Annotated in this window: 56 protein-coding genes and 1 tRNA gene (1 of these 57 running past the window's edge); 42 read left to right on the top strand and 15 right to left on the bottom strand. The window is 48.0% G+C overall.

Annotated features, from left to right (window positions below):
* On the bottom strand, window positions 1-146 hold the start of the coding sequence (locus GNE05_RS17715; protein WP_072177056.1) for a 2-hydroxyacid dehydrogenase. Its footprint begins 820 nt before the window's first position; 146 of the gene's 966 nt are visible here — the first part of the coding sequence; its start codon is at window positions 144-146; the stop codon falls past the left edge of the window.
* A gap of 400 nt (window positions 147-546) precedes the next feature.
* Between GNE05_RS17715 and GNE05_RS17710 the strand changes: the two genes are divergently transcribed.
* Both GNE05_RS17710 and GNE05_RS17705 read left to right on the top strand, forming a co-directional pair.
* Complete coding sequence (locus GNE05_RS17710; RefSeq protein WP_003151503.1) at window positions 547-1,128, top strand: beta-class carbonic anhydrase; 582 nt, start codon at window positions 547-549, stop codon at window positions 1,126-1,128.
* 2 nt (window positions 1,129-1,130) lie between these two features.
* Window positions 1,131-2,720 (top strand): SulP family inorganic anion transporter, encoded by a 1,590-nt coding sequence (locus GNE05_RS17705; protein ID WP_014418961.1) that lies wholly within the window; start codon window positions 1,131-1,133, stop codon window positions 2,718-2,720.
* 44 nt (window positions 2,721-2,764) lie between these two features.
* On the opposite strand, the gene GNE05_RS17700 is transcribed toward GNE05_RS17705, so the two are convergent.
* On the bottom strand, window positions 2,765-3,085 hold the full coding sequence (locus GNE05_RS17700) for a MazG nucleotide pyrophosphohydrolase domain-containing protein (protein WP_014418960.1): 321 nt from the start codon (window positions 3,083-3,085) through the stop codon (window positions 2,765-2,767).
* 115 nt (window positions 3,086-3,200) lie between these two features.
* On the opposite strand from GNE05_RS17700, the gene GNE05_RS17695 reads away from it, so the two are divergent.
* The 10 genes from GNE05_RS17695 (at window position 3,201) to pgmB (ending at window position 15,812) form a co-directional block, all read left to right on the top strand.
* On the top strand, window positions 3,201-3,776 hold the full coding sequence (locus tag GNE05_RS17695; protein WP_014418959.1) for an LOG family protein: 576 nt from the start codon (window positions 3,201-3,203) through the stop codon (window positions 3,774-3,776).
* 173 nt (window positions 3,777-3,949) lie between these two features.
* Complete coding sequence (locus tag GNE05_RS17690; protein ID WP_014418958.1) at window positions 3,950-4,900, top strand: LacI family DNA-binding transcriptional regulator; 951 nt, start codon at window positions 3,950-3,952, stop codon at window positions 4,898-4,900.
* Window positions 4,901-5,001: 101 nt separating this feature from the next.
* Window positions 5,002-6,771 carry a glycoside hydrolase family 13 protein gene (locus tag GNE05_RS17685; RefSeq protein WP_160183042.1) on the top strand — a complete coding sequence of 590 codons (1,770 nt, stop codon included), beginning with the start codon at window positions 5,002-5,004 and terminating at the stop codon, window positions 6,769-6,771.
* Between the two features lie 93 nt (window positions 6,772-6,864).
* The gene (locus GNE05_RS17680; RefSeq protein WP_160183041.1) at window positions 6,865-8,121 is read left to right on the top strand and encodes an extracellular solute-binding protein; all 1,257 of its coding nucleotides are present in this window, start codon (window positions 6,865-6,867) and stop codon (window positions 8,119-8,121) included.
* A 39-nt stretch (window positions 8,122-8,160) separates the two neighbouring features.
* The gene (locus tag GNE05_RS17675) at window positions 8,161-9,471 is read left to right on the top strand and encodes a carbohydrate ABC transporter permease (RefSeq protein WP_160183040.1); all 1,311 of its coding nucleotides are present in this window, start codon (window positions 8,161-8,163) and stop codon (window positions 9,469-9,471) included.
* On the top strand, window positions 9,472-10,308 hold the full coding sequence (locus GNE05_RS17670; protein ID WP_025649322.1) for a sugar ABC transporter permease: 837 nt from the start codon (window positions 9,472-9,474) through the stop codon (window positions 10,306-10,308).
* A 4-nt stretch (window positions 10,309-10,312) separates the two neighbouring features.
* Window positions 10,313-11,197 carry a DUF1189 family protein gene (locus GNE05_RS17665; protein ID WP_061861562.1) on the top strand — a complete coding sequence of 295 codons (885 nt, stop codon included), beginning with the start codon at window positions 10,313-10,315 and terminating at the stop codon, window positions 11,195-11,197.
* Window positions 11,175-13,448 carry a glycoside hydrolase family 65 protein gene (locus tag GNE05_RS17660; protein ID WP_160183039.1) on the top strand — a complete coding sequence of 758 codons (2,274 nt, stop codon included), beginning with the start codon at window positions 11,175-11,177 and terminating at the stop codon, window positions 13,446-13,448. Before GNE05_RS17665 ends, GNE05_RS17660 begins: the two co-directional genes overlap by 23 nt.
* The gene (locus tag GNE05_RS17655; protein ID WP_053285127.1) at window positions 13,441-15,126 is read left to right on the top strand and encodes a glycoside hydrolase family 13 protein; all 1,686 of its coding nucleotides are present in this window, start codon (window positions 13,441-13,443) and stop codon (window positions 15,124-15,126) included. The genes GNE05_RS17660 and GNE05_RS17655 overlap by 8 nt, the downstream gene beginning before the upstream one ends.
* The gene (gene pgmB, locus GNE05_RS17650) at window positions 15,123-15,812 is read left to right on the top strand and encodes a beta-phosphoglucomutase (protein WP_021495243.1); all 690 of its coding nucleotides are present in this window, start codon (window positions 15,123-15,125) and stop codon (window positions 15,810-15,812) included. The genes GNE05_RS17655 and pgmB overlap by 4 nt, the downstream gene beginning before the upstream one ends.
* 44 nt (window positions 15,813-15,856) lie before the next feature.
* On the opposite strand, the gene clpP is transcribed toward pgmB, so the two are convergent.
* Window positions 15,857-16,453 carry an ATP-dependent Clp endopeptidase proteolytic subunit ClpP gene (gene clpP, locus GNE05_RS17645; RefSeq protein WP_003151513.1) on the bottom strand — a complete coding sequence of 199 codons (597 nt, stop codon included), beginning with the start codon at window positions 16,451-16,453 and terminating at the stop codon, window positions 15,857-15,859.
* 246 nt (window positions 16,454-16,699) lie between these two features.
* Window positions 16,700-17,674, bottom strand: a complete 975-nt coding sequence (locus tag GNE05_RS17640) for a LacI family DNA-binding transcriptional regulator (protein WP_014418949.1) — start codon at window positions 17,672-17,674, stop codon at window positions 16,700-16,702.
* A 390-nt stretch (window positions 17,675-18,064) separates the two neighbouring features.
* Here GNE05_RS17640 and GNE05_RS17635 point away from each other — a divergent pair, with 390 nt between their 5' ends.
* The 3 genes from GNE05_RS17635 to GNE05_RS17625 all read left to right on the top strand — a co-directional run bounded on the left by GNE05_RS17635 (window position 18,065) and on the right by GNE05_RS17625 (window position 21,064).
* Window positions 18,065-19,297 carry an MFS transporter gene (locus tag GNE05_RS17635; protein WP_007613980.1) on the top strand — a complete coding sequence of 411 codons (1,233 nt, stop codon included), beginning with the start codon at window positions 18,065-18,067 and terminating at the stop codon, window positions 19,295-19,297.
* A gap of 14 nt (window positions 19,298-19,311) precedes the next feature.
* Window positions 19,312-20,781, top strand: a complete 1,470-nt coding sequence (locus tag GNE05_RS17630; protein ID WP_095060492.1) for a glycoside hydrolase family 32 protein — start codon at window positions 19,312-19,314, stop codon at window positions 20,779-20,781.
* Between the two features lie 207 nt (window positions 20,782-20,988).
* Window positions 20,989-21,064, top strand: a tRNA-Arg gene (locus GNE05_RS17625).
* A 58-nt stretch (window positions 21,065-21,122) separates the two neighbouring features.
* On the opposite strand, the gene GNE05_RS17620 is transcribed toward GNE05_RS17625, so the two are convergent.
* Both GNE05_RS17620 and GNE05_RS17615 read right to left on the bottom strand, forming a co-directional pair.
* On the bottom strand, window positions 21,123-21,434 hold the full coding sequence (locus GNE05_RS17620) for a hypothetical protein (RefSeq protein ID WP_007407407.1): 312 nt from the start codon (window positions 21,432-21,434) through the stop codon (window positions 21,123-21,125).
* 16 nt (window positions 21,435-21,450) lie between these two features.
* Window positions 21,451-22,881 carry a lipase family protein gene (locus GNE05_RS17615; protein WP_391509863.1) on the bottom strand — a complete coding sequence of 477 codons (1,431 nt, stop codon included), beginning with the start codon at window positions 22,879-22,881 and terminating at the stop codon, window positions 21,451-21,453.
* A 56-nt stretch (window positions 22,882-22,937) separates the two neighbouring features.
* Between GNE05_RS17615 and GNE05_RS17610 the strand changes: the two genes are divergently transcribed.
* The 4 genes from GNE05_RS17610 to GNE05_RS17595 all read left to right on the top strand — a co-directional run bounded on the left by GNE05_RS17610 (window position 22,938) and on the right by GNE05_RS17595 (window position 24,848).
* Window positions 22,938-23,252 carry a DUF1433 domain-containing protein gene (locus tag GNE05_RS17610; protein ID WP_094296314.1) on the top strand — a complete coding sequence of 105 codons (315 nt, stop codon included), beginning with the start codon at window positions 22,938-22,940 and terminating at the stop codon, window positions 23,250-23,252.
* Window positions 23,253-23,389: 137 nt separating this feature from the next.
* Entirely contained in the window at window positions 23,390-23,674 is a 285-nt protein-coding gene (locus GNE05_RS17605) for a DUF1433 domain-containing protein (protein WP_160183218.1), read from the top strand.
* 208 nt (window positions 23,675-23,882) lie between these two features.
* Window positions 23,883-24,338 carry a DUF3237 domain-containing protein gene (locus GNE05_RS17600; RefSeq protein WP_021495237.1) on the top strand — a complete coding sequence of 152 codons (456 nt, stop codon included), beginning with the start codon at window positions 23,883-23,885 and terminating at the stop codon, window positions 24,336-24,338.
* A 21-nt stretch (window positions 24,339-24,359) separates the two neighbouring features.
* On the top strand, window positions 24,360-24,848 hold the full coding sequence (locus GNE05_RS17595) for a phenolic acid decarboxylase (RefSeq protein WP_014305882.1): 489 nt from the start codon (window positions 24,360-24,362) through the stop codon (window positions 24,846-24,848).
* A gap of 42 nt (window positions 24,849-24,890) precedes the next feature.
* Here the strand turns inward: GNE05_RS17595 and GNE05_RS17590 are convergent, their stop codons facing one another.
* On the bottom strand, window positions 24,891-25,409 hold the full coding sequence (locus GNE05_RS17590; RefSeq protein WP_021495236.1) for a spermidine/spermine N(1)-acetyltransferase: 519 nt from the start codon (window positions 25,407-25,409) through the stop codon (window positions 24,891-24,893).
* A gap of 133 nt (window positions 25,410-25,542) precedes the next feature.
* Here GNE05_RS17590 and GNE05_RS17585 point away from each other — a divergent pair, with 133 nt between their 5' ends.
* Together GNE05_RS17585 and GNE05_RS17580 are read left to right on the top strand one after the other, a co-directional pair.
* On the top strand, window positions 25,543-26,172 hold the full coding sequence (locus tag GNE05_RS17585; protein WP_014305880.1) for a YczE/YyaS/YitT family protein: 630 nt from the start codon (window positions 25,543-25,545) through the stop codon (window positions 26,170-26,172).
* A gap of 79 nt (window positions 26,173-26,251) precedes the next feature.
* The gene (locus GNE05_RS17580; RefSeq protein WP_160183038.1) at window positions 26,252-26,782 is read left to right on the top strand and encodes a dihydrofolate reductase family protein; all 531 of its coding nucleotides are present in this window, start codon (window positions 26,252-26,254) and stop codon (window positions 26,780-26,782) included.
* 31 nt (window positions 26,783-26,813) lie between these two features.
* Here the strand turns inward: GNE05_RS17580 and GNE05_RS17575 are convergent, their stop codons facing one another.
* The 3 genes from GNE05_RS17575 to slrR all read right to left on the bottom strand — a co-directional run bounded on the left by GNE05_RS17575 (window position 26,814) and on the right by slrR (window position 29,140).
* Window positions 26,814-27,014 (bottom strand): hypothetical protein, encoded by a 201-nt coding sequence (locus tag GNE05_RS17575; protein WP_014418938.1) that lies wholly within the window; start codon window positions 27,012-27,014, stop codon window positions 26,814-26,816.
* A 141-nt stretch (window positions 27,015-27,155) separates the two neighbouring features.
* A complete protein-coding gene (locus GNE05_RS17570) occupies window positions 27,156-28,604 on the bottom strand; it encodes a carboxylesterase/lipase family protein (protein ID WP_160183217.1) in 1,449 nt (482 codons plus the stop codon).
* An 80-nt stretch (window positions 28,605-28,684) separates the two neighbouring features.
* Window positions 28,685-29,140: an HTH-type transcriptional regulator SlrR gene (gene slrR / locus GNE05_RS17565; protein WP_007407395.1), complete on the bottom strand. Its 456-nt coding sequence runs from the start codon at window positions 29,138-29,140 to the stop codon at window positions 28,685-28,687.
* A 243-nt stretch (window positions 29,141-29,383) separates the two neighbouring features.
* Here slrR and GNE05_RS17560 point away from each other — a divergent pair, with 243 nt between their 5' ends.
* From GNE05_RS17560 to GNE05_RS17490, 15 genes are all read left to right on the top strand, one after another.
* A complete protein-coding gene (locus GNE05_RS17560; protein WP_022553826.1) occupies window positions 29,384-30,091 on the top strand; it encodes a YveK family protein in 708 nt (235 codons plus the stop codon).
* Between the two features lie 5 nt (window positions 30,092-30,096).
* Window positions 30,097-30,777 (top strand): protein tyrosine kinase EpsB, encoded by a 681-nt coding sequence (locus tag GNE05_RS17555; RefSeq protein WP_029973548.1) that lies wholly within the window; start codon window positions 30,097-30,099, stop codon window positions 30,775-30,777.
* Window positions 30,778-30,998: 221 nt separating this feature from the next.
* Entirely contained in the window at window positions 30,999-32,816 is a 1,818-nt protein-coding gene (locus GNE05_RS17550; protein ID WP_201741788.1) for a polysaccharide biosynthesis protein, read from the top strand.
* Window positions 32,817-32,831: 15 nt separating this feature from the next.
* Complete coding sequence (locus GNE05_RS17545) at window positions 32,832-33,971, top strand: glycosyltransferase family 4 protein (RefSeq protein WP_160183037.1); 1,140 nt, start codon at window positions 32,832-32,834, stop codon at window positions 33,969-33,971.
* Window positions 33,968-34,810, top strand: a complete 843-nt coding sequence (locus GNE05_RS17540) for a glycosyltransferase EpsE (RefSeq protein ID WP_012118512.1) — start codon at window positions 33,968-33,970, stop codon at window positions 34,808-34,810. The genes GNE05_RS17545 and GNE05_RS17540 overlap by 4 nt, the downstream gene beginning before the upstream one ends.
* Entirely contained in the window at window positions 34,803-35,939 is a 1,137-nt protein-coding gene (locus GNE05_RS17535; RefSeq protein WP_160183036.1) for a glycosyltransferase family 1 protein, read from the top strand. Before GNE05_RS17540 ends, GNE05_RS17535 begins: the two co-directional genes overlap by 8 nt.
* A 3-nt stretch (window positions 35,940-35,942) precedes the next feature.
* Window positions 35,943-37,046: a biofilm exopolysaccharide biosynthesis protein EpsG gene (locus GNE05_RS17530; protein ID WP_007613926.1), complete on the top strand. Its 1,104-nt coding sequence runs from the start codon at window positions 35,943-35,945 to the stop codon at window positions 37,044-37,046.
* An 18-nt stretch (window positions 37,047-37,064) separates the two neighbouring features.
* Window positions 37,065-38,102, top strand: a complete 1,038-nt coding sequence (locus tag GNE05_RS17525; protein ID WP_160183035.1) for a glycosyltransferase family 2 protein — start codon at window positions 37,065-37,067, stop codon at window positions 38,100-38,102.
* 4 nt (window positions 38,103-38,106) lie between these two features.
* Window positions 38,107-39,183: a polysaccharide pyruvyl transferase family protein gene (locus tag GNE05_RS17520; protein ID WP_063636468.1), complete on the top strand. Its 1,077-nt coding sequence runs from the start codon at window positions 38,107-38,109 to the stop codon at window positions 39,181-39,183.
* A complete protein-coding gene (locus tag GNE05_RS17515; protein ID WP_065180498.1) occupies window positions 39,180-40,214 on the top strand; it encodes a glycosyltransferase in 1,035 nt (344 codons plus the stop codon). Before GNE05_RS17520 ends, GNE05_RS17515 begins: the two co-directional genes overlap by 4 nt.
* Window positions 40,211-41,728 carry an MATE family efflux transporter gene (locus GNE05_RS17510; RefSeq protein WP_061862588.1) on the top strand — a complete coding sequence of 506 codons (1,518 nt, stop codon included), beginning with the start codon at window positions 40,211-40,213 and terminating at the stop codon, window positions 41,726-41,728. Before GNE05_RS17515 ends, GNE05_RS17510 begins: the two co-directional genes overlap by 4 nt.
* Window positions 41,725-42,333 carry a sugar transferase gene (locus GNE05_RS17505; protein WP_094296308.1) on the top strand — a complete coding sequence of 203 codons (609 nt, stop codon included), beginning with the start codon at window positions 41,725-41,727 and terminating at the stop codon, window positions 42,331-42,333. Before GNE05_RS17510 ends, GNE05_RS17505 begins: the two co-directional genes overlap by 4 nt.
* Complete coding sequence (locus GNE05_RS17500; protein WP_160183034.1) at window positions 42,330-42,977, top strand: acetyltransferase; 648 nt, start codon at window positions 42,330-42,332, stop codon at window positions 42,975-42,977. Before GNE05_RS17505 ends, GNE05_RS17500 begins: the two co-directional genes overlap by 4 nt.
* Window positions 42,978-42,981: 4 nt before the next feature.
* Entirely contained in the window at window positions 42,982-44,154 is a 1,173-nt protein-coding gene (locus GNE05_RS17495) for an aminotransferase class I/II-fold pyridoxal phosphate-dependent enzyme (RefSeq protein ID WP_014418926.1), read from the top strand.
* The gene (locus tag GNE05_RS17490) at window positions 44,133-45,098 is read left to right on the top strand and encodes a polysaccharide pyruvyl transferase family protein (protein WP_160183033.1); all 966 of its coding nucleotides are present in this window, start codon (window positions 44,133-44,135) and stop codon (window positions 45,096-45,098) included. The genes GNE05_RS17495 and GNE05_RS17490 overlap by 22 nt, the downstream gene beginning before the upstream one ends.
* A 13-nt stretch (window positions 45,099-45,111) precedes the next feature.
* Here the strand turns inward: GNE05_RS17490 and yvfG are convergent, their stop codons facing one another.
* On the bottom strand, window positions 45,112-45,330 hold the full coding sequence (gene yvfG / locus GNE05_RS17485) for a protein YvfG (protein WP_003151570.1): 219 nt from the start codon (window positions 45,328-45,330) through the stop codon (window positions 45,112-45,114).
* A 77-nt stretch (window positions 45,331-45,407) separates the two neighbouring features.
* Between yvfG and rpoN the strand changes: the two genes are divergently transcribed.
* Window positions 45,408-46,718 carry an RNA polymerase factor sigma-54 gene (gene rpoN, locus GNE05_RS17480; RefSeq protein ID WP_236654849.1) on the top strand — a complete coding sequence of 437 codons (1,311 nt, stop codon included), beginning with the start codon at window positions 45,408-45,410 and terminating at the stop codon, window positions 46,716-46,718.
* A 37-nt stretch (window positions 46,719-46,755) separates the two neighbouring features.
* Here the strand turns inward: rpoN and lutP are convergent, their stop codons facing one another.
* Complete coding sequence (lutP, locus tag GNE05_RS17475; protein WP_160183031.1) at window positions 46,756-48,432, bottom strand: L-lactate permease LutP; 1,677 nt, start codon at window positions 48,430-48,432, stop codon at window positions 46,756-46,758.
* A 205-nt stretch (window positions 48,433-48,637) separates the two neighbouring features.
* On the opposite strand from lutP, the gene GNE05_RS17470 reads away from it, so the two are divergent.
* The 5 genes from GNE05_RS17470 to GNE05_RS17450 all read left to right on the top strand — a co-directional run bounded on the left by GNE05_RS17470 (window position 48,638) and on the right by GNE05_RS17450 (window position 53,656).
* Window positions 48,638-49,357 (top strand): L-lactate utilization/bacilysin biosynthesis transcriptional regulator LutR, encoded by a 720-nt coding sequence (locus GNE05_RS17470; RefSeq protein WP_007407377.1) that lies wholly within the window; start codon window positions 48,638-48,640, stop codon window positions 49,355-49,357.
* A gap of 30 nt (window positions 49,358-49,387) precedes the next feature.
* Window positions 49,388-50,578 carry an aminotransferase-like domain-containing protein gene (locus GNE05_RS17465; RefSeq protein WP_160183030.1) on the top strand — a complete coding sequence of 397 codons (1,191 nt, stop codon included), beginning with the start codon at window positions 49,388-49,390 and terminating at the stop codon, window positions 50,576-50,578.
* A 181-nt stretch (window positions 50,579-50,759) separates the two neighbouring features.
* Window positions 50,760-51,476 carry a (Fe-S)-binding protein gene (locus GNE05_RS17460; RefSeq protein ID WP_014418920.1) on the top strand — a complete coding sequence of 239 codons (717 nt, stop codon included), beginning with the start codon at window positions 50,760-50,762 and terminating at the stop codon, window positions 51,474-51,476.
* Window positions 51,477-51,503: 27 nt separating this feature from the next.
* The gene (locus GNE05_RS17455; RefSeq protein WP_007407375.1) at window positions 51,504-52,934 is read left to right on the top strand and encodes a LutB/LldF family L-lactate oxidation iron-sulfur protein; all 1,431 of its coding nucleotides are present in this window, start codon (window positions 51,504-51,506) and stop codon (window positions 52,932-52,934) included.
* Window positions 52,934-53,656, top strand: coding sequence for a LutC/YkgG family protein (locus GNE05_RS17450; RefSeq protein WP_021495223.1), 723 nt, complete (start codon window positions 52,934-52,936; stop codon window positions 53,654-53,656). Before GNE05_RS17455 ends, GNE05_RS17450 begins: the two co-directional genes overlap by 1 nt.
* A gap of 35 nt (window positions 53,657-53,691) precedes the next feature.
* Here the strand turns inward: GNE05_RS17450 and GNE05_RS17445 are convergent, their stop codons facing one another.
* From GNE05_RS17445 to GNE05_RS17435, 3 genes are all read right to left on the bottom strand, one after another.
* Complete coding sequence (locus GNE05_RS17445; RefSeq protein WP_160183029.1) at window positions 53,692-55,020, bottom strand: GntP family permease; 1,329 nt, start codon at window positions 55,018-55,020, stop codon at window positions 53,692-53,694.
* Window positions 55,021-55,046: 26 nt separating this feature from the next.
* Entirely contained in the window at window positions 55,047-56,591 is a 1,545-nt protein-coding gene (gene gntK / locus GNE05_RS17440) for a gluconokinase (RefSeq protein ID WP_007407372.1), read from the bottom strand.
* A 184-nt stretch (window positions 56,592-56,775) separates the two neighbouring features.
* Window positions 56,776-57,633: a MurR/RpiR family transcriptional regulator gene (locus GNE05_RS17435; protein WP_029973562.1), complete on the bottom strand. Its 858-nt coding sequence runs from the start codon at window positions 57,631-57,633 to the stop codon at window positions 56,776-56,778.
* Between the last annotated feature and the right edge of the window lie 38 nt (window positions 57,634-57,671).

Below are 57,671 nucleotides of genomic sequence, written 5' to 3'. Positions count from 1 at the left end.
AGCAGCCCTTCAGCATCTTTCATTTTTTCGTACAGTTCCTCTTTTGGAATGGTATCTTCTTTCCAGATGTCATATCGGCAATGCTCGCCTATCATTTGTTCGACTTCCGGCGGTATCGGTTTCGCGATGAATACATAGGGTTTCAACGGGCTTCTCCTCCTTTGTCTTTCTTCTCTATATTATTATATAAGAGAAGCGGTAACGTGAGAAATATTCAAACGCATTACGATAAATTTCTGGTTCTTTTGAACTTAAAATGAATGAAAAAGAAATGTACATGCTTGATTTCTCCAAACAATAACAGAATCCGCCTATATTTCTGAAGGCAAAATGAGCGGAACCGCTGTTTTCAAAAGCTTTATAGGTTGGTGTAAAGATAAATTTTATTATTTTTGAAAGATATAAATGAACATAATCTGAATTTACAGTCAAATTATCGTGTCTTTTGTTGAAAGCGCTTTTGAGGCCTTTTTCTGTGCTATAATTCCTTACTGTAAGCTGGGTAAGAAGGCTTGCAATACAATCGGATGGGAGATGAATAGAAAAATGGTTTCTTTATCAAGCATTTTGGAGCACAACCAGCAGTTTGTCCAAGAAAGGAAATATGAACCTTACCAAACGACAAAATTCCCGAAAAAAAAGCTTGTCATCGTATCCTGTATGGATACAAGGCTGACGGAGCTTCTGCCGCAGGCGATGGGACTCAGAAACGGCGATGCCAAAATCATAAAAAACGCGGGAGCCATTGTTTCTCACCCATTTGGAAGTGTCATGCGGAGCATTTTGGTTGCCGTTTATGAACTGCAGGCAGAGGAAGTCTGCATCATAGGTCACCGCGAGTGCGGAATGTCGGGATTAAATGCGGCTTCCATATTAAATAAAGCGAAAGAGCGCGGCGTGGAGGACAAATGTCTCAGCCTTCTGCAGCATGCGGGAGTCGATTTGGAAACATGGCTGACCGGTTTTCACAGCGTCGAAGAAAGCGTGGCCCACAGCGTGAATATGGTCAGGCATCATCCGCTCTTGCCTGAAGAGGTGCCGGTGCACGGGCTGGTGATCGATCCGGGGACGGGGACGTTGGATGTAGTCGTTGACGGTTATGAAACAGTCAAAGGAGGATGCAGCTGACAATGCAATTTACCGGCAGATATCAGGGATACAATTTGCAGAAATTTCAGAAAGACCTAATCGCGGGAATTGTGGTCGGAATTGTAGCGATTCCACTGGGAATGGCCTTTGCTATCGCCTCGGGGGTCGGTCCGGAATACGGGCTTTACACCGTTATTGTGGCCGGAATTCTGATTTCGCTGTTGGGCGGCTCTAAATATCAGATCGGCGGGCCTACGGGGGCGTTTGTTCCCATTTTATTTGCCATTGTGATGCAGTATGGTTTTGAGAATTTACTTGTAGCCGGTTTTATGGCAGGCGTCATGCTCGTCCTGTTTGGCGTATTTAAGCTCGGAAAGATTATGAAATTCGTGCCGAAGCCGGTGATCGTCGGATTTACGGCCGGAATCGCGGTGCTGATTTTCTCGGAGCAGATTGCCCATTTTCTCGGTCTGCGCGATATTCAAAAGCATGAAAGCTTTATCCTCAACATTGCGGAAATCGGCAAGAAGATCGGAACCTTTAATTTGTACAGCATCCTCATCGCGGGAATTGCTTTGGCCATTTTGCTGTTATCAGCCAGGCTGATGCCGAAGATTCCGGGCGCGCTTGTGGCGCTGCTTGTCTCTACAGCCGCGGCGGTCATGTTTTTTCCTGACAAAATGGCGACAATCGGTTCTGCTTACGGGGAGATTCCGCGGCAGCTCCCGGCTTTTCAGCTTCCGGATTTCTCAATCGATAACATGGTGATGATGTTCCCGTCTGCTTTGATCATTGCGCTTCTCGGCGGACTTGAGTCCATATTATCGGCGATGGTTGCGGACAATATGAAAGGATCACGGCATGACAGCAATAGGGAGCTTGTCGGGCAGGGCATCGCCAATATGGCAGCGCCGCTTTTCGGCGGCATACCGGCAACGGGAGCGATTGCGCGGACCGCAACAAATATTAAAAACGGCGCAGTTTCTCCGATTTCCGGTGTTGTCCACGGAGTCACCGTCCTCCTCGTCCTGCTCGTCTTCGCCCCGCTTGCCGTTCACGTACCGCTGGCAAGCATGGCGCCGGTATTGATGGTTGTGGCTTGGAACATGAGTGAGCGGAGGGAAGTCGCCAATATGATGCGGCTGAAAAACACTGATTCATTCGTACTGGCGGCAACCTTTTTACTGACGGTTCTGTTTGATTTAATCATCGGCGTTTCTGCCGGTCTCGTGCTCGCTTTTGTTTTCTTTATCAGAAAAATGAGCGAATCAACAAGCATCAAAACACCGCATGCCGCTGTCAAATCGGTTAAAAATGATTCGTCCGTCAGCACATATTCCATTGAGGGGCCGCTGTTTTTCGGTTCAATTGATTCACTGGAATCATCGCTGCTGGAGAGGCTTCAGGAAAAGCCGAAGACGCTTATTCTGCTGATGAATAATGTACATTACATGGATACCTCCGCAGAAGCGGTGCTGGGGAATGTGATGAACCGGATCAAACGGCATAACGGGAGATTGATGATCGTCGGATTGCAATCACAGCCGAGAGAGCTGATCCGGAAGACAGGGCTGTTTCATAAAATCGGGAAACAGCATTTCTTTGAGCATCAGGACGAGATAACGGGATAAATTCAGATACGGCCTGTCCATGAAAAAGCGGACAGGCCGTGTTTTTATTCGGTTTCAAAGCGTTTGATCAGTTTTTCCTGATGGGCTTTCATCGCATCTTCTAACGTGATTCCGTACTTATCGGCAAGAATAGCCAGATTTCCGAGGACGTCACCCATTTCTTCAATCAGCTCCTGCCTGCGTTCAGCCTGGGTCGCGTCCTTTTCATCCGGCCGGTCTCTGCCGATTTCATATGCTCTTACCGCCCGGGCGAGCTCACCCGCCTCTTCCATTAAAAAGCCGATTCTGATAAATGGCCCGTACGCCGTCCATCCTCGTTTTTCGTAAAAATCTTTCGTCCATCGTTCTGCTTCAGCCATCTGCATGTGAAACACTCCTTATGTCCTGTATGATTCTTATTGATATTATCATATAGAGATGGGACAATATATAGTGTATTTTGATTTATTGATGTACATATATAGATATGGAGATGAAAAAATGAAAACCATTTGTGTATTTGCGGGGTCAAACCCGGGGGTAAATGAAGAGTACAAACGCAAAGCGGCCGAACTGGGTGAATATATGGCGGAGCAGGGAATCGGCCTTGTTTACGGCGGTTCACGGGTCGGTCTGATGGGAACCGTCGCCGATGCGTTAATGGCAGGCGGCGGAAAAGCTGTCGGCGTCATGCCGAGCGGGCTGTTCAGCGGAGAGGTTGTTCATCAGAATCTGACGGAGCTGATTGAAGTCAGCGGCATGCATGAGCGGAAAGCGAAAATGAGTGAACTTGCCGATGGGTACATTGCCATGCCCGGCGGTTTCGGAACATATGAAGAGTTATTTGAAGTGCTGTGCTGGGCGCAAATCGGCATTCATCAAAAACCGATCGGACTGTACAATGTGAACGGGTATTTTGAGCCGATGATGAAGATGGTCAAGTACAGCATTCAGGAAGGATTTTCGAATGAGTCTCATTTAAAACTGATACACAGTTCCTCCCGGCCGGATGAGCTGATTGAGCAGATGAACAATTACTCGTACCCGATCCTTCAGAAAAAATGGACGGAAATATAAAAAAAGAGCCATCTGACATGTGTGTGAGTGCCGGGCGGACTTCATGAAAATCGAGTGTATTTGACAATGTGAGATTTCCTTAGGGAAATCTTTTTTTATGTCCAGATTACCATCGTAGTATAATTTAACTAATTCGGATTGGCTATCTAAGCAAAAGCGGAAGGAGACGGAAAATGGCGACGTTGTCAGATGTGGCTAAGAGAGCGAATGTTTCGAAAATGACGGTGTCACGTGTGATTAATCACCCTGATACGGTAACAGATGAACTGAAAAAGCTCGTTCATTCCGCAATGAAAGAGCTGAATTACATCCCTAATTATGCGGCAAGAGCGCTTGTGCAAAACAGAACACAGGTTGTCAAATTGCTGATTCTTGAGGAAATGGATACGACCGAACCCTATTACATGAACTTGCTGACCGGAATCAGCCGGGAGCTGGATCGCCATCATTATGCTTTGCAGCTTGTGACAAGAAATTCACTCAATATCGGGCAATGCGACGGCATTATTGCCACCGGCTTGAGAAAGGCCGATTTTGAATTTGTCATCAAAGCTTTTGAAAAGCCGTTAGTCGTATTTGGAGAAAATGAAATGGGCTATGATTTCGTCGATGTGAATAACGAAAAAGGGACTTTTATGGCAACCCGCCATGTCATGGGGCTGGGGGAGCGTGAGGTTGTCTTTTTCGGCATTGATTTGGATGAGCCATTCGAACGCTCAAGAGAACAGGGGTATATTCGGGCGATGAAAGAGAGCTGCAGAGAAACGAAGCTGTTTCGGATCGCTAACAGTTCAAAAAAAAGCGAAAGCCTGGCAAGAGAAGTTTTGAAAACGCTCGGCCGGCAAGCCGCGTTTGTCTGCGCCACCGACCGAATCGCGCTCGGGGTCATTCGTGCGGTGCAGTCACTCGGAAAACGAATTCCCGAAGATGTGGCCGTTACTGGAAATGACGGTGTTTTTCTTGACCGCATTTCCTCCCCGCGGCTGACTACGGTCAGACAGCCGGTTGTGGAAATGGGAGAGGCCTGTGCGAAAATGCTGCTGAAAAAAATGAATGAAGGCGGCGCAGCTCAAGGTCATTTGTTTTTTGAACCGGAGTTAATTGTGCGGGAATCAACTTTGTGAAAGCTTAATTCTGTTATCGGTAACAAGAGAAAAACGATTGCTTCCCCCGATTTCATCATGCTACCTTCAAAGCATAAGCCAGCCTATAAAAAGGGGGAAACATGATGGAATATGCCGCAATACATCATCAGCCGTTCAGTGCTGATGCTTATTCTTATGACGGGCGGACGGTGCATATCAAAATCCGGACGAAAAAAGGTGATGCTGATCAGATTCGATTGGTTTGGGGCGATCCTTATGAATACAGCGGCGGCAGATGGTCGGCAGCCGAGCAGCCAATGAGAAAAACAGCCGCAACCCAAAACCATGATTATTGGTTTGCTGAAGTGTCGCCGCCATTCAGGCGTTTGCAATATGCATTTATTGTCTCAGACCAGCATGAAAACATCTTTTTCGGAGCGTCAGGGGTCTGTCCTGTAAATAAAAAAACGCTGGAAACGATTCATTATTATTTTAAGCTTCCGTTTGTTCATGAGGCGGATACATTTCAAGCGCCTGAATGGGCGAAATCAACGGTTTGGTATCAAATTTTTCCGGAACGTTTTGCGAATGGAAGAGAAGACCTGTCACCGGAAGCTGCACTGCCTTGGGGGAGCAAGGACCCGGACGTTAATGATTTTTTTGGCGGAGATTTGCAGGGGATTATCGACAAGCTCGATTATTTAGAAGAATTAGGGGTGAACGGAATTTATTTAACTCCGATCTTCTCCTCTCCATCCAACCATAAATATGACACGCTGGATTACTATTCCATCGATCCGCATTTTGGGGATCGGGAGCTTTTCTGGACATTGGTCAGCCGGCTTCATGAGCGGGGAATGAAAATTATGCTTGATGCTGTTTTTAATCATATAGGCAGCGCTTCTCCGCAATGGCAGGATGTTGTAAAACACGGGGCCCGGTCCCGCTACAAAGACTGGTTCCATATTCACTCTTTTCCTGTGAAAGAAGACAATTATGACAGGTTTGCGTTTACGCCTGATATGCCGAAGCTGAATACGGCTAATCCGGAAGTACAGAGGTATTTGTTTGAGATTGCTTTGTACTGGATTCGTGAATTTGACATTGACGGCTGGCGTTTAGATGTGGCAAATGAAGTGGATCACGCTTTTTGGAAGGCATTCAGGCAGGCGGTAACGGCAGAGAAGCCCGATCTTTATATTTTGGGAGAGATATGGCATTCCTCCGAACCTTGGCTCAGAGGAGATGAGTTTCACGCTGTGATGAATTATCCTTTCACAGAGCCGATGATTGCTTATTTTGCTGACCGGGAGATTTCTGCTTCATCCATGGCCTATCGATTAAACGCGCACTTGATGAATGGGATGCGGCAGGCCAACGAGGTGATGTTTAATTTACTGGACAGCCATGATACAGAACGTCTTCTGACAAGGTGCGGAAATGATGAGAAAACAGCCCGTGCTCTGCTGGCCTTTATGTTTGCTCAGACAGGAGCGCCCTGCATCTACTACGGAACGGAAATCGGTCTGGACGGCGGGAGAGATCCATTATGCCGGAAGTGTATGGTTTGGGAAAAGGAAAAGCAAAACCAGGAAATGCTCAGCTTTATGAAACGCTTAATCACCTTACGCAAAAAAGAAAACGCTTTATTGACGTACGGAAGTCTTGAGTGGCATCTGCTTGATGATCAAAACGATTGTATCAGTTTTTCGAGGGTTTTCAATGGCAGGCAATTGATTTTCTATTTTAATCAGGGGAACCTGGCCTGGGATGTCCGTTTGCAAGATTTTAATATGGAGAGAAGCAGAAAAGTTTACGATGCGTGGACGGATCAGATCCTTCAACATGATGCCGCTATTGCTGTTCAGCCGGGAGAATTTTTGATTTTGAGCGCTGACGCCCCTGTCTGAATTCTGTTATCGGTAACAGGCTGAAAGGCTTTGAAACCGCTTTCTCTAACAGAGTAGAATTGTAATAGATTCATAATAAAAGGGGGAAAAGATATGGCGGGGTTCGTCAAAAAGGGATTGGCTTTATTGACGGCATCAGTTTTGGCATTCTGTCTCGGCGCCTGTTCAAATTCAAAGGAATCGGCCGGCGCTGACGGCAAAAAGGTACTGACCGTGTCCGTTGAAGAAACCTATAAAAAATATATTGAAAGCATTAAAGGAGAGTTTGAAAAAGAGAATAACGTCACAGTCAACATTGCAGAAAAGCAAATGTTCGATCAGCTGGAGGCGCTTCCTTTGGACGGCCCGGCCGGCAATGCGCCTGACGTTATGCTTGCCGCATATGACCGGATCGGCAGTTTGGCGCAGCAAGGCCATTTGCTTGATCTAAAACCTGCTGATACAAAAAGCTTTGGAGATAAAGAGATGCAGCAGGTAACGGTTAACGGAAAGGTGTATGGAATGCCGCTGGTGATTGAGACGCTTGTTCTGTATTACAACAAAGATCTTATAAAAAAAGCGCCGGCAACATTTAAAGACCTTGAAACATTAACAGAGGATCCCCCGTTTTCATTTGCTTCTGAAAAAGGAAAGTCAACGGGATTTTTGGCAAAGTGGACTGACTTTTATATGTCGTACGGTTTGCTGTCCGGTTACGGCGGATATGTATTCGGGAAAAACGGCACAGATCCCGGGGATATCGGCCTGAACAATAAAGGGGCTGCAGAAGCGGTGAAATATGCGGAGAAATGGTTTAAAACGTATTGGCCAAAAGGCATGCAGGATAACTCAAGCGCAGACGATTTTATTCAGCAAATGTTTTTGGATAAGAAAGCGGCTGCAATCATCGGCGGGCCTTGGTCGGCTGCCAATTTTCAAGAGGCCGGCCTGAACTATGGCGCCGCTCCTATTCCGACATTGCCAAACGGAAAAGAATATGCTCCGTTTGCGGGCGGCAAAGGCTGGGTTGCTTCAAAATATACAAAGGAACCCGAGCTGGCTGAAAAATGGCTTGAGTATGCAACAAATGATGCCAATGCTTACGCCTTTTATGAGGATACAAATGAAGTTCCGGCCAACACAGCCGCAAGGAAGAAAGCGGGGGAGCAAAAAAATGAGCTGGCGTCAGCTGTTATTAAACAATATGAGTCAGCGGCACCTGCGCCGAATATTCCTGAAATGGCCGAGGTATGGACTGGCGCTGAAAGTTTAATGTTTGATGCGGCTTCGGGGAAAAAAACAGCAAAAAAATCGGCGGATGATGCGGTAAACGTCATAAAAGAAAACATCAAAGAAAAGTATGTGAAATAAAATCGGAGGGGAAGTGTCCGTAAGAATAGAGGGCGAAAAATGAATAAAGATGATACACTTTTACACCAAAAATGGAAGGCGCCATGGTTTTTATCGATCATTCCGGGAATTGGACAGATCGCGAATCAGCAGATATCAAAGGGGATCTTATTTCTGGTCATTACGAGTTTGTTTGCTGTTGAATTATGCGTTTTCGGTATTGAGGCGCTGACCGGATTGGTTACCTTGGGAAGTGTTCCCGGTGAAGATCACTCATTATTTATGCTGATTGAAGGCACGCTGCAATTGATCTTAACGTTGATTTTTCTCATGTTCTATATCTTTTCAGTTTATGATTTCCGTCATACCGCCACTATGAAAGCGGCGGGTTTGAAGGTGAATACAGCGGCCAAGGATATCATCCGCCATGCGGGAGATAAAGGGTTTCCTTATTTATTTACACTGCCGGCATATCTCATGATGGTGTTTGTGATTATTTTTCCTGTTCTGGTGACTCTGTTTGTTGCCTTAACAAACTATGATTTTTATCATATACCGCCTAACAGTCTGATTGACTGGGTCGGCTTTAAAAATTTCTTGAATATCTTTTTTGTCGGTTCCTACCGGGAAACATTTGTGAATGTACTGGGCTGGACCATGATATGGACAATCTGTGCAACAACGCTGCAAATCATTTTGGGGATCGTGACGGCACTTTTTGTGAATCAAGATTTTATTAAAGGCAGACGGATATTCCGAATGATTTTCTTATTTCCATGGGCTGTTCCGGCCTTTATCACAATTATGAGCTTTTCCAATATTTTTAATGACAGTATTGGGGCGATGAACACGCAGGTGATCCCATTAATTAACCACCTGCCGTTTGTGGAACTGCCGGCGATCGCGTGGAAGACTGATGCTTTCTGGACGAAGACTGCTCTGATTATGATTCAGACCTGGCTTGGCTTTCCTTATATTTATGTCATGGTAACGGGAGTCTTGCAGTCGATTCCGGGTGAATTGTATGAAGCCGCAAAGATTGACGGGGCTTCTTTTATGCAGCGTTTTCGCAATATTACATTACCGATGATTTTATTTGCGACGGCACCGGTGATGATTACACAGTACACATTTAACTTTAATAATTTTTCGATCATCTATTTGTTTAATGAAGGCGGTCCGGGAAGCGCGGGAGCCGGTGCCGGGTCGACCGATATTTTAATTTCCTGGATCTATAAACTGACAACCGGCACTTCTCCGCAATATGCTGTGGCAGCGGCCGTGACATTGTTAATTTCTTTCGTCGTCATTGGAATATCCCTGATTGCTTTTAAAAAGTCAAATGCTTTCGGCAATGAGGAGGTGATGTAGATGGGTTCCAGAACGGCCGGAATGCTTACGAAAATCTGCACCTATTTATTTTTGCTGGTTTTAAGCATTGTCATTTTATATCCGCTGCTGATTACGGCTTCCTCCGCTTTCCGTGCGGGAAATGTGACGGCTTTTCAGCTCGATTTCTCAGGTTCCTGGACTTTTGATCATTTTAAGCGGCTGTTTGAAGAGACGCTCTATCTTCATTGGTACAGCAATACGCTGGTTATCGCGCTGTCAGTCATGGTATTGCAGGTCACGATTGTAACGCTTGCCGGGTATACGTACAGCCGCTATCGGTTTGCGGGGCGAAAAAAGAGTCTTGTCTTCTTTTTAATCATTCAAATGGTGCCCACAATGGCAGCGCTGACTGCTTTTTATGTATTGGCCATGCTGATAGGCGCTCTTGATCAATACTGGTTTTTGACAGCGATCTATATCGGCGGCGGAATTCCGATGAACACGTGGCTGATGAAAGGTTATTTTGATACAGTTCCGAGAGAAATTGATGAGGCTGCGCGAATGGATGGAGCGGGGCATTTCAGGATATTTGCCTCGATTGTGCTGCCGCTTGTGAAGCCGATGCTTGCCGTTCAAGCGCTTTGGGCGTTTATGGCGCCGTTCGGGGACTATTTGCTGGCGAAGTTTTTGCTTCGCTCGCCGGAAAGGCTGACCATTGCAGTAGGATTGCAGTCGTTCATTTCAAATCCGCAGCAGCAAAAAGTCGCCCTGTTTGCGGCGGGGGCTATACTTGCCGCACTGCCGATATGCATCTTGTTCTTTTTTCTCCAAAAGAACTTTGTATCCGGGCTGGCGGCGGGCGGAACAAAGGGGTAGTTCAATGAAGAATGTGCAAAATGAAAGCTTTATGATCCGCAGTCTTAAAGCATCGGTGTCTCCGTCAGGTATTTGCCGTTACGGGAAAACATTCAGCTGGCTTCAGCTTTCCTTTCTCTTTATGTTTTTGACGTCCTGCCTTATGGCGCCGTTTACGATGTCGTTTTTGAAAATGGACCGCTTCAGCCTCAAATTGGTTATGCCTGCGGCGCTTTCTGCAGTGAATGATCGTTTTGCCGAACAATTAAACGGTATTCAAATCAGGAACGGAAAACTGACAGGCGGACAGCATTTTGATCAAATTGAAGAGGGCAAACATCTGCTGGCAGTCGATATGGAGCATGAATGGAAACCAAACGGTGAAAATGGGCGTTTGCGTGTAAAAGGGTATGACAACGCGGTCATATTCCAGCCTGACCGGCTGATTATTACCGACCAAAACGGAATGGGGTTTTCAGTTCGCTATGGGAAAGCGGACGCCAGTCTTACGGACCCGGGCGTATATGAGACGGAGGCTGTTATCGGTCAATTGTGGCTGGCACAGTATAAGCCGATGATCATGATGCTGGGGTGCGCAGTGATTTTTTTGATCCAGCTATTTTTTACAGCTGTGCTTGCGGGAGGCATCTGGATGGCAAAATTATCAAAAATGATCGATATCGCGTCATGTAAGGAAGCAGCTTCTGCAGCGATATGCGCATCGGCTCTGCCTGCATTCGCGGCAGCTGCTATCGGGCTGATCCGCTTTGATTTGATTACTGTATTAATGGTTCATACATGCGGCGTCACGTTGATGATTGCTTTTTTATTCAGATATATGGCCAAAACCCGCCGTCATAATGAAAATGTTCATTCGGGAGGAAGACATGATAAATCAGCGGTTGTTTGAGATTGATGAATGGAAAATCAAAACCAATACATTTCAAAAAGAGTATATACGGCTGCAGGAAAGCCTGACTTCTCTTGCCAACGGCTATATGGGCATCAGGGGGAATTTTGAAGAGGGGTATTCAGGCGGCAGCCATCAAGGCACATATATTGCGGGCGTGTGGTTCCCTGACAAAACGCGGGTAGGCTGGTGGAAAAACGGGTATCCGGACTATTTCGGAAAAGTGATCAATACGATGAATTTTATTGGTATAGATGTGTATGTTGACGGTGAAAAAGTCGATCTCTATCAAAACCGACTCGAATCATTTGAGTTAGAGCTTCATATGAAAGAAGGAATTCTGAGGAGGAGCGCTGTTGTCCGTATTCAGGATAAAACCGTGCGAATCAAATCAGAACGATTTCTCAGCCTGGCCGTAAAAGAGCTATGTGCGATTCATTATGAAGCGGAGTGTCTGACAGGGGACGCCGTTATTACGCTTGTTCCTTATCTTGATGGCAATGTTGTAAACGAAGATTCAAACTATCAAGAGCGGTTTTGGCAGGAAAAAGAGACAGGAGCGGATTACCGCCGCGGGCACATAACGGCAAAAACGCTCGACAATCCGTTCGGAACGCCGCGTTTCACCGTCTCAGCCTTAATGGGAAATTTGACAGAAGGCTGTGTCAGTCAAAGCTTTCAAACTTCCCGCATGTATGCTGAAAATCGCTTCAGCTACCAAAACAAAGCTTCATTGAAGAAGTTTATTGTTGTCACGACTTCACGCGATGTTCAAGAAGCAGAGCTTACTTCGAAAGGGGAGGAGCTTTTGGCGGCTATTCTTAAGCAAGGTTATGAAGAAGCGAGACAGCAGCATATTGCCAAGTGGAAGGAAAGATGGGCAAAAGCGGATATAGAGATAAAGGGAGATAAGGAACTTCAGCAAGGCATCCGCTACAATATCTTTCAGTTATTCTCGACATACTACGGGGCAGATGCCCGTTTGAACATCGGACCGAAAGGATTTACAGGCGAAAAATACGGCGGTGCCGCCTATTGGGATACCGAGGCGTATGCCGTTCCGATGTATTTGGCGACAGCCGAGCCGGAAGTCACGAAAAACCTGCTTTTGTACCGCTATCATCATTTGGAGGCTGCCAAACGGAACGCCGCCAAGCTGGGGATGAAGGGGGCGCTTTATCCGATGGTGACGTTTACCGGAGATGAATGCCACAATGAGTGGGAGATTACGTTTGAAGAAATTCACCGCAACGGCGCGATTTGCTATGCGATCTGCAATTATGTCCAATATACAGGGGATCGCGCCTATATGGATGAATACGGTATAGATGTTCTTGTTGAGATCAGCAGGTTTTGGGCCGGCCGTGTTCACTTCTCGAAACGAAAAAATAAGTATATGATCCATGGCGTCACAGGGCCGAATGAATACGAAAACAACGTTAACAACAATTGGTATACGAATGTCATTGCGGCTTGGACGTTGGATTATACTCTGCAAAGTCTCGAAAGGATCTCAGCGGAGAAACGCCGCCTTCTGGATGTGCAGGAAGAAGAATTGAAAGTCTGGAGAGAAATCATCCAGCACATGTACTATCCGTATAGTGAAGAACTGCAAATTTTCGTTCAGCATGACACATTTTTGGACAAAGACCTGCAATCAGTTGACGAATTAGATCCAGCTGAACGGCCTCTTTATCAAAATTGGTCATGGGACAAAATCCTCCGCTCCAGCTTTATTAAACAAGCCGATGTGCTGCAAGGCATTTATTTATTTCCTGACCGTTTCTCTATAGACGAAAAACGCCGCAACTATGAATTTTATGAACCGATGACGGTTCATGAATCAAGCCTATCGCCCTCCATTCACGCGGTGCTCGCTGCCGAATTGAGGATGGAAAAGAAGGCGCTTGAATTATATAAGCGTACAGCAAGGCTTGATCTCGACAATTACAATCGCGATACGGAGGAAGGTCTTCACATTACTTCAATGACGGGAAGCTGGCTGGCGATCGTCCAAGGGTTTGCCGGCATGCGTACTTTAAAAGGAACGCTCTCATTCACCCCATTTTTGCCGAATGAATGGGACGGTTACTCGTTCCATATCAATTATCGAAACCGCTTGATCAAGGTGACGGTCGAAGAAAGGCGCGCCATTTTTGAGCTTGTCAAAGGAGAACCGGTGTCCATCACAGTTTATGGAGAACCGATGGTGCTGAATGAACGATGTGAAAGGAGAATGCCTGATGAGTGAATGGTGGAAAGAAGCTGTCGTGTATCAAATTTACCCGCGCAGTTTTTATGATTCCAATGGAGATGGATTTGGGGATTTACAAGGCATTATCAAAAAGCTTGATTATATCAAAAGACTTGGCGCGGATGTGATCTGGCTGTCGCCCGTGTTTGATTCTCCGCAGGATGACAACGGCTATGACATCAGTGACTACAGAAACATGTACGAAAAATTCGGAACAAATGAAGATATGTTTCAGTTAATTGATGAAGTGCATCAGCGCGGAATGAAAATCATCATGGATCTGGTCGTGAACCACACGTCGGATGAACATGCCTGGTTTGCTGAAAGCCGCAAGTCGAAGGACAATCCTTACCGGGATTATTATTTTTGGAAAGACCCGAAATCGGACGGTTCTGAGCCGAATAATTGGGGATCGATTTTTTCAGGCTCGGCGTGGACGTTCGATGAAGGGACAGGACAGTATTATTTGCACTACTTTTCGAAAAAACAGCCTGATTTAAATTGGGAAAATGAAGCCGTTCGCCGGGAAGTGTATGATCTGATGAAGTTCTGGATGGATAAAGGCGTTGACGGCTGGCGGATGGATGTGATCGGCTCCATTTCCAAACATACCGATTTTCCGGACTATGAAACAGATAACAGCCGCCCCCATATCGTCGGCCGTTATCACTCTAACGGTCCCCGCCTGCATGAATTTATTCAAGAGATGAACAGGGAAGTGCTTTCTCATTACGACTGCATGACAGTCGGAGAGGCAAACGGTTCTGATATTGAAGAGGCGAAAAAATATACGGATGCAGGCAGGCAAGAGCTGAATATGATCTTTACATTTGAACATATGGATATCGATACAGAACAAAACTCGCCAAATGGGAAATGGCAGATCAAGCCGTTTGATGTGATTGCTTTAAAACAAACAATGACAAGGTGGCAGACCGGGTTGATGAATAGCGGCTGGAATACCCTGTATTTTGAGAATCATGATCAGCCGAGAGTGATTTCCCGCTGGGGCAATGACGGTGAGCTGCGAAAACAATGTGCGAAAGCATTCGCAACGGTTCTCCACGGGATGAAAGGCACACCGTTTATTTACCAGGGAGAAGAAATCGGCATGGTCAACAGTGATATGCCGCTGGAGATGTATGACGATCTTGAAATAAAAAATGCATACCGTGAACTAGTCATCGAAAACAAAACGATGTCAGAAAAAGAGTTTGTCAAAGCCGTGATGATAAAAGGAAGGGATCACGCGAGGACGCCGATGCAATGGGATGCAGGAAAACATGCCGGATTCACAGCCGGAGACCCTTGGTTAGCGGTCAATTCCCGCTATCAAGAAATCAATGTGAAAGAATCCTTGGAAGATCAAGATTCAATTTTCTATTACTATCAGAAGCTCATTCAATTACGAAAGCAATATAAGATCATGGTATACGGAGATTATCAGCTGCTGCTGGAAGATGATCCGCAAATCTATTGTTATATCCGTAAATATCAAGGGAAAAAGCTTCTCGTCGTTGTGAATTTGTCGGAAGACAAGGCCCGGTTCGAAGCGCCTCCGGAACTGATCCATGAGCGCTGGAAAATCCTGATTTCGAACTATCCGCAGGAGCGGGCTGACTTGAAGAGTATCAGCCTCAAACCTTATGAAGCTGTGATGGGCATCAGCATATGAAAGCGGTTATTTTTGATTTAGACGGAGTGATAACAGATACGGCTGAATATCATTTTCTCGCTTGGAAGCACATCGCAGAACAAATTGATATTCCCTTTGACAGGAATGTGAATGAAGGCCTGAAAGGAATCAGCCGGGAAGAGTCACTGGAAAGCATACTGATCTTTGGCGGAGCGGAAAAAAGGTTTACACATGCGGAGAAACAAGAACTGCTGCATCAAAAAAACCAATATTATCAAACGTTGATCAGCAGATTGACGCCGGAAGATCTCTTGCCGGGAATCGGCAGGCTTCTTTGTGAATTAAAAAATGAACATATAAAAATCGGGTTAGCATCTTCAAGCCGCAATGCCCGCGCGATCTTAAAACGTTTGGCGATTATCGATGATTTTCAAGCCATTGTTGACCCGGCGGCTCTTGCGAAGGGGAAGCCTGATCCCGAAATCTTTTTAACAGCTGCAGCGCTGCTCGGTGTTTCCACGGCTGAATGCGCGGCAATAGAAGATGCTGAAGCAGGAATATCTGCAATTAAATCTGCCGGGATGTTCGCGGTCGGTGTCGGGCGTGAACAGTCGATGCTTGGTGCTGATCTGGTTGTGAGGCAAACCGGTGAATTGTCGTTTGAGCTGTTGAAGGAAGAATGGAAGCAGTATAGGGGAAAGGTTTTAAAAAGCATCAGAGAGTGAAAAAAACCTGCAAGAGACATCATCTCTTGCAGGTTTTTTGGGCATTACTTCTGGTCTTCTGTATTGCGTGTCAGCACTTTATCGATTAAGCCGTATTCTAAGGCTTCATCAGCTGATTTGAAGTTGTCGCGGTCTGTATCACGCTCAATGACTTCAAGCGGCTGGCCGGTACGTTCAGCAAGCACTTTGTTTAATTTGTCGCGAAGCAAGAGAATGCGTTTTGCCGCGATTTCAATTTCTGTCGCCTGTCCTTGCGCTCCGCCAAGCGGCTGGTGAATCATAACTTCACTGTTAGGAAGCGCGTAACGTTTGCCTTTTTCTCCGGCTGCAAGTAAAAATGCTCCCATAGAAGCGGCCATACCGATGCAGATCGTGGATACTTTCGGTTTAATGAACTGCATTGTATCATAGATTGCCATACCGGCAGTGATTGATCCGCCAGGGCTGTTAATGTAAATGGAAATATCTTTTTCAGGGTCTTCCGCTTCAAGGAATAAAAGCTGTGACACGATGGAGTTCGCAACGTTGTCATCAATCGCAGATCCAAGCATGATAATACGGTCCTTCAAAAGACGGGAGTAAATGTCATAAGCTCTTTCTCCGCGGTTCGTTTGTTCAATGACTGTAGGTATTAAATTCATAATGCTCCTCCTTCACCTTTTAGGTAAGTATGTATTTACATGATACATTTTTGGTCAATAAAGGTCAAACAAAACGCTGACCAAAATGCCAACCTTTTCTTCTAACACCATTTTTCCCATAAAACAAAAAGTTCAAACAGCAAAGTGGAAATGAGGATGATCAGCACCGGCGCTTGAGAAAATGATATGGCCGGAGCGCTCAAAATAGACCGCAATCGCGTCGCTACGTACGGCTGAAGGGTCTGACTACGTTGTCCGCCCTTCCAAAAGCCGTACCGGCAAATACGTTTCCAGCGGCAAATCATCAAATTCGCCTTCAATTTCTTTTGCTAAAATCTCGATGGCTGTTTTGGAAATCAATTCAATCGGCTGCTGGATGGTTGCCAAGTCCGGCAGAACCGATTGAACGGTTTCAGTGCCGTCATAACCGATCACTTTTAATTGATTCGGGATGTCTATTCCCCGTTTTTTGGCCTCAGTCATCACTGCAGCCGCCATGATATCATCGCTGGCAAAAATTCCGTCGGTGTCAGGCTGTTCATCGAATAATGTTGAAATAATGTCATGGTAATGCTGATAAAAGGGTACTTCATATGTAATGGGCTTTCGTCCGTGTTCGTGCATGACGTCTTCGTATGCTTTTCTTCTGAGGTTTGCCGGTGTTTCGAGTTCAAGCGGGCCGTTGATATGGACGATGTGCCGGCACCCTTTTTCAATCAGCAGTTCTGCCGCCTTTTTTCCGCCGTCATAGTTGTCTGAGCCGACGACGGGAATCGTGTCCGATAAGTAATGATCAATGGCGACAATCGGCAGATTTTGCTTGTGATCATTGAGAATTCCCCGGTTGTAAGTCACGGCGATCACGCCGTCCACTTGGTTTCTTATCAGCATCTCCAAATATTTTTCTTCCTTATCCTTTCGATGTAAACTGTTGCAAAGCAGCAGTTTGTAGCCCATGGACGTACAAATGCTTTCAATATGAAAGGCGAGTTCGCCGAAAAATGGGTTGCTGGAGTTTGGGATGATAAGCCCTATTAAATTGGTTCGTTTTCGGAATAAAGAGCGGGCCAGATCGTTTGGAAAGTAATTGATTTCTTCCATCGCCTTGTACACTTTTTCTTTTGTTTTTTCGCTGATATAGCCGCGGTTATTTAATACCCGCGAAACGGTTGTAGATGAAACTCCCGCTATTTTCGCAACATCATGAATGTTAGGCTTCATTCCCGTGCCCTCCTGCTTACTGAAATGGCTTACAATTTCCGTCACGCACTTATTTTAGAGAATCAGGCTGACATGTGCAAGGACATTCCATGTTTCTGTTTTCATATAAAGAGGGTGTGTTTGATTTGATTGAAATAATCAGAAAATTTTATGTCAACCGATTGACATATGAAACCGGTTGACATACAATTCTCTTTGAAAGCGCTTTATTTATGGAGTGAGGGGAAGTGACGGGTATGGAGAGATGGCTGGCGGCAATAAAGTGAAAGAATCAAGCAGCGATGTAAAGTAAGCGCTTACTCGGAGCACGCATGTATGTGATGAAAATGAAGAAGGAAGTATGCGGCTCTAAAACGGCTATTAAAAGGTCCTATTAAAGGAGCGGTGCAAATGAAAAGCTCAAAAAGTCTGTATTGGAAACTGAGTGCTTATTTCTTCTTTTTCTTTTTTACTTGGTCTTCCAGCTATTCTTTATTTGCGATTTGGTTAGGGCAGGAAATCAATTTAAACGGATCAGCGACAGGCATTATCTTTTCTGTAAACGCCGTATTTGCCCTGTGCATGCAGCCTCTTTACGGTTTTATCTCTGACAAATTGGGGCTGAAGAAAAAGATATTGTTTATGATCAGCTGTCTTCTCATATTCACGGGTCCGTTTTATATCTTCGTCTATGGACCGCTTTTACAATACAACGTCTTTCTTGGCGCCGTTGTCGGAGGCTTATATTTGGGAGCCGCTTTTTTGGCGGGGATAGGCGCGATTGAAACGTACATTGAAAAGGTCAGCCGTAAGTATGATTTCGAGTATGGAAAATCAAGAATGTGGGGCTCGCTGGGCTGGGCGGCGGCTGCATTTTTTGCAGGTCAGCTTTTCAATATTAATCCCAATATCAACTTCTGGATCGCGTCTGTTTCAGCCGTCATATTAACGGCCATCATCATGTCTGTAAAAATTGAAATGACCGATCATGAGAAAAACAGAGCGGATTCGGTCCGGTTAAAAGATGTGGGGCGGCTCTTTTTACTAAGAGATTTCTGGTTTTTTATGATGTACATTATCGGGGTGACTTGCATTTACGGTGTATATGATCAGCAGTTCCCGATCTACTATGCGTCTTTGTTTCCTTCAGTGTCGACGGGTAACCAAGTATTCGGCTACCTTAATTCATTCCAAGTGTTTTTGGAGGCCGGCATGATGTTTCTTGCGCCTTTTATCGTCAATAAGTTCGGGGCGAAAAACAGTTTGATTTTAGCGGGGTTTTTAATGGCTTTCCGCATCGTCGGGTCGGGAATTGCAGTTGAACCTGTAGGCATTTCATCAATGAAACTTATCCACGCACTGGAACTGCCGATTATGCTGATCGCCGTTTTTAAATATTTGGCTGCCAATTTTGATACGCGTCTGTCGTCCGTCCTTTATCTCGTCGGTTTTCAATTCGCATCTCAGGCAGGCGCGTCGATTCTGTCGCCGCTTGCGGGAGGATTATATGACAGTGCGGGGTTCCGTCAAACCTATCTCATCATGGGAATCGTCGTCTTCGGTTTTACCGTCATCTCCATATTTACTTTATTGGGCCCGAAACAAAACAGCAGGCGTGTCCAGCGTCTGCAAAAAATCGGATAGAGAGGATGTTACAAATGGATAGAATTCAGCAGGCGGAAGAAGCTTTGAAGGAAGCCGAGGGTAAAGTGAAACAAAGATATCGATTGGGGTACCATATTATGCCCCGGGCGAATTGGATCAATGATCCGAACGGGCTTATTCAGTTTAAAGGAGAATACCACGTCTTTTTTCAGCATCATCCGTATGATGAGCATTGGGGGCCGATGCATTGGGGACATGTAAAAAGTAAAGATCTCATTCATTGGGAGCACCTGCCGGTTGCCTTAGCTCCGGGGGATGAATTCGACCAAAGCGGCTGTTTTTCGGGAAGCGCGGTCGATGATCATGGAAGACTTGCCCTCATCTATACAGGACATAATATAATTGATCAAGAGAAAGACCTATTCTATCAAACTCAAAATATCGCTGTCAGCCAAGATGGAACCGTGTTTGAAAAGCTTCAGGAAAACCCTGTTATTGCGGAACCGCCGGAAGACAGCGTCCGTCATTTCCGCGATCCGAAAGTATGGAAGCATCGCGATGTTTGGTATATGGTCATCGGCAACTCCTCAAAAGAAAACGTCGGACGGGTCGTTTTATACCGTTCACCTGATTTGCGTGATTGGGAATACGCGGGGGTTCTCGCCCAAAGTGACGGTAATCTCGGCTATATGTGGGAATGTCCTGATTTCTTTGAATTAGGCGGCAAACATGTCCTGCTGATTTCGCCCCAGGGGATCGAGGCGGACGGTGATTCCTATCAAAATTTACATCAAACCGGTTATTTAATCGGTGACTATCATGATGAAACAAACAAATTTACACACGGCGCTTTTAAAGAACTGGATCACGGCCATGACTTTTACGCCGTGCAAACATTATTAGATGATAAAGGACGCAGAATTGCCATCGGCTGGATGGATATGTGGGAATCTGAGATGCCGACAAAAGCGGACGGATGGTGCGGTGCACTGACTTTGCCGCGAGAACTGACTTTGCGTGATGATCATAAACTTTTGATGAATCCCGTGGAAGAAACCAAGCAGCTGCGGAAAATGGAATATCGGGAATGTGCCGGACGATCGGTTTCAGGGAGTTACTTGGCAAAGACGTCCGAAGACCTGCTTGAAGTCCGAGTCGTGTTTGATATAAACGATTCTGATGCCGAAACGGCAGGTTTTAAGATTCGCGGCCTTGACGAAGAAGAACTTGTGCTGACATACAATCTGACGGATAAAAAGCTGACACTTGATTGCACCAAGATGGGGAAAGCGAAAGACGGTGTGAGAAGGGTGCAGACGGATACAAACGGCAAGCTGGCGCTGCGTATCTTTATTGACAGATCCTCGATTGAAGTATTCGCCAATCATGGAGAAACAACGATGACAAGCCGTATCTATCCGAATGAAGGCAGATTGGGGATTGAGCTGTTTTCTGAGAAAGGCGCCGTAAAGGTTGAGGAATTCACCTATTGGACGTTAAAGGACATTTGGAAAAAAAGCTGAAACGTGCTTTTTCTGAAGTGGCTGGAAATGTACCGATCCGGGGGCAGTCCGCCTGAAATGGTTTTTTTGTGAAAATCAATGCCGTTATACGATGCAGGATTATGCTGCATGAGGAAGCTGCATAATCCTGTTGTTGCATTATCAAAAAAGAGTTGCTTTCTGTGCGTTTCTTTATTATAATATAAAGGTATCTGATTGAAAAAACGTGCGCTCGTAGCTCAGTTGGATAGAGCGGTGGTTTCCGGTACCACGTCTGTCGGGGGTTCGAATCCCTCCGAGCGCGTCTCAGTTAAGACGATAGGAAAAACCTCGCAGATGTTAAATCTGTGAGGTTTTTTATTTTATCTTGTTTTGAAACTGTTAACGAATGTGTCTCTGTTATGTTCGGTTCCGGCAATCAGCCGCGCACTTTCACTGATCCGCTGCGCGAGAGCTTTTTGCGCCTTGCCTTCAAAGCTGTTCAATAGTGCTGAATACACTTCATATAATTCATCTTTCAACGTATCCATTTCGAATGTCGGTTTCAGCGTTCGGCGCACTGTCTCCAATTTTGTCCCCGCTGCCTGCGTCATCCCTGTTTTCAGCATCTGCCGCTGCAGCATTTTCTTCATTGGATCGTCCTTGTGTTCTAAAAGTTCGTCTAATGTCGGCATTATGTATCCACCTCTATCATCTTAACCAGTTTGCGAGCATCTGGTCTTTTTTCTGAAATTCGTCTGCTATTTTATGTAAGAATCCGCCGATCTCTTCAAGGTCTGTGATCGCTGCCTGCAAAGAATCAATAAACGCCTGCTCAGCCTGAGTGTCATAAAAAATCGGGCCTTTATCGTAAGATAGCGCAATATCTTCAATGGTATTGGTCACGTCCTGTGCTTGAAGCTGATCATACAAGCCGTGTCCGACTTGGCCGTAAAATTCCGTTTTCAGCTCGGCGATTTTTTCATCGTGTTCTTGATAGGCGTTTTGCGCTTCTTTTTTCATCGTCCGCAAATCCTCAGTCATAGCCTGCACCTTTTCAGCCAGCTTCTTTGCGTTTGTCGGCGTTACTTTTATTGTATCTGCGCTTCCGATTGCACCGGCCGGCAGAAGAGCGCCGAGGTTTTTATCAAAGACTAATTCATCTCCGTTCGGATTTGCGATAGTTCCGTTTCTGTCGAACACGAAATTTGCTTCGTTTAAGCCGTGTGTATCCGGATTTCTCAGAATGACGGTAGTGAAGAAATAAGCGAGATTTTTTCCGATCTGCTCGCTCAATTTCCCATCAAGCCGCTGCTTTCGGCTGAACTGTGAGAGAGAGGGGTTTTTCGTGTAAATCGTTGTCCCGTTGTGGCGGTCATATTCGTTCCAATAACCTGCCCCGACCATGTCGTCCGGATTGATAATTGACCGGATGTAAGGATCATATATGCCGCTGTTGATCTCTTTCTGTGTTTCTTCATCGTGCAGCTTCACGACGGAAGGACTGTTAAACGCGACGGCATACACATCATTATTCACCGCGCTGTATTCGGCCTCAGCGCCGCCGAGTGAATGGCCGGTTGTTGAAATAATCGTTGACGTTCCGGCATACTTTTTCTTTACGCTCCGTACCAGCTGATCGGCTTGGTCGATTTGCGATGTTTTCGTCATCAGCTTATACTTTCCGGTTGTGAGCTTGGCGTCTTGAGAGGGCGTTCCGTGATAGGTCCCGAGTGTTTTAGACGTATCCTTCGCGTCCTTTTCAACGATATAATGAGCTTCTTTTTTGGGGTCGCTTCCAAAAACAATGTTCCCGCCGTCCGCTTTTACGCCGTCATTGATCGGGTCTTTTGCGATATCGGTTCCCGCAAAGGCGACGACCACGTTTTCAGGTTTTTTTGATTTTATCCATTTTCCGTTATTCTTCACTGCTTGTACTAATACAACCGCATCAAGTCCTGTATTATCGTCTGATTTTATTTGATCGACGTACCAGTAAGTAGGTTTTGAAATGGAGGAATTAATACGTATATAATCGTTCTTCTCTAATTTCCTTTTAAGATAGTCATAGTTATAAGCACGTTGACTCATCCTGTAATATGTTTCATCTGTCAGGTTTGAAGTCCTGATTTTCTTGCTCAAGATATACAGCACCTTTCTTGTCATGTAAAATAGGGTAGGGAAAGGGATGATTTTTTTTGAAAAAATACCTTATTATTGTTCTAGTGTTAATTATAACCGTTGGAGGGTTGGTTATGAAGCATCAATATGATGTGAAAAAGGAAGAAAATGCTCTTTTCGAAAAAGCCAAAAGTAAAATGTCCGAGTACTTGCGTAGTGAGTACAAGGGTATAGAGAAAATTTCTTATGATGATTATTTTATTGATCCAACCGGTGGAATTACAGTTGAAGGATATCTAAACGGCGATAAAACTAAAGAATTTGACGGCTTATATGATCCTGTAGGAGACAAAATAGGGAGCTCCTCTGTGGATGCGGAAGAAAAATCTTAACACGCCTAAATGCTCCGGATGTCACCGACCATTTGTTCCAGTCCGCGAGCTTCATCATAACTCATGAGACGGATGATTCTGTGAAAAAAAACATTATTATCTTCATGGTTATTTTTATAGCAGCCGGATGTTTTATAATGAAGAGTATGAATGATAAAAATGTTCAGGCTGAAGAGATAAAGATTGCTCAAGAACGAATGGATAAATTTACCAAATTGAATTATGAAGGAATACATAACGTTACATTTAAAGATAAATACGAAATAGATCCAATGGGCGGGATAGAGGTATTTGGCTATTACAACGGTGATACATCGAATAAATTCGATGGTACTTACGATAAGGCAAATGACAAGATCATGGGGCACTCAATAGACGCTGTAAGAAAGAAAGAATGCAGAGATAAAGATTGCGATTACTAAGAAGACGCTCGTCTGGCATTTTTTATATATGAGCATAATGAAAAAGACAAGGGTTTCGGCATGTGCCGCCCTTGTCTTTTTTATTGAACACTGTAAAACATAACCGGAAACAGCTCATTATTTGACAGTCCATTTTAACAGCGTTACAATTAAACGTGTAAATAGTTACATGTTCAAGTAAACATAATAACTCGGGAGGTGATACGTCTTGAAGGAACCTTCTTTAAAAAAAGTGATGTCTCTGCAGATTGAAGTGGATGAACCGATCGTTGCGGGGCAGACTGGATTAGGGAAAAGGCAGTTGATTCCGATACGGGGCGGAACGGTCAGCGGCGCCGTAAAGGGACGTGTTCTTCCGGGCGGGGCAGATGCCCAGATCATCCGTCCGAACGGCCGGGTTGATCTTTCTGCCAGATATGCGCTGGAGACGGAGGAGCATGAAGTCATCTATGTAGAGAACAACGGCATCCGCCAAGTCAGTGAACCGTTCCGCCAACAGGCTGCAGAGGGGCGCATCATTGATCCCGAGCACGTGTATTTCCGCACTGTGCCTGTGTTTGAAACAAGCAGTGAGGCATATCAGCATCTGCAGAACCGGCTGTTTATCGGGGCTGCGGTCAGATTGCCGAATGACATTCGGCTAGATATTTATGAAGTTCAATAATAATATGGAGAGTGAGTCAACATGGAAAACTTTATCGGAAGCCATATGATTTACACGTATGAAAACGGCTGGGAGTATGAAATCTATATTAAAAATGATCATACGATCGACTATCGGATTCACAGCGGAATGGTAGGCGGCCGCTGGGTGCGCGATCAGGAAGTGAATATCGTCAAGCTGACAGAAGGCGTATACAAAGTGTCATGGACTGAACCGACAGGCACAGACGTTTCCTTAAACTTTATGCCGAATGAAAAACGGATGCACGGAATTATTTTCTTCCCGAAATGGGTGCATGAGCATCCGGAAATCACGGTGTGCTACCAAAATGATTACATTGACGTGATGAAAGAGTCACGTGAGAAATATGAAACATACCCGAAATATGTCGTTCCCGAGTTTGCGGATATTACGTATCTCAACAATGCGGGAATCAATAACGAAACATTGATTTCAGAAGCGCCGTACGAAGGAATGACCGATGATATTCGCGCAGGAAAATTAAAATAAGAGAAAAAACCCGGCAGCTTGTCCGGGTTTTTTTGTATCCTTTTACGACAGGGTTTTGGTCATGATAAAGTCGACTTGTTTATCATCCCCCATATAAAAAGAGTGTTCTCCGGTTTGGACAAACCCCATTTTTTGATAAAAGGCGATTGCATTTTCGTTTTTTTCCCATACGCCCAGCCAGATGTTCTTTTTATTGTGTGCTGTTGCGATTTTCACAGCTTCATTCAGCAGATATTTGCCAAGCCCGTGTTTCTGATGGTTTTTTCTTATATAAATTCTCTCAATCTCAAGAGAATCTTCCCCCATTTTTTCTGACTGTGCTTCGTTCATGTTGACTTTTATATACCCCGCAAGGTCATCATGATAATAAACAAAATAGAATTGAGAAGACAGATTGGATAATTCCTTTTTCAGCTGTTCAGAGCGGAATGCATTTTCCAAATAAGCTTTCATATTTTCAGGTGAATTTTGATCCTTAAATGTATCATTGAATGTTTCAATGCTTATCTCCCGGAGCTCTGTAATATCGTTAAGGCTGCACTTTTTTAATTGAATACTCATGGTCATACAGCTCCTTTCTTCATTTATCATATCAGCTGATTTTTTGTTGTATTTGCAATGAAAATACCGTATAGTAAACATACCGTAATTTTGTTGTATTTGCAACATAAATTAAGAAAATGAGGACGATAAAGTGAAATATGTTTTTTATGTTTTAGGAATCATGATCTTGACCTTTGGTATTTCTGTCACGATTCAATCAGATCTTGGAACGTCGCCTTTTGATGCGCTTATTGTGGGATTGTCCGTCCATGCAGGGCTTACCGTGGGAAGCTGGGAAATCATCATCGCTTTCCTGTTAATTTGCTGTAATTCAATGTTAAAAAGGCAAAGACCGGAATTTTCAGGGATGATTACGGCGTTTATAACGGGAATCGGGATTGATATGTGGCTTTTTTTTCTGCATCGAGTCATAACGCCTGAACTATGGTACGGAAAAGCGGGCTGTTTTGCAATCGGTTTAGTTGTGATAGGGATAGGAACCGCAACCTATCTGCACACAAATTTCGCCCCGATCCCGGTTGATCGGTTAACGCTAATTGTCCGCGATTTAACCGGGAGAAGCATCTTTTTTTCAAGAACGGTCATTTACTTCATATTTTTCATACTGGCCGTGATGCTAAAAGGTCCGGTAGGCATCGGAACGTTATTAACCGTTTGTTTAGGCGGGATCATCCTTCATTTCTTTATGCCGATTACCGGAAGATGGATAGACGGCATATTAACAGCATCTCCAAAGCAGGAAGAAACGAAAACCCGGTAGCAGGGGTTTTTATCCGGTTCTATCATTTTTCATTTCATCCGCATGTTCAAGGTATAATAAAAAAGGGGGAGGGATTTTTATGAGCGGTCAAAGAAAGCTCGTTTTTTACGGAGCTGTCAGCGCAGATGGCTATCTTGCGCGGGAAAATCACTCTTTAGATTGGTTAATCGGAACTGAAGGTGAAGACGGCACCGATTATGAAGCTTTCTATGAATCTGTCGATACGATCATCATGGGCAGAAAAACATACGAAGAAATATTGGTTTTATTGCCTGAGGAATTTCCGTACAAAGGTAAAGAATGCTATGTGTTTTCGTGGACATTGACCGGGTGCACTGAACATGTGCGGTTTATTCATGAAGAGCCTGCCGATTTTATAAAAGCATTGAAACGCCAAGAAGGCAAGCGGATTTGGATTGTCGGCGGGAGTGATCTGCTGCACCCGGTTTTGGAGGAAAAACTTGTCGATGAGTTTATCATTCAGATCGCCCCCGTTCTGCTCGGCCGCGGAATTTCTTTGTTCAAACCCGGAGACCGGGAGACAGGGCTGAAGCTGACTGATGTCAGGCGCTATAAGCAATTTGCGGAGTTGCATTATGAAGTGAGATGAAATGAAGTGTATGAAAGAAACCCAGTAAAGGTTACCGGGTTTCTTTTTCATGTTTGTTTTTATGTTTTGAAATGGTGTGGGCCGGCCCGCATGAAAACCCTGCAACCATGATAACAACCCCTATCCACCTCACAGCATAGAAATCAGTGTCGCGCAGGAAGATAAATGAAACTAAGGTCATAAGCGCCCCGATTATAACGGCAGCTGTGCCGATAATACTTGATTTCTCCATATAAAAACTCCTTTATGAATGTTTGTTTAACTTATTGGGTTAGAATATAACATATCAGGGGTAATGTGGAAACGGATATTCTGCGATGTCTGAAGTAAGATGAAAACGAAACGCCAAGGGAGCCGGCTCCCTTGGCGTTTTTTATGCTTGAAACAGGATGCGGCGTTTTGCTGCATCGGGATCACTTTCGACAGCGGTATCCGTGTTGAAAAGCAAAGTTTCGCGTGAATCGGTTTCATATTCAGGCCAATTGAAGTGAGAGGTGTTCGGGTTTCCGGTTTTTGCAAAAGCGAGCCATGCGGATTGGATTTGTTTGGAAAGCTGTTCTGCGTCGTCACCGAGCGGTTCTTGCAGCGTCTTTCTCAAAGAATCAAAGTTTCCGAACACAAACGGCAATTCCAGAGCGTGAACGGCTTTATGAAACGGCGGTGTTTCGCCATGCCAATCAAAGCGGTACATCCAGACCGGTGCATGCTGGGACTGTCCTTGTGCGAAAGCGACAGCCGGCCGCCAGAAAATCAGATCCGTCATCATATCGATTTGTCCCTTTAATGAATGCGGATATAAATCTGCCGCTTGCTCGGTGCAGTTTTCTCCGAGGTGATGATGCAAATAATCTTGCTGCTTTTTCTCGGAATGAATATCTGTATCAGGGGTGAAAAACAAATATGCTTCATCACGATTGGTTCCGATGATCATAGGTATGCCTTCTGCGGCCCCGTCTGCTATGGCTTTCACCGGTTCCGCAGGCAATGTGGCCGGATCGATGGCGGGCTGAAACAAAAGCTGAAAAATGTTTTGATCTAGTGAGCGCCGCACTTTATCCGCAGTCTTAAGCAGGTCATTAACGGAAAGCTCCTGCAATTGATCAGTGCCGGCTTCATGAATAAATGCAGCCGCGATGTCTTTTGCCATGTCCGCCGGGATCGTATGGGAGGCGCCGCTTTCTAAAATGGCTTTATGAAACAGGCCTTTTGCGTCAGGCATTGCCATAAGGGAGGCAATGCTCATGCCGCCTGCCGATTCACCAAATATCGTGACGTTATCCGGGTCTCCTCCGAATTCGGAGATATTGTCCTTCACCCAGCGCAGCGCGGCGATCTGATCGAGCAGCCCGATATTGGAGGAATACGCGTCATGAATAGAAGACAAATGTAAAAAGCCTAACGGTCCGAGCCTGTAATTGAGTGTCACTACAATGACATCTCCGTCAGCGGCAAGGGCAGATCCGTCGTAAAGCGGTTCGCTTCCGGCACCTAAATAAAATGCCCCGCCGTGTATCCATACCATGACAGGCTTTTTTTCGCCCTCTGAATCGGGGGCGAAAACATTGAGATAAAGGCAATCTTCAGATTGAGCCGGTATATCTCCGGAAAACGATATGGACAGCATATCATCCGGCTGCGGACAAATCGGCCCGAACGAGTCGGCATGTTTTACGCCGTCCCAAGGTGCGGGAGGTTCCGGCGCTTTAAATCTGAGCTCTCCGACGGGCGGCTTCGCGTACGGTATGCCCTTCCATGTGCGGACGCCGCGGCCGGCAGTTCCTTTCAGTGCGCCGCAGCGGGTTTGAACGGTAAGTTTTGTCATCATTTCATCCCCTTTTTTCTTTTCATTATAAACAGAGATGAAGACATGAAGCGAATAAAAGCCTTTTCATCAGCATATCATTAGTAACGCTTCCGTTCTAAAAATGATCTGACTTCCTGAACGGACAAGCCGAGTTCTTTGGCTTCCTGCATCAGCGCTTTCCATTCCTCAATGTTGGATTCAGTCAGTTTTCTGTTGCGGTAGGGTGCGGGCTCCGGGCGTTTTTCAGTCAGTTTGTTCGTAAAGGTGAACAGTTCTTCTTTCGGCATGCCTGACTGCACGGCCTGCACAAGGTGGATGCGCCACTCATCTTCCGTGTCTCCCATGTGATGCAGCATCGTTTCGGCATCAAAAAGCTCCGTCAGATCGACCTGCAGGGTGGCGGATACTTTTTTCAGAAATTGGATGGACGGATTTGAGTGAACCCCCCGTTCTATCTTGCTTAAATAAGATTTAGAGACACCTGCTTCAACTGCTAGCTGATTAATAGAGTAGCCTTTTCTTCTGCGGTATAAACGAATTATTCTTCCAATCATTGTGCTGAATTCTCCCCTGTATACTGGCATTTTTTGTTCATTATAAGAAATTTTTTGTTCTTTATAAAATTTAAAATTATAAGGTAAGTGCAGTAAATAAGAGGAAAATCATGATAATGTTCTCTAAAAAGAACTAAATGGCTTAATTTGAAATTTTCAAATTTCGACCTTTTCTTTTATAATCCAATCATTAACAGAAGGGGGCGTTTAAGCCTGATGCAATAAGGATGAGGCTGTAATTACATGAATGAGAATATGAGTTTTAAAGAATTATTTGACATTATTAAACACAGACTTTTACTGATTTTTATCATGACAGCAGTTGTAACGCTGGTGACGGGATACATCCAATTCCGGGTGATTTCGCCCGTTTATCAGTCATCGACCCAAGTGCTCATTCATGAAACAAGCGGTGAAAAAAATTCGAATCTCAGCGACGTTCAGCTGAATCTTCATTACAACAATACGTTTCAAACGATAATGAAAAGCCCGGTAGTGCTTGAGAAAGTGAAACAGACGCTGCATCTTTCTGAGACGGCATCCGCTTTAAAAGCAAAGATCACGACAAGCAGCGAAACCGATTCAGAGATCATTACTGTAGCGGTGCAGGACGAGAACCCGAAACAGGCCGCCGCTATAGCGAACACGCTGATGAAGACATTTAAAAAAGAAGTCCGTGACAGGATGAATATAAAAGGCGTCATTGTTTTGTCTGAGGCAAAAGCATCGGAAAGCCCGATGGTCAAGCCTTCGCGCATCCGGAATATCATGATGGCGTTCGGTGCGGCTCTCATGGCGGGTGTGACGCTTGCGTTTTTTCTCCATTTTCTTGATGAAACCGTTAAAAGCGAGCGGCAGCTCAGCGAAAAAACAGACTTGCCTGTTTTAGGGGTTGTGTATGACATCAAAAATCAGCAGACACGGTCTGATGAAAAATATTTCGGGGAGTGAGGCGTTTGGGATTCAGAAAAAAGAAATCAAGAAGGGGACTGGCTCAAATATCCGTTTTACATCACAAATCATTGGTGGCTGAACAATACCGCACCATTCGGACAAATATTGAGTTCTCCTCTGTTCAGACCCATTTGCGCTCTATTCTCGTCACTTCTTCCGTTCCGGGAGAAGGAAAATCATTCAGCGCCGCCAACCTTGCCGCGGTATTTGCGCAGCAGGAAAAAAAGGTGCTGCTCGTCGATGCGGATTTACGAAAACCGACGATACACGAGACCTATCAGCTTGAAAATGTACAAGGCCTTACGAATGTGTTAGTCGGAAACGCTTCCCTCGGCGAAACGGTGCAAAAAACGCTGATTGATAACCTTTACGTCATAACGAGCGGGCCGACGCCGCCGAATCCGGCTGAGCTTTTATCTTCAAAGGCGATGGGAGAGCTGATTCAGGAGATGTACAGCCGGTACAGTCTGGTTATTTTCGATTCACCTCCGCTTTTGGCTGTGGCGGACGGACAGATTTTAGCGAACCAGACAGATGGAAGCGTTCTCGTCGTCTTGAGCGGAAAAACGAAAATGGATACCGTCCAAAAGGCGAGAGACGCGCTCCAGCAGTCAAAGGCAAAGCTTTTGGGGGCGCTGCTGAATAAAAAGAAAATCAAAAAAACAGAGCACTACTCGTATTGAGCGGTGCAGGTGATGTCTCCTTACCTTTATCAACGGAGGCACTCGGCTCTGCTGTGGGCGGCGTTTTTCGCCGCCTTAGATGCTGGTCGTCGGTGGCGGGGTGTGAGGACGGGTTAAATGCCCAATTTTATCTTAAGATGATGCATTGTTATCGGCTTAGCTGTTATGTCTGTTTTTACGAAAACCGTATCAGCTAAACCGATAAATGAGGAGGGGAAAGATTGACTTACCGGAGAAGACTTTCAATGATTTTTGCATTGGATACGTATCTCGTTTTACTTTCCGTTGTTATAGGATATCAATTTTTTGAGGATTCTTATCACTTTTATGACTCCGGAGCGTTGCTGCTGACTGCCGTGAGCATGCTGATCAGCCATCATGTATGCGCTTTTATGTTTCACCAGTATAAGCAGGTATGGACGTACACGGGAATAGGAGAGCTGCTTGATCTGCTGAAGGGGATCACGCTGTCCGCAGCTGTGACAGCCGCCGTCCAATACGGGGTGTTCCACACGATTTTGTTCCGGCTGTTGGCCGTCAGCTGGATGGTTCAGCTATTGTTCATCGGAGGAAGCCGGATGATTTCACGGGTGCTGAAAGAAACGATCGGCAGGAAGCAAAATGACTCTTCCAGGGCGCTGATCATCGGCGCAGGTGCGGGGGGGACGCTGCTCGTCCGTCAGCTTACCCAGAAAAACGATCTCGGAATCATGCCTGTGGCTTTTATTGATGATGATCAGACGAAGCATAAGCTCGAAATCATGGGCCTGCCCGTCATCGGCGGAAAAGAAAGCATTATGCCGGCGGTGCAGAGGCTGAGAATCCACCATATTATCATTGCCATTCCGTCTCTTTGCACCCATGAGCTTCAGACGTTATACAAAGAATGTGTGCAGACGGGCGCCCATATTAAAATCATGCCGCAATTTGATGAGATCCTGCTCGGAACGCAGGCTGCCGGACACATCAGAGATGTAAAAGCCGAAGATCTGCTCGGCAGAAAGCCGGTCACCCTTGATACGAGCAAAATTTCTGACAGCATCAAGGGAAAAACGATTCTGGTCACAGGCGCCGGCGGCTCAATCGGTTCTGAGATCTGCCGCCAGATCAGCGCGTTTCTTCCGCGGGAAATCGTCCTTCTCGGCCACGGGGAGAACAGCATTCATTCTGTACATACCGAGCTGTCCGCACGCTTCGGCAAAGAGGTGCTCTTTCACGCGGAGATCGCCGATATTCAGGACAGAGATAAAATCTTTACCTTGATGAAAAAATACGAGCCGCACGTCGTCTATCATGCGGCTGCCCACAAACATGTGCCGTTAATGGAACATAATCCGGAAGAAGCCGTTAAAAACAACATTATCGGCACGAAAAATGTCGCCGAAGCCGCCGACATGTGCGGAACGGAGACATTCGTGCTGATTTCTTCTGACAAAGCGGTCAATCCGGCCAATGTCATGGGGGCGACGAAACGGTTTGCAGAAATGGTCATCATGAACCTCGGAAAGGTCAGCCGCACCAAATTCGCCGCCGTCCGTTTCGGAAATGTGCTCGGAAGCCGCGGCAGCGTCATTCCAATTTTCAAAAAGCAGATTGAAAAAGGCGGACCTGTCACCGTCACGCATCCGGCGATGACAAGATATTTTATGACGATTCCCGAAGCGTCAAGACTCGTCATTCAGGCGGGGGCGCTTGCAAAAGGGCGGCAGATTTTCGTTCTGGATATGGGAGAACCCGTCAAAATCGTCGATCTGGCCAAAAACCTGATTCATTTATCAGGCTATTCGACAGAACAGATTCCCATCGAATTCTCCGGCATCCGTCCGGGAGAAAAGATGTATGAAGAATTGCTGAATCATAATGAAGTACATACGGAGCAGATTTTTCCGAAAATCCATATCGGGAAAGCGGTGGACGGGAATTGGGCCGTGCTCATCCGTTTTATGGAGGAATTCAGCCGTCTGCCTGAAGAAGAGCTGAGAAAAAGGCTGTTTGAGGCGATCGAATCAGTACATGAAGAAGCGGCCGCAGGCGTGTGATGGGAGGACAGAAAGATGACGAAAAAAGTATTATTCTGCGCCACTGTCGATTATCATTTTAAAGCCTTTCATCTTCCGTATTTTCAATGGTTTCAGGATATGGGCTGGGAAGTGCACGTCGCGGCAGGCGGCAATATGAATCTTCCGTTCGTTGATGAAAAGTTTTCCATTCCAATTCGCCGCTCGCCGTTTCATCCCGAAAATCTTTCTGTTTACAGGCGGCTGAAACGGCTCATTCAGGACAACGGCTACGACATGATTCACTGCCATACGCCGGTCGGCGGCGTGCTCGCACGCCTTGCTGCGAGACAAGCGCGCCAAAAAGGGACAAAGGTGCTGTACACCGCGCACGGCTTTCACTTCTGCGACGGAGCGCCTCTGAAAAACTGGCTTCTTTATTACCCGATCGAAAAATTTCTTTCTTCTTATACGGATTGTCTGATTACGATTAATGAAGAGGATTACGAACGGGCCAAGCAAATGAAAAAAACAGCTTGCGGCGCGAAAAAAATACACGGCATCGGGGTGAATACAGACAGGTTTCACCCTGTGAGCCGGGAAGAGAGTGAACGTCTGAGAGAAAAACACGGCTTCGGCGCCGGGGAATTTATTCTCGTTTATCCCGCTGAATTAAACGGCAATAAAAACCAGGGACTTCTCATTGAGGCCGCGGCATTGCTGAAGAACCGCATTCCGGAGCTGAAACTCGTATTTGCCGGAGAAGGCGCGATGGAAGCGCCGTACAGAAAAAAGGCTGAATCACTCGGTGTATCCGACATGGTGCGGTTTTACGGTTTTTGCCGCGATATTCATGAACTGATTCAGCTTGCTGATCTGTCTGTCGCCTCAAGCATCCGTGAAGGACTCGGCATGAATCTGCTTGAAGGAATGGCTGCCGAAAAGCCCGCCGTTGCCGCAGACAACAGGGGGCACCGTGAGATCATCGAAGACGGCGTGAACGGTTTTCTCGTGCCGGCCGGGGACAGCGCGGCGTTTGCCGATCGAATTGAAAAGCTGTACCGCTCCCCGGGTCTGCGAAAAGCAATGGGACAAGAAGGGCGCAGGACGGCGGAATGTTTTTCAGAAACACGTACGGTAAAGGAAATGGCGCACATTTACGCCGGTTATATGGATAAAAAGGAGAAAAGCGTATGAATGCAGGAGCACAACCGAAAATTTCCGTGATCATGGGAATTTATAATTGCGAAGAGACTTTAGCGGAGAGTATTGAATCCATCCTGAGCCAATCTTATAAGAATTGGGAACTGATTATGTGTGATGACGCGTCAACTGACGGAACGTATCAGATTGCGCGCCGTTACGCGGATCATTACGGCGACCGGATCACGCTGATTCAAAATAAGACAAATCAACGGCTTGCCGCTTCGCTTAACCGCTGTCTGACATACGCAACGGGGGATTATATCGCCAGGCAGGACGGTGATGACATCTCCAACCCGAGGAGACTGGAAAAACAGGCCGCTTTCTTAAATAAGCACGCCCACTATCAAGTCGTAGGCACGGGGATGCTCGTATTTGACGAATTCGGTGTAAGGGGCGCCCGGCTTTTGCCGCCCGTGCCGAAACCGGGAATTATGGCGAAAGGCACACCGTTCTGCCACGGCACCATTATGATGCGGGCCGAAGCGTACAAAGCGCTTGGCGGCTACCGGTCAGTCAGGCGGACGCGGCGGATGGAGGATATCGATTTGTGGCTGCGCTTTTTTGAAGCGGGTTTCCGGGGGTACAATCTCCAAGAAACGCTGTATAAAGTCAGAGAGGACAGTGATGCGTTTAAGAGGAGATCGTTTACGTATTCCATTGATAATGCGGTGCTCGTTTTTCAGGCATGCAGACGGCTGAAGCTGCCGCTTTCCCATTATGCGTATATCGCAAAACCGCTCATCCGCGCCATTACGCCGCCCGCGGTCATGAACCGTTATCATAAAAACAGGGACATCCGCCAAAAAGAAGGGCTTGCCGAACATGACTGACAAACCGATGCGGGTGCTGCACATCTTCAGCGGTATGAACAGGGGCGGCGCAGAAACGATGATGATGAATTTGTACCGGAAGATGGACAGAACGAAGGTGCAGTTTGATTTTTTAACCCATAGGAACGATCCGTGCGCTTATGATGAGGAAATTCTCGCTCTCGGCGGACGGCTTTTTTATGTGCCGAGCATCGGCAGCACAAACCCGATTACATTTGTGAAACAGGTCAAGCGGGTGATTAAGGAAAAAGGCCCGTTTGCCGCCGTGCACGCCCATACCGATTTTCAGTCTGGATTCATCGCGCTTGCCGCTCGTTTAGCCGGCGTCCCGGTGCGGATCTGCCATTCGCACAGTACGTCGTGGCGGGGGCGGGCGTCGCGGCTTGCCGGGATGCAGCTGTTTGTTTTCAGACGGCTGATCACGGCAAACGCCACGGCACTGTGCGCCTGCGGAGAAGACGCGGGCCGTTTCTTATTCGGGAAAGAAAAAGACGTGCATCTTTTGCCGAACGGCATTGATCTCGACTTATTTGCCGGCGGGTGCGCGGACACAGAAGCTGAAAAAAGGAAGCGGGGCATTGCAGACGGCCGTTTGGTGATCGGCCATATCGGCCGCTTTACAGAAGAAAAAAACCATGAATTTCTGCTCCGGCTGGCCGCTGATATGAAAGAGCGGGGCATCGGTTTACAGCTGATTCTCGCCGGAGACGGTCCGCTTCGCACCGACATGGAAAATCTGGCGGCGAAGCTGGGGCTTGATGATGATGTGCGTTTTATCGGCATAGAAGACCGCGTTCATGCCCTGCTGAAAACGCTGGATGTATTTGTCATGCCGTCTCTTTATGAAGGGCTGCCCGTCACGCTCGTTGAAGCGCAGGCCTCCGGGGTGCCGTGCGTGATATCAGACGGCATAACGGAAGAAGCCGATGCCGGGCTCGGGCTGGTCAAAAGGCTCAGCCTCAAAGAACCGCCTGAACGATGGGCATCCGCGATTTTACGGGCAGCTGAGGCGCCAAAGCCTGGCAGGGCGCACATTAAAGAAACCCTCGGACGGCTGGGATATGACGCGGGAGAGAATGCGGGGGCTGTTATGAAGCTTTACAATATGAATTGGAAAAAGGAACAGTAACGAATGATTGTATACGTAGTCAATATGGGAATTGTGTATATTTGGTCATGGTTCGCGAAAATGTGCGGCGGGCGTGATCAATCGCTTTCGACCGGATACCGGCCGAATCAGCTCGTCATGATCGTTCCGCTGCTATCGCTCGTATTGGTCTCCGGTTTGCGCTACAGAGTCGGGACGGATTTTCAGACGTACGCGCTGATGTACAAGCTGGCGGGAAATTACGGCAGCATTTGGGAGATCTTCGGGTTCGGAGCGAAAAAAGCAGCCGTTGATCCGGGGTTTACGGCTCTCATCTGGCTCATGAATTTTATCACGAAAGATCCGCAAATCATGTATTTCACCGTGGCGGTCGTGACGTGCAGCTTTATTTTAAAGGGGCTCGTTGAGTTCGGCCGTCCGTTTGAGCTGAGTGTGTTTTTGTTTTTGGGCACGTATCACTATTATGCTTCCTTTAACGGGATCAGGCAGTATATGGTGGCGGCCGTTTTGTTTTGGGCCGTCCGCTACGTGATCAGCGGAAGCTGGAAGCGTTATATGTCAATCGTGCTGCTGTGTTCGCTTTTTCATTCCTCAGCGCTGATTATGATTCCGGTTTATTTTCTCGTCAGAAAAAGAGCCTGGTCGCCCGCGATTTTCGGACTGTCGGCATTGTTTCTTCTTATGACGTTTCTGTATCAGAAGTTCATTTCGCTGTTTGTCGTCGTGCTGGAAAACAGCTCGTACGGCCATTATGAGAAATGGCTGATGACCAATACGAACGGGATGAACGTCGTAAAAATCGCGGTGCTGCTTCTGCCGCTGTTTTTGGCTTTCTGCTATCGGGAGCGGCTGCGGAAGCTCTGGCCTGACATTGATGTCATCGTGAATTTCTGTCTGCTCGGCCTGCTCTTCGGTCTTTTGGCGACAAAGGATGTTATTTTTGCCCGGTTTAATATATATTTCGGCCTGTACCAAATGATCCTGATCCCTTATTTTGTGAGGATTTTTGATGAAAAATCAAATGCGCTGATTTATATCGCCATTATTGTCTGTTATTTTCTTTACAGTTACTTGCTTATGCCGGTCGATTCGTCTGTGCTTCCGTACAGAACGATTTTTTCCCGGTAATGGACACTGGAGGTTTATATGGAAACACCCGCGGTCAGTTTATTAATTGCTGTGTATAATACGGAAACTTATTTAGAAAGATGCTTAGATTCATTGCTCAATCAGTCGCTCGCCAATATCGAAATCGTGGCCGTTAATGACGGGTCAACGGATCAAAGCCCGGCGATTCTTGAAACCTATCAGAAGCGGGATGAGAGAATCAGGGTCATTCATCAGCAAAACCGGGGGCTCGGCGCGGTCCGCAACAGGGGAATCGAGGCGGCGCGCGGCGAATTTATCGCTTTTATTGATGCGGACGACTGGGTTGAACCTGATTATTGCCTCAGCATGTATAAAAAAGCGAAGGCTGATCAGGCTGATCTCGTGATTTGCGAATATGCGGCCGAATTTGCGGATACGGGGAAAACCGCCGTTTCAACGATCGCTTCAGCGTACGCGGGCCGCCCGAAACAACGGTACCTGAAAGATTTATTTGAAGGGAGAGTCAGCGGTTTTTCATGGAACAAGCTGTACAAGAGAACGATGATCGAGCATCATCAGCTGCGCTTTCCGCTTCGTGATGAGCTGGAGCATGTGGAGGATCAGCACTTCAGCCTCAGGGCGCATGTTTTCGCAGGTGCGGTCTCGTACGTGGATCAGCCGCTCTATCATTATCGGATTCACTTGACTTCCATTGTGCAAAGCTATCAGAAAAAGCTGTTTGACTCAGGTCTCGTTCTCTATCGGCTGAACGAGGCTTTTTTGCGTGAAAACGGCTGCTTACAGGAATACCGGCAGGAGCTGGATTTTTTCATCGTTCAGCACGGAACAGTCTGCCTGCTGAATGAATGGAAGCGGAATAACGGCGGCCGGTTTTCTGAGAAATGGAAGAATATCAGCCGGATATGCGCTGATCCCGTGTTTCGCCTGAGCCTTTCCAAAACAGGAACGGCGCCGTTTGATGCCAAACGCTCATGCCTTCTGCTTTTGGCGAAGCTGAAGCTGATTCCGTTCGTGTCGCTGGCATCAGCCGCGTATCAGCGGGCAATCGAGTACAAAATGAAAATCAGAGGGTGAAGACATGTCGATACAATCTTTAAAAATCAATCTCGCGGAATGGCTGTTGCTAAAGGTCAAATACCCGTCCCAATTTCATTTCGGAACGGCAGCGGATGGGGCGGGGCTTACAGCGGCAAGAAAAAAGATCATTCTGACGCTGCTCCCGTCCCACGATAATCTCGGCGATCACGCCATCGCCTATGCAAGCAAAACGTTTCTTGAACGGGAATATCCCGATTTTGACATTGTCGAGGTGGATATGAAGGATATATACAGATCGGCAAAGGCGCTGATCAAAAAGCGCCACCCCGATGATATGGTATTCATCATCGGCGGCGGGAACATGGGGGATTTGTACCGGTATGAGGAATGGACGCGCCGCTTTATCATCAAAACATTCCGGGAATATCGGATCGTTCAGCTTCCGGCGACGGCTCACTTTTCTGAATCAAAAAAGGGACGGAAGGAACTGAAGCGCGCCCGAAAAGTATACAATGCGCATCCCGACCTTTTGTTAATGGCGAGAGATGAGACGACGTATCAATGGATGAAGCGTCATTTTCCCGGAAAAACAGTGCTCAAACAGCCTGACATGGTCTTATATTTGGATAAAAGCGAGCGGCGCACCCCGCGGGAAGGGATCTACCTCTGTTTACGGGAGGATAAGGAGAGTGCGCTGACGGCTGAGGACAGAACGATGGTAAAAGAAGCTTTGGCAAAAGAGTACGGCGAGCTGTATTCCTTTACCACGACGGTCGGCCGGAGGGTCAGCCGCCATACACGTGAAAAGGAGCTGGAAGCGCTTTGGAATACGCTGAAAGGCGCGGAAGCCGTCGTCACTGACAGGCTTCACGGGATGATTTTTTGTGCGCTGACGAAAACGCCTTGTGTCGTCATTCGTTCGTTTGATCATAAGGTGATGGAAGGCTATCAATGGCTGAAAAACATACCGAACATGACATTGCTTGAGCGTCCCGACCCAGAAGCCGTAACGTCCGCCGTAAACCGGCTGCTCAGCGGCAAGCATGAGGAAGGCGGTTCATTGCGAAGTGTTTATTTTGCCGGGCTGCGCTCGAAAATCAGCGGTGATGCCCAATGACCGCGCCGCTTGTGAGCGTGATCGTGCCGATGTATAAGACAGAGCCTTTTATTAAAGAATGCGCGGTTTCTTTAACAAAACAGACGCTGAGAGACATCGAAATCATTTTCGTCAATGACGGTTCACCGGATCAGTCAGGCCGGATTGCTGAACAATTCGCCGCAGAAGATGCGAGAATCCGGGTGATTCATAAAGAAAACGGCGGCCTCAGCTCGGCCCGCAATGCCGGAATAAAAGCCGCCCGCGGCCGTTATATCGGTTTTGCGGACGGCGATGACTATGTGACGGAAACGATGTTCGAGCGGCTTTATGAAGAAGCAGAGAAGAACCGGCTGGATATCGCCGGATGCGGCTATTATAAGGAAACGCCGTCTAAGAAAAGAACATATATGCCGCCGTCCATTCCGGCGGGCCGCGTCTTCACAGCGGATGAAATGACTGCATTGCTGACCCGCGCGCACGAACATCGGTTTATTTGGTATGTGTGGCGCTATATATACCGGCGAGAATCTTTGCAAGGACTGTTGTTCCATGAAGATATCCGGTTTGCCGAGGACTCTCCGTTTAACTTGGCAGCGTTCCGCCAAGCCGCGCGTGTCAAAGTGATAGACGAAGGGCTGTATATCTACCGGGAAAATCCGCAAAGTCTTACAGAAACACCGTTTAAGCCCCACTTAGATCAAGAACTGCAAAAGCAATATAAAGCGAAAATGGCTTTTTATGAGGCGAACGGGCTGACGGACGCCTGCCGGAGCGATATCGATACATATTTGTGCAAGCATCAGATTCCGATGCTGATCGCCAACGCATGCGCCGCCCCGCAGCCGTCACATCAGATTACGGCGCACATCGGCAGAATCTTAACGTATGACATGGTAAAAACGGCGGTGCGCAGCACGCCGTGCCGCCATAAACAGCTGCTGGCGGGGGAGCGCGTGGTGCTCGGCCTGTGCAAAATGCGCCTTCCTCTTCTTCTGCATGCGTTTTTCGAACGGAAATCGAAAGAGAAAGGCAGTGCGGAAGGAGCATGAAATTTGCCATTAATTTCGGCGCCAATGTGACGGCGTTTTTACTATCGGTGTTTTTATCAGTGTGGATGACGCCCTTTATTGTGAAAACATTAGGTGTGGAGGCTTTTGGATTTGTCCATCTGACACAGAATATCATTAACTATTTCTCTATTATTACCGTTGCGCTGAGCTCTGTCGTTGTGAGGTTTTTCTCCGTCGCCGCCCACAGGGGGAACAGGGACGAGGCCAATGCGTATGTAAGCAATTATTTAGCCGCGTCTGTCGTGATATCTCTATTGCTCGCTGTGCCGCTCGCCGGGACGGCTTTTTTTATTGACAAGATTATGAATGTACCGGCCGGGCTCTTAACGGATGTGAGGCTCTCTATCGTGATCGGCAGCGTGCTGTTTATGCTGACGTTTTTTATGGCGGGGTTCGCGACGGGGCCGTTTTTCGCCAACAAGCTTTATATCACAAGCTCCATTCAGGCCGTGCAAATGCTGGTCAGGGTGCTGTGTGTGCTCGCTCTGTTTACGTGCCTGCCGCCGAAAATCTGGCAGATCCAGCTTTCGGCATTAGCGGGAGCCGTCTGTGCGGCCGTGCTGACTTTTTTCTTTTTTAAGAAATTGATTCCGTGGTTTTCTTTCAGCCGTAAAACCTTGTCATTACAGACGAGCAAAGTGCTGTTTTCGGCCGGTGCCTGGAGTTCTGTCAACCAGATCGGCGTGCTGCTGTTTCTGCAGATTGACCTCATGACGGCCAACCTCGTGCTGGGGCCGTCTGAAGCGGGTGTCTATGCGGCGATTATTCAATTCCCGCTCCTGCTCAGAAGTCTTGCCGGGACGCTTGCTTCACTGTTTGCGCCGGTTTTGACTTCCTACTATTCAAAAGGCGATATGGAAGGCCTCCTGTCTTACGCCAATAAGGCCGTGCGGCTGAACGGGCTTCTGCTCGCGCTTCCCGCCGCATTATTAGGAGGGCTCGCCGAACCGTTTCTGGCGATTTGGCTGGGCCCGTCGTTTGTGCAGACGGCGCCGCTTTTATACATTCACGCCGCGTATTTGGCGGTCAGTCTCTCTGTCATGCCGCTTTTTTACGTATGGACGGCTTTTAATAAACAAAAAACGCCCGCCGTCGTTACTTTATGTTTAGGCGGACTGAATGTCATATTGGCCGTGGTTCTCAGCGGACCGGCACATCTCGGGCTGTACGGCATCACCATCGCCGGTGCAGTCTCGCTCATTTTGAAAAATGCCGTCTTCACGCCGCTGTATGTTTCGCATATTACCGGTTTTCAGAAAACCGCGTTTTACAAAGGCATGTTCGGCCCGTTGGCGGCGGCCGTATTTGCCTGGGCTGTCTGCCGGGGTATCCGGCTGTTTTCACCGCTTGACAGCTGGGCCGGCCTGATCGCTACGGGGCTTGCCGTATGCATAAGCTATGCCGCATTCGCTTTTTTCTTCATTTGTACGAAAGAAGAAAGGCGGCTTGCTTTACAGAAATGCCGAAAAGTGAAAGGAGCTGTTCAGATTTGAAGGCGAAACGTGTATTTGATATAGCGGCCGCGGTGTTGTTATTGTGCGGCGCAAGCGTCATCCTTCTCTTCGCCATGGCCGCCGTCAGATGCGCCATCGGGTCTCCGGTATTGTTCAAACAGACGAGACCGGGGCATAACGGGCGTCCGTTTACGTTGTATAAACTCAGGACGATGACGGATGCGCGTGATGAAAACGGTGTGCTGCTTCCGGATCATCTCCGCCTGACCAAAACGGGAAGGCTGATCAGAAAACTGAGCATCGATGAGCTTCCCCAGCTTTTTAATGTGCTCAAAGGAGATATCAGTCTGGTCGGCCCCCGCCCTTTGCTGATGGATTATCTGCCGCTTTACACGGCGGAGCAGGCGCGGCGCCACGAGGTGAAGCCGGGGATTACGGGCTGGGCGCAGATTAACGGGAGAAACGCGATTTCATGGGAGGAAAAATTCAAGTTCGACGTGTGGTACGTCGACAACCGCACATTTCTTCTCGACTTAAAGATTCTGCTTTTAACAGTGAAAAAAGTTCTCGTGTCAGAAGGCATACATCAAGCCGGCCATGTGACGGCAAAGCGCTTCACAGGCAGCGGAGATATGTCATCGTGAAAAAGATCGTGCTGATCGGAAACGGCGGACACGGAAAAGTCGTGAAGGAAATCGTGCAGGCCCGTTCCGATATGGAGCTTGCGGGCGTATTGGATGACGGATTCAGCGGTTTTGCCGTTCGGAACGGTTTATATACGGGCCGGACGAAAGACGTGCCCATGCTTCGGAAACTCGTCCCCGAGGCCGTATTCACGATATGCATCGGCCGCAACGGCGTCAGAAAGCAGTTCGCTGAAACGCTTGGGCTTGAAGATGACGATTATGCCGCACTCATTCACCCCGGGGCGATCGTCAGTGAAACGGCTTCCGTCGGACACGGAACGGTTGTGATGGCGGGCGCCGTCATTCAGGCGGGCGCTGACATCGGCGCCCATTGCATCATCAATACGGGCGCGGTTGCCGATCATGACAATGCAATCGGAGATTACGTCCATCTTTCACCGCGCGCGGCGCTTGCCGGCGGAGTGAAAGTCGGGGAAGGAACGCACATCGGAATCGGCGCGTCCGTCATACCGCAGATTGACATCGGCCCTTGGTCCGTTATCGGCGCGGGGGCTGCGGTCATCAGCCGGCTTCCCGGCCATGTGACGGCGGTCGGCGTTCCGGCCCGCATCATCTCCCCTATCCATAATGAAAAAGGATGATTTCATGCAAACAAACAAACGGATTTATTTGTCTCCGCCTCATATGAGCGGAAAAGAACAGGAATACATTGCAGAAGCTTTTCGTTCCAATTGGATTGCCCCGCTCGGTCCGCTCGTCAATTCGTTTGAAGCGCGGCTCGCGGAATATGCGGGAGTGAAAAGCGCGGCTGCCGTAAGCTCGGGAACGGCGGCCATCCATCTTGCCCTGCGGCTTGCGGGTGTGAAAAAAGGAGACGCTGTATTTTGTCCTTCCTTTACGTTTGTCGCCACGGCGAATCCGATTGTGTATGAGCAGGCTGAGCCCGTTTTTATTGATTCGGAATGGGAGACGTGGAATATGTCGCCTGATGCGCTTGAGCGGGCGCTGCGGGATGCAAAGCGGCGCGGCAGACTCCCGAAAGCGGTGATCGCCGTCAATCTTTACGGCCAAAGCGCGAAAATGGATGAATTAATGAGCCTTTGTGACGCATACGGCGTCTGTCTGATTGAAGACGCTGCCGAGTCCTTAGGATCAACATATAAAGGCAGGCAGAGCGGCACGTTCGGCCGTTTCGGTATTTATTCCTTTAACGGCAACAAAATCATTACAACATCGGGAGGCGGCATGCTCGTGTCTGACGATGAAGCCGCGATTGAAAAAGCGAGGTTTCTTGCGTCTCAGGCGAGAGATGCCGCCGTTCATTACCAGCACAGCGAGCTCGGTTATAACTACAGGCTCAGCAACATTCTCGCGGGCGTGGGGATATCGCAGCTGGAAGTGCTTGAAGATCGCGTCCGGGCGAGGAGAGAAATTTTTCACAGGTATCGGGAAGCGCTGGAAACGTATCCGGGCATCCGCATGATGCCGGAGCTTGAAGGAACGGTTTCAAACCGCTGGCTGACGGCTCTGACGCTTGATAACGGCGTGACGCCGGAAGAAGCCGTCGCCTGTCTTGCGGAACAGAATATTGAGGCCCGGCCGCTGTGGAAACCGCTGCATACGCAGCCGCTTTTCTCATCTTCCGTCTTTTATCCTCACAGCGAACATGAGCGTGTCTCTGAGAACCTTTTCAGCCGGGGCATCTGTCTGCCGTCCGGGTCTGACTTGTGTTCTGAGGATCAGCAGCGTGTCATTGACGCACTTGCGCAACTGTTTGAAACGAAAGGGGAGAAAACATGGACAGCCGCCATGTTATGAGCCGATTAAAAGAAACGCTGACGGGTCTGCTCAGCGTTATACCGCCGCAATCTGACATCATATATGCCGACTATCCCCTCTACGGAAATGTAGGGGATTTATTGATAATGAAAGGGACGGAGGCGTTTTTTAAAGCACACGGCATCTGCGTGAAACAGCGCTGGAATCCCGACAATTTTCCATTCGGGCGCCGAGCGGACAAAAAGACGATCATCGTCTGTCAGGGTGGCGGAAATTTCGGGGATCTCTATCCGTACTATCAGACGTTCAGGGAAAAAATCGTCCAATCCTTTCCGGAAAACAGGATCGTCATCCTGCCGCAATCCATTTATTATCAGGATGAGACACGGCTTGGGAAGACAGCGGCGCTTTTTGCGGAGCACAAGGATCTCCACCTGTTTACGAGAGATCGTGTGTCATACGAGACCGCGAAACGCTTTTTTTCGGCGAATCATATCGGGCTTATGCCTGATATGGCCCATCAGCTGTATCCGATCGCGGCGTCAGCGGCTCCGTCACGCGGCAGGCTTCATTTTAGCCGCACGGATGGGGAAATCAATCCGAAGCTGCAAAACAATCCTTCCGTTAAAAGCTGCGACTGGCAGGATGTGCTGTCAGCAAGCGACCGCAGGGGAATCGCTTTTTTCCAAACACTGAATGTTTTGAATAAAAAAGCGGGAAACCCGCTGCCGATTGCGCGGTTTTGGAAACGCTATTCCGATTTCTTGACGAAAAAAGCGGTTCTGTTTTTCAGCAGGTACGAATCGGTGGAAACGTCAAGGCTTCACGGCCACATCCTGTCCTCGCTTCTCGGGAAACCGAATACCGTCATTGATAATTCATACGGGAAAAACGCCAACTATTATTGCACCTGGATGCACGAAGCGCCGGACGTCCGTCTGATCGGGGAAACCGCCGGCACGAAGGAAAACCTTCCGCTTTGAATAAGCGGAAGGTTTATTTTGTTTCTCCGCGTTTTACTTTGTTGTACGCCTCATCCAAATGCTGAATTCTTTTGAGCACAACCGAGTTTTTCGTCAGCTGATCCTGAACAAGGGTTGAGACGACGGAGCGGTAATAGCTGTTCATCGCATGAATTCGGTCTTCATTCGGATTCATTTCAATGTGCTGTGTAAAGTTTTCAATAAAATAAGGAACAGAAAAAAGTTCTGACATCTATAAAGCAACTCCTTTTAATAAGTATATACGGTATGAAACCAATCATGTACAATGAAAAAAGGGGAGTGAGCATGATGGATATCAAACTTCAGCAAACACAAATGTTAAAGCCTCAATTAACGCAAGAGCTTAAACAGGCTATCACATTACTCGGATACAATTCCGCGGAACTGGCCGGATATATTGATGAGCTCTCACTGGAAAACCCTCTGATTGAACGAAAGGAAACAGACACGCCGCCACTATCTTACCATAAAACAAATAAAAACAGGATGAAAGAACGGGACGGAAGCCAGCAGATCAGACATACCCGCAAAACGCTGCAGGATTCGCTCAAACAGCAAGCCTTAGACATGAAGCTGTCCGATGATGAGAAAAAGATTTTCAATTATCTGATACATTCATTGGACTCAAACGGATATTTAAAAGAGGACATACCAGCTGCCGCCGACCATGTATCCGCTTCACAAGAGGAGACGGAAGCGGTTCTGAAAAAGCTTCAATCCCTTGAGCCCGCGGGAATCGGCGCCCGGTCTTTGCAGGAATGCATCCTTCTTCAGCTCCGCCGTCTTCCCGAGCGGAACGAACAGGCGGAATGGATTGCCGACGCCTATTTTGAGCTATTTGCAAGAAAGAACTGGAAAGCGCTTACACTGAAAACGGGCATTCCGCTTAAAGACATTCAGGACATCGCCGACATGATCAGCGCGCTTGATCCGAGGCCGGGGCTCCGTTATGCGCATGAGGAGCCGGGTTTTTACGTGGAACCGGATATTTTCATCACAGTGAAAAACGGCATCATTCAAGCGCGGCTCAACAGCCGTTCGTTTCCTGACATCCAGCTTCATACCCATTATCAGCCGCTGCTGTCAGCTGCCGGGTGCCGTGACACGAAAAATTATCTGTCGGCAAAATATCAGGAATGGCGCTGGCTGAACCGGGCTTTGTCGCAAAGAAAACAAACGATCACGAGAATTATCGGCGTCCTGACTGAACGGCAGGAATCCTTTTTTCTCACAGGAAAAAGCGGAATGCAGCCGCTGACCTTAAGAGAGGTGGCGGAAACGCTGGAGCTCCACGAATCAACGATCAGCCGGGCCATCAAAGGGAAGTACGTTCAGACGCCGTACGGACTGTATGAAATGAAAACATTTTTCTCGGCGAAAGCTGAATCGTCAGGGGACGGCGGCGCCTCCAATTATGCCGTAAAAGCGCATCTGGAGGCATTGGTCGGTAAAGAAGATAAAAAGAAACCTTTTTCAGACCAAAAGCTTGCCGATCTGCTGCATGAACAATATGACATCCGAATCTCAAGGCGCACCGTCGCCAAATACCGTGACCAATTAAATATTCCGCCGTCATCGGCGAGAAAACGGTACAGCTGAAACCTCCCCGAGCCAAACCCCGGGGAGGTTCTCCGTGTTACGGGATCATCCATGAAAACAGATGATGCTGTAAAAATGTAATGAGACAGACGAGCAGAAGCAAAAACAGACTGTGCTTAATCGTAAAACGGAAAAGGTCGGCTTCCTTGCCCGCCAGACCGACAGCGGCACAGGCAACCGCAATGGATTGCGGAGAAATCATTTTTCCGGTGACACCGCCTGATGAATTGGCGGCAACGGAGAGAACCGGGTCCATCCCGACAGAGAGCGCCGTCACCTTTTGCAATCCGCCGAACAATAGATTGGCCGACGTATCAGAGCCGGTAATAAACACGCCGAGCCAGCCGAGCACCGGCGAAAAAAAGGTAAACATCGCGCCCGTCATGGCAAGCGCAAGACCGAGTGTCGTGCTCATGCCGGAAGCATTCGTCACATAAGCAAAGCCGACAACAGAAACAATGGTCACCACCGGAAGCGTTAACTCTTTCACCGTTTCTATAAACGCTTCGCCCCATGTCTTCCACGACATGCCGAGGGCGAACTTAGAGATGACGGCGGCAATCAGAATCGCCGTCCCCGCTGAACCGAAAAGCTCAAGTTTGTACACGGCTTCAATCGGCGTGCCGTCCGCCTGAAGAATCTGCTGATTTACAAATGGAACGGGAGGCGTGAAGGTCAATGCACGCCCGGCTGCATTCAGCCAGGAAAGCCACATTGACGTTCCTTCATAATGACCGGTTAAGGCAGCCTTCACGCCGGGAATCCCCCAGACGGATATCATGGCCGTCAGAAGAAGGAAAGGAGACCACGCTTTAAACACCGCGGCGCCCCCGTACTTGATCGGCGCCCGGTCAGCGGCCGCTGCTGATTCCCGTTCTGCCGCGAAACGAAAGGCCGTTTTCGGTTTCCAAAATTTCAAAAACAGAGCGAGCGCGGCCATGGAAACAAGCGCCGACAGCACATCCGGAAGCTCAGGCCCTAAAAAATTCGAGCTTGCGTACTGCACGGCCGCAAAGGAGACGCCGGAAACAAGAATGGCCGGCCATACCTCAAAAGCCTTTTTAAACCCGCTCATCAAAATGATTAAGTACAGCGGAATAAAGACGGATAAAAACGGAAGCTGCCGGCCGACCATTTGAGAAATTTCCATTGCCGGTATCCCGGTCGGACCTTCGACAGCGGTAATCGGAATGCCGATCGCACCGAAGGCAACGGGCGCCGTATTGGCAATCAGGCAAATCCCCGCCGCATACAGCGGCTGAAAACCAAGTCCGACGAGCAAAGCGGCCGAGATCGCTACGGGAGCGCCGAAACCGGCGGCGCCTTCTAAAAACGCCCCGAATGAAAAGGCGATGAGCAGCGCCTGCAAACGCCGATCATCTGTAATTGAGAGCACCGAACTCCGGATAATCTCAAACTGTCCCGTTTTCACGGTGATTTTATACAGAAAGACCGATGTGACGATAATCCAGCCGATCGGAAGCAGCCCGTACACCGCTCCCTGAGAAGCGGACATCACCGCTTTTTCCGCCGGCATGCCGTAAACAAATACAGCGATTAAAAGTGAAACGGCTAACGTGAAAAGCCCCGCGATGTACCCCTTCATCCGTTTCACCGCAAGCGCCCAAAAAAAGAAGATAATCGGCACGAGCGCGCAAGCTGCCGATAAAAGCAAATTTCCCCCTAAAGGAGCGTACCCCTGTGTCCATTGCATCCCTAAAAAACCCCTCCTTATGTCATGTAAGCGATTACTTTTTATGATAAGGTCATCTGATGACCGGGTTAATTAGCATTATATTTTGAAAGTTTTGAAAGTACAATACTTTTCTTGAACAAATTGTCTGAACCTGTCGGCGGTGCGAAAAAAGAAGTATAATAGACGATAAACATCAAGATTCACAAGTGACGGGGTGATCGCGTTGAAATATAAACAAATTAAAACGAAAAAAATCTACGAGGAAGTCGCTGACGCATTGCTGGAGAAGATAAAAGCGGGCGAGCTTAAGCCGGGTGAAAAGCTTGATTCCGTTCAGGCGCTTTCTGAGAGTTTTCAGGTCAGCCGCTCGGCGGTCAGAGAAGCGCTGTCGGCTTTGAAAGCGATGGGGCTCGTCGACATGAAGCAGGGAGAAGGCACATACATAAGAGAATTTGAGCCGTCTCATGTTTCCCAGCCGCTTTCTTCCGCCCTCTTGATGAAAAAAGAGGACGTCAAACAGCTGCTCGAAGTCAGAAAGCTGCTTGAACTCGGCGTCGCCGCCATGGCCGCTGAAAAACGCACGGAAGACGATTTACAAAAAATCCGCCAAGCTCTCCTGGAGATGAAAGACATTGACGGAGACGAAGAATTAGGCGAAAAAGCGGATTTCTCCTTTCACATGGCGCTGGCGGAAGCATCACAAAACGGGCTGCTCAAGCATCTCATGAATCATGTCTCCGCGCTCCTTTTGGAAACGATGAGAGAAACGAGAAAAATTTGGCTGTTTTCTAAACGAACGAGCGTGCAGCGATTGTATGAAGAGCATGAACGCATTTACAGCGCCGTCGCCGCCAAAGACGCGGATGAAGCGGAAGCCGCGATGACCGCGCACCTGACGAATGTGGAAGACGTGCTGGGGGCTTATTTTGAAGAAAATGTATAGAAGCTGACTTGTGAAAGGGGATAACATCACATGCAGGCCGAATCTTTTTTTTCTGACCATGTAAAGAAAGCTCTGACAAACGATCCTCCCGGGGAATGGATGCCGGCAGTTCCGAAAGCGTGCATCCCCCTGCATTCCGGCTATCCCGATCCCGCACTCGTTCCTGATAAGGAGCTGAAAGAAGCCGCCGCCCGCCTTCTGGATGAGGAGCGCGATCTGCCGCTGCATTATATGGGAAGCCCGAGGACGGCCGTTTTAAAAAAGCAGATTCAAGAACGGTTAGCCATCCGCGGCATTCACTGTCTGGACGATGAGCTGCTCGTGACGTCAGGCGCCTGTCAGGCGATAGATCTGGCTGCACGGGTTTTCCTCGATGAACAAACCGCCGCTGCCGTTGAAGCTCCGGTCTACATGGAAGCGCTCGAGATTTTTAAAAATTATACACCGCATATCATGAGCATTCCGACAGATCAAGAGGGCCTGCAAACAGAAACATTAGCGTTCATGCTTGAGGAAAGAAAACGAAAAGGGCTTCTGCTTCCCCGTCTTCTCTACACGATACCCGCTTTTCAGAATCCTGAGGGAACCGTAATGTCAGCGAAGCGGAGAACCCGCCTGCTTCAGCTTGCCGAAACGTATGATTTTCTCATCTTGGAGGATGATGCATACGGCGAGCTCGGATTCACCGATATTCCGCCGCCCTTGAAAGCCATGGATCAAAACGGCCGGGTGCTGTACGCCGGTTCATTATCAAAAGTCATCGCCCCGGGTATGAGGATCGGCTGGATTGCAGGGGACGCTGCATTCATCACGGCATTGTCATGGTTAAAAAAAGACTTAGGCCACCCGTTTTCCCAAGCGGTGACCGCCGTCTATCTGGAACAAACGAATGTTGAAAAACGGCTCGCCGTCTTGCGGGAAGCATACCGGAGCAAACGTGACGTTTTGCTCGCCGCATCAGCGCGATATCTTCCGGAATCCGCATCCTGGCACGTGCCTGAAGGCGGTTACTTTGTATGGGTGAAAGCGCCGGGAGCGGATACATCCGCAATGCTGGCGAGGGCTCTTTCTCACGGCGTTTCCTATGTCCCCGGTAAATATTTTTTTCTGCATCAGGAAGACGGTGCGGAATATCTTCGCCTGTCGTTCAGTTATGCCGGTAAAGCCGCGATAAAAGAGGGTGTGCAAAAACTGGGACGTCTGCTGGAAAACGGGATGTAGAGCAGCTTGAGGAGCTTTCGGGCTTCTCTTTTTTTGTCCCCTTCAGCACATCAGGCGAAAGGATTTTTCAGAAAAACCTTCCAATCCATATTCAGAATAGTGTAGGATATTCATAGAGCTTTCCTAAAAACAGGTCATCAGATGACCGGATCACATATTGAGGATGAAAGAGGGGTTCATCATGAAAGTCTCATTATTTGTCACGTGCCTTGTGGATATGTTCCAGACCAATGTCGGAAAGGCGACGGTTGAGGTGCTGGAACGGCTCGGGTGTGAGGTGGATTTTCCCGAGGGGCAGATTTGCTGCGGGCAGCCCGCATACAACAGCGGGTATGTGACGGATGCGAAAAAAGCGATGAAGCGGATGATTGCCGCGTTTGAAGAAGCGGAGTACGTTGTCAGTCCGTCAGGTTCCTGTACGACGATGTTCCGTGAATATCCGCATCTGTTTCAGGACGATCCGAAGTGGGCGGCAAAAGCGCAGCAGCTTGCGGACAAAACATATGAGTTAACAGATTTTATCGTCAACGTTCTCGGGGTGGAGGATGTCGGGGCGGTGCTGCAAAAAAAAGCGACAGTCCATACATCGTGCCACATGACGAGGCTGCTCGGCGTGTCGGAGGAGCCGATGAAGCTTTTGCGCCATGTCAAGGGGCTCGAGCTGACCGCGCTTCCCGGAAAGCACCAATGCTGCGGATTCGGAGGAACGTTTTCTGTGAAAATGGCGCAAATCTCTGAACAAATGGTGGATGAGAAGGTCGCCTGCGTGGAAGACACGGAGGCCGAGGTGCTGATCGGGGCGGATTGCGGCTGTCTGATGAATATCGGCGGGCGTCTTGACCGTAAGGATAAAAACGTCAGAGTCATGCACATCGCCGAAGTGCTGAACAGCAGATAACACGGGAAACAACAAGGGGGGAAAATCATGGCGATGAAAATCGGTACCGCCGCTTTTAAAGAGCGGGTATCAGAAGGAATAGATAATGAGTTTATGAGAGGAGCCGTCTCCGGAGCGCAGGAACGGCTCAGGACAAGAAGGCTTCAGGCGGCCGAAGAATTGGGAAACTGGGAGGATTGGCGTTCCCATGCGGAAGAAATCAGACAGCATGTGCTGGACAATCTTGATTTCTATTTGGAACAGCTCGCCGAAAATGTCGCCAACAGAGGCGGACACGTCTTTTTCGCCGAAACGGCGGAAGAAGCGTCCTCCTATATCCGCGATGTCATCCGGCAGAAAAACGCCAAAAAAATCGTAAAATCCAAATCCATGGTGACAGAAGAAATCAATATGAACGAAGTGCTTGAGGAAGAGGGCTGTGAAGTCACAGAAACGGATCTCGGCGAATACATTCTCCAGATTGACGATCACGATCCGCCGTCACATATCGTTGCTCCCGCTCTTCACAAAAACAAAGAGCAGATCCGTGACGTGTTTAAAGAGAGACTCGAATACAAACAGACGGAAAAACCGGAAGAGCTCGTCATGCACGCGCGCAGCGTTCTCCGGAAAAAATTTCTCGAAGCGGATGTCGGCATTACAGGCTGCAACTTTGCGATCGCGGATACCGGATCGGTCAGTCTCGTGACGAACGAAGGAAACGGCCGCCTTGTTTCCGCGCTGCCGAAGACGCAGATCACCGTGATGGGAATGGAGCGGATCGTTCCGTCATTTTCTGAGTTTGAAGTGCTTGTCAGCATGCTGACGAGAAGCGCGGTCGGCCAGCGGCTTACAAGTTACATTACGGCGCTGACGGGACCTCGTCAGCAAGGAGAAGCTGACGGGCCTGAGGAATTCCACCTTGTGGTTGTGGACAACGGGCGTTCCCGCATACTCGGCACGGAATTCCAATCGGTGCTGCAATGTATCCGCTGCGCCGCCTGCATCAACGTCTGTCCGGTGTACCGGCATGTCGGCGGACACTCGTACGGGTCCATCTATTCGGGTCCGATCGGCGCCGTCTTATCGCCTCTTCTGGGCGGATATGACGAATACAAGGAGCTCCCGTACGCATCTTCCTTATGTGCGGCCTGTACGGAAGCATGTCCCGTTAAAATTCCGCTGCACGAGCTGCTGCTCAAGCATCGGCAGAACATCGTGGAAAAAGAGGGCAAAGCGCCGATCAGCGAAAAACTGGCGATGAAAGCCTTCGGGCTCGGCTCGTCATCCCCGTCCCTTTATAAAATGGGATCGAAATGGGCGCCTGCCGCCATGACGCCGTTTACGGAAGATGACAAAATATCAAAAGGGCCGGGGCCGTTAAAAGAATGGACGGCAATACGGGATTTCCCGGCGCCGCATAAATCGAGATTCAGAGATTGGTTTAAAGACCGGGAAAAACAAAAGGGGGAAGAATGATGATGAAAGGGACGGTTACACATCAGGAATCCTTTTTAAACCGGATCGCCGAAAATCTGGGCAGAGAGCGCAGAAAATCAGGCGTGTCCCTGCCTGAATGGAAGTATCAGCCTCAATATCAAACGCATGCGGACTGTACGGAAGACGATCTTGTCACGATGCTGAAAGACCACTGCGTCAACATTCATACCGAACTGATCGAAACGGATGCAGCCGGGCTTTACGACGCTTTGCGCACGCAGGTGAACCGCTTTGAAGGAGGGCCTGTCATCATTCCGAAGGACAGCCGGTTTGAAACGTACGGCTTGCAGACCCTTATGACAGAAGAGTGGCCGGATGAAGGGATTCCCGTTTGGGAATGGGACGCGGAACAAGGAGCGAAAAATATTGAAAAAGCGGAACAAGCGAATGTGGGCATTACATTCAGCGAGATCACGCTTGCGGAATCAGCCACCGTCGTTTTGTATGCGTCAGAGCATGCCGGCCGTTCCGTCAGCCTGCTTCCGACCACCTATATCGCAATCATCCCAAAATCTTCCATTGTGCCGAGAATGACACAGGCCAGCGATATACTGAAACAGCAGATCAGAGACGGCGTCACCGTTCCTTCCTGCATCAACTATATTACTGGACCGAGCAACTCGGCCGATATCGAAATGGATTTGGTTGTCGGCGTCCACGGACCCGTTAAAGCCGCTTATATCCTTGTGAATGACCGATAAAAAAACAAACCCCGGTTTTCGGCCGGGGTTTGTTTTTATATAAACGCGTTAATGATCATGATAAAACAGATCGCACTGACAGAAATAATCGTTTCCATCGCCGTCCATGTCAGGAACGTTTCTTTTACTGTCATTCCGAAATACTCTTTAATGAGCCAGAAACCGGAGTCATTGACATGTGACAGAATCAAAGAGCCCGCTCCCGTTGCCAAAACGAGAAGCTCACTGCTGACGCCCGGCATGACAGATGCAATCGGTGCAACAATGCCGGCCGCCGTCATCATGGCGACAGTCGCTGAACCTGTGGCGACGCGGATGACCGCCGCGATCGTCCAGCTTAAAAGAACGGGAGAGAAGCTTGAATGCTTCGCCATGTCAGCGATATACGTGCCGACGCCTGAATCAATCAGGACGTTGTTAAAAGCGCCGCCGGCTCCGATCACAAGCAGAATGGAAGCGATCGGCCCGAGACAGTCATTGCTGAATTTTAAAATGCTTTCTCTGTCAAAGCCCTGATAAAAACCAAGGCTGAAAAAGGAGTAAACCGTGGCGATCAAAAGCGCCGTGACAGGGTCGCCGATAAATTTAAAAGTTTCATAGAGCGCGCTTTTTTCCGGAAGCGCAATTTCGGCAAGCGTTGCCATAAGCATCAGGATCACCGGTACCAATATCGTAAACAATGTATTTGCGAATCCCGGAAGCTTGCGTTTTTCATTCCGTTCAATAAATTGTTTTTTCAACAGTTCGGGAACGGGTTTATGAATGCGCTTACCAATCCATTTTCCGTAAAGCGGCCCCGCGATGATGGCAGTCGGAATGCCGACGATTAAAGAAAACAAAATCGTTTTTCCGACATTGGCGTGATAAATGCCGACAGCCGCCATCGCCGCCGGGTGGGGCGGAACCAATCCGTGCACGACGGAAAGTCCCGCAAGGAGCGGAATCCCGATCGTCACTAATGAAACGCCGGTTTCAATCGCAATCGTAAACAAAAGCGGCACGAGCAGGACGAAGCCGACCTGGAAAAAGACCGGGATGCCGACGATAAAAGCGACGGCCATCATCGCCCAATGCACTTTCTTTTTGCCGAAGCGGCTGATCAGGGTGTGGGCGATACGCTCCGCACCGCCTGATTCAGCCATCATTTTTCCGAGCATCGTACCGAGGGCCAGCACGATCGCAAGCAGCGACAGCGTATTGCCGAGCCCGGTTTTCATCGAAGCGATAATGTCCGGCAGATTCATGCCCGTTGCGAAACCGACAAGGATGGATGTAATCAAAAGACTGATAAACGGATTTAATTTAGCGACCGTAATCAATAAGAGTAAAACGATAATAGCGGCAATGACAATAAACAGTAACATGACCTTTTCACCCTTTCAAAGAAGAATTAACGGCTTTGTTTGAGCTGAAATTCACTGATGACGTCAAATTCATCTTTGAGCTTGTCATACAGCCGCTCGTATAAGTAAAACAGCTCAATATATGTTTCGCTGTTTTTGACGTTCGGTTCATGGCGGTGAGAAATTCTGATCCAGTCCTGAACATCCTCGATCCGTTCCATTTCGCCAAGGCTGTGCAAAGCGAGAACGGCCGCTCCGAGCGCCGAGGCTTCGTAACTTTCCGGAACGAGGACTTCCCGTCCCATCGTATCGGACAAAATCTGCCTCCAAAGCGGCGATCTCGCAAATCCTCCCGAAGCCCGCACGTCTTTTGCGGGGCCTGCCAAATCTCTCAGTGCGACACCGATTGAAAAGACGCTCATGATGACGCCTTCCAGCACCGCTCTGATAAAATGCTCCCGTTTATGGCGGAGGCTGATGCCGAAAAACGTTCCGCGGGCATTCGGATTCCAAAACGGCGCGCGCTCCCCAGATAAAAACGGCAGAAACAGCAATCCCTCAGAGCCTGCGGGCACTTTATCAGCGATATCAATCATTAAATCGTACGGATCAATGCCGAGCCGCTTCGCCGTTTCGACTTCCGGAGAAGCGAATTCGTCTCGAAGCCAGCGCAGCATAATGCCTCCGTTATTCGTCGGGCCTCCGATGACCCAATGCTTGTCAGTCAGCGCGTAACAGAATGTCCGCGCTTTTTCATCCGTAATCGGCGCATCCGTCACCGAACGCACGGCTCCGCTCGTTCCGATCGTAACGGCCACTTCGCCTTTGCCGATCGCGCCGACTCCAAGGTTGGCGAGCACGCCGTCATTTGCGCCGATAATAAACGGTGTATCCGCATGAATGCCCATCCGTGCAGCGATTTCCGGCGCAAGGCCGCGCAGCTGATGAGTGGTCGGCACGATGTCTGACAGCTGATCTTCACGGATTCCGGCAATCCGGAGCGCTTCTTCATCCCAGGAAAGCGTATCTAAACGGAACAGCCCCGTTGCCGAAGCGATCGAATAATCGACGACATAAGTTCCGAAAAACTCGTGCAGAATATATTCTTTAATACTGATGAATTTGGCGGTTTTCGCGAATGTCTCCTTGTCCTGTTCTTTCATCCAGACAATTTTGGAAAGCGGAGACATCGGGTGAATCGGCGTACCCGTTCTTTTATAAATATCAAAACCGTTCATCTCTTTTAAAATCCGTTTTGATTGCTCGGCGCTGCGGTTGTCCGCCCAAATGATGCTTTTGGTCAGCAGGCCGCCGTTTTGATCGACAGCTATCAATGAGTGCATAGCGGTGCTGATGCCGATTGCAAGCAGATTGTCAGGGCTCAGTCCGGCCTTTGTGACGGCGCCCCTGATGCTTCCGATAACCGCTTCCAAAATGTGCTCAGGATCCTGCTCGGCCCATGCCGGTTTTGGCTGTATTAAATCATAGTGAACCGAATGCTTGGCTAACACTTTGCCTCTTGGTCCGAACAGAACGGCTTTCGTACTGGTCGTGCCGATATCCAGACCGATAACAGCTTGGGTTTCCTTCATAATATATCCCGCCTAATCTGATTGAATAATAAGATAGATTGATAATGTATGCCCTTACAAAGTCAATTATAGGAATAATTTTTTTATAAATCAACGATGAAGAAGAAAATTTTTTTCATAAAATTGCCTCAATTCCCGCTGTATCGGCATTCTCTCTTTTGAAAAATAAATATTCAGAAAGCGATTACAAACGTTTGTGCGCGATCATTTTTCTGATTTGCTGCAAGTTGGCGAGCGTTTTCTCCTGCCGCAGCCGGGCCGTGGCGAAATACAGTGTATCAATGACTGACAGCTGGGCAAGCCTTGCGGACATTGCTTCCGTTCTGAAAGCCGTCTCCCTTGTTGACGTATACAGCACCACGTCGGAAATCTGGGTGAGCGGCGACTTTTGGTAGCTTGTAATGCCGATCGTACCGGCGCCGAGCGATTTGGCCATTTTCACCGCGTCAAGCACGTCCTTATTGCTCCCCGAATGAGAAATGCCGATGACTGCGCTTTCGGGACCGAGAAGACCTGCTGACATCGCCTGAAAGTGAGAATCCGTGTGCGCGATGCAATTTATACCCGTACGCATAAATTTGTGATACGCGTCAGTGGCGATCAGCCCGGAACCGCCGTTTCCGTAAAATTCGATTCTGTCTGCGCAGTGGATCATTTCTACCGCTTTTTCAACGTCGGCCGGATCTAATAAATGAAAGGTATCGGTCAGACCGGAAATGTTTGTGCGGAAAACTTTCTGGATGATGACTTCGATATCGTCGTCGGGGCTCATTTCTTCATGAATGTGCTGCACCGGCTCCTGAACGATCTCCTGAGCAAGCGCGATTTTTAAATCCTGATAGCCGGAAAAACCGAGCCGTTTGCACAGCCTGAAAATCGTCGCTTCAGAGCTTTTCGTTTTTTCCGCCAGCTGAATGATGGAAAGGTGAACCACGTCTTTCGGTTCCTTCACGATATGGTCTGCAATCGCTCTCAATTTTGGCGACAAACCTTTGCTGGCCGCCTGAATCTTCCCGATGCTGCTTGAATTCACAGGGGTCATGCTATAACCTCCCTACTCGAATGTAAACGCATACTTTT

The sequence above is a fragment of the Bacillus sp. AM1(2019) genome (genome assembly GCF_009906915.1).
GTDB lineage: Bacteria > Bacillota > Bacilli > Bacillales > Bacillaceae > Bacillus > Bacillus velezensis.
The sequence above is the reverse complement of the archived record's forward strand: the minus strand, read 5'-3'. Positions and strand labels throughout refer to the sequence as shown.

Coding starts and splice junctions, on each gene's coding strand:
- GNE05_RS17710 (WP_003151503.1), top strand. CDS start 547: ATGGTTTCTTTATCAAGCATTTTGGAGCACAACCAGCAGTTTGTCCAA.
- GNE05_RS17705 (WP_014418961.1), top strand. CDS start 1,131: ATGCAATTTACCGGCAGATATCAGGGATACAATTTGCAGAAATTTCAG.
- GNE05_RS17700 (WP_014418960.1), bottom strand. CDS start 3,085: ATGCAGATGGCTGAAGCAGAACGATGGACGAAAGATTTTTACGAAAAA.
- GNE05_RS17695 (WP_014418959.1), top strand. CDS start 3,201: ATGAAAACCATTTGTGTATTTGCGGGGTCAAACCCGGGGGTAAATGAA.
- GNE05_RS17690 (WP_014418958.1), top strand. CDS start 3,950: ATGGCGACGTTGTCAGATGTGGCTAAGAGAGCGAATGTTTCGAAAATG.
- GNE05_RS17685 (WP_160183042.1), top strand. CDS start 5,002: ATGATGGAATATGCCGCAATACATCATCAGCCGTTCAGTGCTGATGCT.
- GNE05_RS17680 (WP_160183041.1), top strand. CDS start 6,865: ATGGCGGGGTTCGTCAAAAAGGGATTGGCTTTATTGACGGCATCAGTT.
- GNE05_RS17675 (WP_160183040.1), top strand. CDS start 8,161: ATGAATAAAGATGATACACTTTTACACCAAAAATGGAAGGCGCCATGG.
- GNE05_RS17670 (WP_025649322.1), top strand. CDS start 9,472: ATGGGTTCCAGAACGGCCGGAATGCTTACGAAAATCTGCACCTATTTA.
- GNE05_RS17665 (WP_061861562.1), top strand. CDS start 10,313: ATGAAGAATGTGCAAAATGAAAGCTTTATGATCCGCAGTCTTAAAGCA.
- GNE05_RS17660 (WP_160183039.1), top strand. CDS start 11,175: ATGATAAATCAGCGGTTGTTTGAGATTGATGAATGGAAAATCAAAACC.
- GNE05_RS17655 (WP_053285127.1), top strand. CDS start 13,441: ATGAGTGAATGGTGGAAAGAAGCTGTCGTGTATCAAATTTACCCGCGC.
- pgmB (WP_021495243.1), top strand. CDS start 15,123: ATGAAAGCGGTTATTTTTGATTTAGACGGAGTGATAACAGATACGGCT.
- clpP (WP_003151513.1), bottom strand. CDS start 16,453: ATGAATTTAATACCTACAGTCATTGAACAAACGAACCGCGGAGAAAGA.
- GNE05_RS17640 (WP_014418949.1), bottom strand. CDS start 17,674: ATGAAGCCTAACATTCATGATGTTGCGAAAATAGCGGGAGTTTCATCT.
- GNE05_RS17635 (WP_007613980.1), top strand. CDS start 18,065: ATGAAAAGCTCAAAAAGTCTGTATTGGAAACTGAGTGCTTATTTCTTC.
- GNE05_RS17630 (WP_095060492.1), top strand. CDS start 19,312: ATGGATAGAATTCAGCAGGCGGAAGAAGCTTTGAAGGAAGCCGAGGGT.
- GNE05_RS17620 (WP_007407407.1), bottom strand. CDS start 21,434: ATGCCGACATTAGACGAACTTTTAGAACACAAGGACGATCCAATGAAG.
- GNE05_RS17605 (WP_160183218.1), top strand. CDS start 23,390: ATGAAGAGTATGAATGATAAAAATGTTCAGGCTGAAGAGATAAAGATT.
- GNE05_RS17595 (WP_014305882.1), top strand. CDS start 24,360: ATGGAAAACTTTATCGGAAGCCATATGATTTACACGTATGAAAACGGC.
- GNE05_RS17590 (WP_021495236.1), bottom strand. CDS start 25,409: ATGAGTATTCAATTAAAAAAGTGCAGCCTTAACGATATTACAGAGCTC.
- GNE05_RS17580 (WP_160183038.1), top strand. CDS start 26,252: ATGAGCGGTCAAAGAAAGCTCGTTTTTTACGGAGCTGTCAGCGCAGAT.
- GNE05_RS17575 (WP_014418938.1), bottom strand. CDS start 27,014: ATGGAGAAATCAAGTATTATCGGCACAGCTGCCGTTATAATCGGGGCG.
- GNE05_RS17570 (WP_160183217.1), bottom strand. CDS start 28,604: ATGACAAAACTTACCGTTCAAACCCGCTGCGGCGCACTGAAAGGAACT.
- slrR (WP_007407395.1), bottom strand. CDS start 29,140: ATGATTGGAAGAATAATTCGTTTATACCGCAGAAGAAAAGGCTACTCT.
- GNE05_RS17560 (WP_022553826.1), top strand. CDS start 29,384: ATGAATGAGAATATGAGTTTTAAAGAATTATTTGACATTATTAAACAC.
- GNE05_RS17545 (WP_160183037.1), top strand. CDS start 32,832: ATGACGAAAAAAGTATTATTCTGCGCCACTGTCGATTATCATTTTAAA.
- GNE05_RS17540 (WP_012118512.1), top strand. CDS start 33,968: ATGAATGCAGGAGCACAACCGAAAATTTCCGTGATCATGGGAATTTAT.
- GNE05_RS17535 (WP_160183036.1), top strand. CDS start 34,803: ATGACTGACAAACCGATGCGGGTGCTGCACATCTTCAGCGGTATGAAC.
- GNE05_RS17530 (WP_007613926.1), top strand. CDS start 35,943: ATGATTGTATACGTAGTCAATATGGGAATTGTGTATATTTGGTCATGG.
- GNE05_RS17525 (WP_160183035.1), top strand. CDS start 37,065: ATGGAAACACCCGCGGTCAGTTTATTAATTGCTGTGTATAATACGGAA.
- GNE05_RS17520 (WP_063636468.1), top strand. CDS start 38,107: ATGTCGATACAATCTTTAAAAATCAATCTCGCGGAATGGCTGTTGCTA.
- GNE05_RS17515 (WP_065180498.1), top strand. CDS start 39,180: ATGACCGCGCCGCTTGTGAGCGTGATCGTGCCGATGTATAAGACAGAG.
- GNE05_RS17510 (WP_061862588.1), top strand. CDS start 40,211: ATGAAATTTGCCATTAATTTCGGCGCCAATGTGACGGCGTTTTTACTA.
- GNE05_RS17495 (WP_014418926.1), top strand. CDS start 42,982: ATGCAAACAAACAAACGGATTTATTTGTCTCCGCCTCATATGAGCGGA.
- GNE05_RS17490 (WP_160183033.1), top strand. CDS start 44,133: ATGGACAGCCGCCATGTTATGAGCCGATTAAAAGAAACGCTGACGGGT.
- yvfG (WP_003151570.1), bottom strand. CDS start 45,330: ATGTCAGAACTTTTTTCTGTTCCTTATTTTATTGAAAACTTTACACAG.
- rpoN (WP_236654849.1), top strand. CDS start 45,408: ATGGATATCAAACTTCAGCAAACACAAATGTTAAAGCCTCAATTAACG.
- lutP (WP_160183031.1), bottom strand. CDS start 48,432: ATGCAATGGACACAGGGGTACGCTCCTTTAGGGGGAAATTTGCTTTTA.
- GNE05_RS17465 (WP_160183030.1), top strand. CDS start 49,388: ATGCAGGCCGAATCTTTTTTTTCTGACCATGTAAAGAAAGCTCTGACA.
- GNE05_RS17460 (WP_014418920.1), top strand. CDS start 50,760: ATGAAAGTCTCATTATTTGTCACGTGCCTTGTGGATATGTTCCAGACC.
- GNE05_RS17455 (WP_007407375.1), top strand. CDS start 51,504: ATGGCGATGAAAATCGGTACCGCCGCTTTTAAAGAGCGGGTATCAGAA.
- GNE05_RS17450 (WP_021495223.1), top strand. CDS start 52,934: ATGATGAAAGGGACGGTTACACATCAGGAATCCTTTTTAAACCGGATC.
- GNE05_RS17445 (WP_160183029.1), bottom strand. CDS start 55,020: ATGTTACTGTTTATTGTCATTGCCGCTATTATCGTTTTACTCTTATTG.
- gntK (WP_007407372.1), bottom strand. CDS start 56,591: ATGAAGGAAACCCAAGCTGTTATCGGTCTGGATATCGGCACGACCAGT.
- GNE05_RS17435 (WP_029973562.1), bottom strand. CDS start 57,633: ATGACCCCTGTGAATTCAAGCAGCATCGGGAAGATTCAGGCGGCCAGC.